The organism is Pseudoalteromonas sp. S2721, from assembly GCF_005887425.1.
Lineage (GTDB): Bacteria > Pseudomonadota > Gammaproteobacteria > Enterobacterales > Alteromonadaceae > Pseudoalteromonas > Pseudoalteromonas simplex.
Genome location: NZ_PNCZ01000024.1, coordinates 1 through 57,671, shown reverse-complemented (window position 1 = coordinate 57,671; position 57,671 = coordinate 1). Strand labels below are relative to the sequence as shown.

53 protein-coding genes, 1 tRNA gene and 1 riboswitch (1 of these 55 running past the window's edge) are annotated in these 57,671 nt (G+C 41.4%); of the genes, 38 read left to right on the top strand and 16 right to left on the bottom strand.

Features of this window, described 5'->3' with window-relative positions; genetic code table 11:
• From CWC02_RS10135 to dapA, 5 genes are all read right to left on the bottom strand, one after another.
• On the bottom strand, positions 1 to 182 hold the 5' portion of the coding sequence (locus tag CWC02_RS10135) for a phospholipase A (protein WP_054552402.1). It extends 856 nt beyond the left edge of the window; 182 of the gene's 1,038 nt are visible here — the first part of the coding sequence; its start codon is at positions 180 to 182; its stop codon lies beyond the left edge, outside the window.
• A 186-nt stretch (positions 183 to 368) separates the two neighbouring features.
• On the bottom strand, positions 369 to 1,487 hold the full coding sequence (locus CWC02_RS10130; protein ID WP_138618020.1) for a succinylglutamate desuccinylase/aspartoacylase family protein: 1,119 nt from the start codon (positions 1,485 to 1,487) through the stop codon (positions 369 to 371).
• 5 nt (positions 1,488 to 1,492) lie between these two features.
• Positions 1,493 to 2,698, bottom strand: coding sequence for a PLP-dependent decarboxylase (locus CWC02_RS10125; RefSeq protein WP_054552404.1), 1,206 nt, complete (start codon positions 2,696 to 2,698; stop codon positions 1,493 to 1,495).
• Positions 2,698 to 3,438: a 2,3,4,5-tetrahydropyridine-2,6-dicarboxylate N-succinyltransferase gene (locus CWC02_RS10120; RefSeq protein WP_054552405.1), complete on the bottom strand. Its 741-nt coding sequence runs from the start codon at positions 3,436 to 3,438 to the stop codon at positions 2,698 to 2,700. The genes CWC02_RS10125 and CWC02_RS10120 overlap by 1 nt, the downstream gene beginning before the upstream one ends.
• 14 nt (positions 3,439 to 3,452) lie before the next feature.
• Positions 3,453 to 4,337 (bottom strand): 4-hydroxy-tetrahydrodipicolinate synthase, encoded by an 885-nt coding sequence (dapA, locus tag CWC02_RS10115; protein WP_054552406.1) that lies wholly within the window; start codon positions 4,335 to 4,337, stop codon positions 3,453 to 3,455.
• A 137-nt stretch (positions 4,338 to 4,474) separates the two neighbouring features.
• A riboswitch (Lysine riboswitch) is annotated at positions 4,475 to 4,671 on the bottom strand.
• A gap of 183 nt (positions 4,672 to 4,854) precedes the next feature.
• Here dapA and CWC02_RS10110 point away from each other — a divergent pair.
• From CWC02_RS10110 to CWC02_RS10080, 7 genes are all read left to right on the top strand, one after another.
• The gene (locus tag CWC02_RS10110) at positions 4,855 to 5,550 is read left to right on the top strand and encodes a DNA-3-methyladenine glycosylase I (protein ID WP_054552407.1); all 696 of its coding nucleotides are present in this window, start codon (positions 4,855 to 4,857) and stop codon (positions 5,548 to 5,550) included.
• A gap of 8 nt (positions 5,551 to 5,558) precedes the next feature.
• Positions 5,559 to 6,971, top strand: a complete 1,413-nt coding sequence (locus CWC02_RS10105; RefSeq protein ID WP_138618018.1) for a protein adenylyltransferase SelO — start codon at positions 5,559 to 5,561, stop codon at positions 6,969 to 6,971.
• Between the two features lie 329 nt (positions 6,972 to 7,300).
• Positions 7,301 to 8,362, top strand: a complete 1,062-nt coding sequence (locus CWC02_RS10100) for an OmpA family protein (protein WP_138618016.1) — start codon at positions 7,301 to 7,303, stop codon at positions 8,360 to 8,362.
• 449 nt (positions 8,363 to 8,811) lie between these two features.
• The gene (locus CWC02_RS10095) at positions 8,812 to 9,882 is read left to right on the top strand and encodes an OmpA family protein (protein WP_054552410.1); all 1,071 of its coding nucleotides are present in this window, start codon (positions 8,812 to 8,814) and stop codon (positions 9,880 to 9,882) included.
• A 296-nt stretch (positions 9,883 to 10,178) separates the two neighbouring features.
• Positions 10,179 to 12,776 (top strand): bifunctional aconitate hydratase 2/2-methylisocitrate dehydratase, encoded by a 2,598-nt coding sequence (gene acnB / locus CWC02_RS10090; protein WP_138618014.1) that lies wholly within the window; start codon positions 10,179 to 10,181, stop codon positions 12,774 to 12,776.
• 195 nt (positions 12,777 to 12,971) lie between these two features.
• A complete protein-coding gene (locus CWC02_RS10085) occupies positions 12,972 to 13,604 on the top strand; it encodes a 2OG-Fe dioxygenase family protein (protein WP_138618012.1) in 633 nt (210 codons plus the stop codon).
• A 9-nt stretch (positions 13,605 to 13,613) separates the two neighbouring features.
• Positions 13,614 to 14,852, top strand: a complete 1,239-nt coding sequence (locus tag CWC02_RS10080; protein WP_138618010.1) for a cysteine desulfurase-like protein — start codon at positions 13,614 to 13,616, stop codon at positions 14,850 to 14,852.
• 113 nt (positions 14,853 to 14,965) lie between these two features.
• On the opposite strand, the gene CWC02_RS10075 is transcribed toward CWC02_RS10080, so the two are convergent.
• Positions 14,966 to 15,670: a 2OG-Fe(II) oxygenase gene (locus CWC02_RS10075; RefSeq protein WP_138602461.1), complete on the bottom strand. Its 705-nt coding sequence runs from the start codon at positions 15,668 to 15,670 to the stop codon at positions 14,966 to 14,968.
• Positions 15,671 to 15,706: 36 nt separating this feature from the next.
• Between CWC02_RS10075 and CWC02_RS10070 the strand changes: the two genes are divergently transcribed.
• The 10 genes from CWC02_RS10070 to CWC02_RS10025 all read left to right on the top strand — a co-directional run bounded on the left by CWC02_RS10070 (position 15,707) and on the right by CWC02_RS10025 (position 25,669).
• Positions 15,707 to 16,105, top strand: a complete 399-nt coding sequence (locus CWC02_RS10070) for an acyl-CoA thioesterase (protein WP_138602459.1) — start codon at positions 15,707 to 15,709, stop codon at positions 16,103 to 16,105.
• An 82-nt stretch (positions 16,106 to 16,187) separates the two neighbouring features.
• Positions 16,188 to 16,766 carry an anthranilate synthase component II gene (locus tag CWC02_RS10065; protein ID WP_135923252.1) on the top strand — a complete coding sequence of 193 codons (579 nt, stop codon included), beginning with the start codon at positions 16,188 to 16,190 and terminating at the stop codon, positions 16,764 to 16,766.
• A gap of 48 nt (positions 16,767 to 16,814) precedes the next feature.
• Positions 16,815 to 17,975, top strand: coding sequence for an HDOD domain-containing protein (locus CWC02_RS10060; RefSeq protein ID WP_138618066.1), 1,161 nt, complete (start codon positions 16,815 to 16,817; stop codon positions 17,973 to 17,975).
• A gap of 369 nt (positions 17,976 to 18,344) precedes the next feature.
• Complete coding sequence (locus tag CWC02_RS10055; RefSeq protein WP_054552417.1) at positions 18,345 to 19,550, top strand: aspartate aminotransferase family protein; 1,206 nt, start codon at positions 18,345 to 18,347, stop codon at positions 19,548 to 19,550.
• An 80-nt stretch (positions 19,551 to 19,630) separates the two neighbouring features.
• The gene (astA, locus tag CWC02_RS10050) at positions 19,631 to 20,647 is read left to right on the top strand and encodes an arginine N-succinyltransferase (RefSeq protein ID WP_054552418.1); all 1,017 of its coding nucleotides are present in this window, start codon (positions 19,631 to 19,633) and stop codon (positions 20,645 to 20,647) included.
• 18 nt (positions 20,648 to 20,665) lie between these two features.
• Positions 20,666 to 22,135, top strand: a complete 1,470-nt coding sequence (astD, locus tag CWC02_RS10045; RefSeq protein ID WP_138618008.1) for a succinylglutamate-semialdehyde dehydrogenase — start codon at positions 20,666 to 20,668, stop codon at positions 22,133 to 22,135.
• Positions 22,136 to 22,263: 128 nt separating this feature from the next.
• A complete protein-coding gene (locus CWC02_RS10040; RefSeq protein ID WP_054552420.1) occupies positions 22,264 to 22,611 on the top strand; it encodes a DUF3802 family protein in 348 nt (115 codons plus the stop codon).
• A 146-nt stretch (positions 22,612 to 22,757) separates the two neighbouring features.
• Entirely contained in the window at positions 22,758 to 23,171 is a 414-nt protein-coding gene (locus CWC02_RS10035; protein ID WP_054552421.1) for an OsmC family protein, read from the top strand.
• A gap of 88 nt (positions 23,172 to 23,259) precedes the next feature.
• Positions 23,260 to 24,072, top strand: coding sequence for an adenosylmethionine decarboxylase (gene speD, locus CWC02_RS10030; protein WP_054552422.1), 813 nt, complete (start codon positions 23,260 to 23,262; stop codon positions 24,070 to 24,072).
• Between the two features lie 118 nt (positions 24,073 to 24,190).
• Complete coding sequence (locus tag CWC02_RS10025) at positions 24,191 to 25,669, top strand: NAD(P)H-hydrate dehydratase (protein ID WP_138618006.1); 1,479 nt, start codon at positions 24,191 to 24,193, stop codon at positions 25,667 to 25,669.
• Between the two features lie 105 nt (positions 25,670 to 25,774).
• On the opposite strand, the gene CWC02_RS10020 is transcribed toward CWC02_RS10025, so the two are convergent.
• The 7 genes from CWC02_RS10020 to CWC02_RS09990 form a co-directional block, all read right to left on the bottom strand.
• Positions 25,775 to 26,740 carry an aldo/keto reductase gene (locus CWC02_RS10020; protein WP_171043835.1) on the bottom strand — a complete coding sequence of 322 codons (966 nt, stop codon included), beginning with the start codon at positions 26,738 to 26,740 and terminating at the stop codon, positions 25,775 to 25,777.
• Positions 26,741 to 26,750: 10 nt separating this feature from the next.
• Positions 26,751 to 27,323, bottom strand: coding sequence for a 3'-5' exonuclease (locus CWC02_RS10015; protein ID WP_138618002.1), 573 nt, complete (start codon positions 27,321 to 27,323; stop codon positions 26,751 to 26,753).
• On the bottom strand, positions 27,313 to 28,458 hold the full coding sequence (locus tag CWC02_RS10010; RefSeq protein ID WP_138618000.1) for a radical SAM family protein: 1,146 nt from the start codon (positions 28,456 to 28,458) through the stop codon (positions 27,313 to 27,315). The genes CWC02_RS10015 and CWC02_RS10010 overlap by 11 nt, the downstream gene beginning before the upstream one ends.
• A 596-nt stretch (positions 28,459 to 29,054) precedes the next feature.
• On the bottom strand, positions 29,055 to 30,089 hold the full coding sequence (locus CWC02_RS10005; RefSeq protein ID WP_138617998.1) for a hypothetical protein: 1,035 nt from the start codon (positions 30,087 to 30,089) through the stop codon (positions 29,055 to 29,057).
• Between the two features lie 395 nt (positions 30,090 to 30,484).
• The gene (groL, locus tag CWC02_RS10000; RefSeq protein WP_138617996.1) at positions 30,485 to 32,131 is read right to left on the bottom strand and encodes a chaperonin GroEL; all 1,647 of its coding nucleotides are present in this window, start codon (positions 32,129 to 32,131) and stop codon (positions 30,485 to 30,487) included.
• Between the two features lie 51 nt (positions 32,132 to 32,182).
• Complete coding sequence (locus CWC02_RS09995) at positions 32,183 to 32,470, bottom strand: co-chaperone GroES (protein WP_036973362.1); 288 nt, start codon at positions 32,468 to 32,470, stop codon at positions 32,183 to 32,185.
• Positions 32,471 to 32,613: 143 nt separating this feature from the next.
• On the bottom strand, positions 32,614 to 33,090 hold the full coding sequence (locus tag CWC02_RS09990) for an FxsA family protein (protein WP_054552425.1): 477 nt from the start codon (positions 33,088 to 33,090) through the stop codon (positions 32,614 to 32,616).
• A 162-nt stretch (positions 33,091 to 33,252) separates the two neighbouring features.
• On the opposite strand from CWC02_RS09990, the gene cutA reads away from it, so the two are divergent.
• The 15 genes from cutA to CWC02_RS09915 all read left to right on the top strand — a co-directional run bounded on the left by cutA (position 33,253) and on the right by CWC02_RS09915 (position 48,883).
• Entirely contained in the window at positions 33,253 to 33,573 is a 321-nt protein-coding gene (gene cutA / locus CWC02_RS09985) for a divalent-cation tolerance protein CutA (protein ID WP_054552426.1), read from the top strand.
• On the top strand, positions 33,573 to 35,399 hold the full coding sequence (locus CWC02_RS09980; protein ID WP_138600158.1) for a protein-disulfide reductase DsbD: 1,827 nt from the start codon (positions 33,573 to 33,575) through the stop codon (positions 35,397 to 35,399). Before cutA ends, CWC02_RS09980 begins: the two co-directional genes overlap by 1 nt.
• A gap of 328 nt (positions 35,400 to 35,727) precedes the next feature.
• Positions 35,728 to 36,180, top strand: a complete 453-nt coding sequence (gene aroQ, locus CWC02_RS09975) for a type II 3-dehydroquinate dehydratase (protein WP_138600159.1) — start codon at positions 35,728 to 35,730, stop codon at positions 36,178 to 36,180.
• A 31-nt stretch (positions 36,181 to 36,211) separates the two neighbouring features.
• Positions 36,212 to 36,676 carry an acetyl-CoA carboxylase biotin carboxyl carrier protein gene (gene accB / locus CWC02_RS09970; RefSeq protein ID WP_054552429.1) on the top strand — a complete coding sequence of 155 codons (465 nt, stop codon included), beginning with the start codon at positions 36,212 to 36,214 and terminating at the stop codon, positions 36,674 to 36,676.
• Positions 36,677 to 36,699: 23 nt separating this feature from the next.
• Positions 36,700 to 38,040 carry an acetyl-CoA carboxylase biotin carboxylase subunit gene (gene accC, locus CWC02_RS09965; RefSeq protein WP_054552430.1) on the top strand — a complete coding sequence of 447 codons (1,341 nt, stop codon included), beginning with the start codon at positions 36,700 to 36,702 and terminating at the stop codon, positions 38,038 to 38,040.
• Between the two features lie 142 nt (positions 38,041 to 38,182).
• Positions 38,183 to 38,656, top strand: a complete 474-nt coding sequence (gene tsaE, locus CWC02_RS09960) for a tRNA (adenosine(37)-N6)-threonylcarbamoyltransferase complex ATPase subunit type 1 TsaE (protein ID WP_138617994.1) — start codon at positions 38,183 to 38,185, stop codon at positions 38,654 to 38,656.
• 66 nt (positions 38,657 to 38,722) lie between these two features.
• Positions 38,723 to 40,030 (top strand): N-acetylmuramoyl-L-alanine amidase, encoded by a 1,308-nt coding sequence (locus tag CWC02_RS09955; protein WP_249364094.1) that lies wholly within the window; start codon positions 38,723 to 38,725, stop codon positions 40,028 to 40,030.
• Between the two features lie 23 nt (positions 40,031 to 40,053).
• Positions 40,054 to 41,898 carry a DNA mismatch repair endonuclease MutL gene (gene mutL, locus CWC02_RS09950; protein WP_138617990.1) on the top strand — a complete coding sequence of 615 codons (1,845 nt, stop codon included), beginning with the start codon at positions 40,054 to 40,056 and terminating at the stop codon, positions 41,896 to 41,898.
• 15 nt (positions 41,899 to 41,913) lie between these two features.
• Positions 41,914 to 42,831, top strand: a complete 918-nt coding sequence (gene miaA, locus CWC02_RS09945) for a tRNA (adenosine(37)-N6)-dimethylallyltransferase MiaA (protein ID WP_138617988.1) — start codon at positions 41,914 to 41,916, stop codon at positions 42,829 to 42,831.
• Between the two features lie 80 nt (positions 42,832 to 42,911).
• Complete coding sequence (gene hfq, locus CWC02_RS09940) at positions 42,912 to 43,175, top strand: RNA chaperone Hfq (protein WP_054552435.1); 264 nt, start codon at positions 42,912 to 42,914, stop codon at positions 43,173 to 43,175.
• A gap of 17 nt (positions 43,176 to 43,192) precedes the next feature.
• Positions 43,193 to 44,482 (top strand): ribosome rescue GTPase HflX, encoded by a 1,290-nt coding sequence (gene hflX, locus CWC02_RS09935; protein ID WP_054552436.1) that lies wholly within the window; start codon positions 43,193 to 43,195, stop codon positions 44,480 to 44,482.
• 91 nt (positions 44,483 to 44,573) lie between these two features.
• The gene (gene hflK / locus CWC02_RS09930) at positions 44,574 to 45,740 is read left to right on the top strand and encodes an FtsH protease activity modulator HflK (RefSeq protein ID WP_054552437.1); all 1,167 of its coding nucleotides are present in this window, start codon (positions 44,574 to 44,576) and stop codon (positions 45,738 to 45,740) included.
• A gap of 5 nt (positions 45,741 to 45,745) precedes the next feature.
• On the top strand, positions 45,746 to 46,624 hold the full coding sequence (hflC, locus tag CWC02_RS09925) for a protease modulator HflC (RefSeq protein ID WP_054552438.1): 879 nt from the start codon (positions 45,746 to 45,748) through the stop codon (positions 46,622 to 46,624).
• Between the two features lie 225 nt (positions 46,625 to 46,849).
• On the top strand, positions 46,850 to 48,163 hold the full coding sequence (locus CWC02_RS09920) for an adenylosuccinate synthase (protein ID WP_054552439.1): 1,314 nt from the start codon (positions 46,850 to 46,852) through the stop codon (positions 48,161 to 48,163).
• A 111-nt stretch (positions 48,164 to 48,274) separates the two neighbouring features.
• Entirely contained in the window at positions 48,275 to 48,883 is a 609-nt protein-coding gene (locus CWC02_RS09915; protein WP_138600165.1) for a tetratricopeptide repeat protein, read from the top strand.
• Positions 48,884 to 48,931: 48 nt separating this feature from the next.
• Here CWC02_RS09915 and CWC02_RS09910 read toward each other — a convergent pair whose 3' ends face one another.
• Positions 48,932 to 50,791 (bottom strand): cation:proton antiporter, encoded by a 1,860-nt coding sequence (locus tag CWC02_RS09910; protein WP_138600166.1) that lies wholly within the window; start codon positions 50,789 to 50,791, stop codon positions 48,932 to 48,934.
• Between the two features lie 918 nt (positions 50,792 to 51,709).
• Here CWC02_RS09910 and proB point away from each other — a divergent pair.
• Together proB and CWC02_RS09900 are read left to right on the top strand one after the other, a co-directional pair.
• Entirely contained in the window at positions 51,710 to 52,816 is a 1,107-nt protein-coding gene (proB, locus tag CWC02_RS09905; RefSeq protein ID WP_138600167.1) for a glutamate 5-kinase, read from the top strand.
• Positions 52,813 to 54,060 (top strand): glutamate-5-semialdehyde dehydrogenase, encoded by a 1,248-nt coding sequence (locus CWC02_RS09900; RefSeq protein WP_138617986.1) that lies wholly within the window; start codon positions 52,813 to 52,815, stop codon positions 54,058 to 54,060. Before proB ends, CWC02_RS09900 begins: the two co-directional genes overlap by 4 nt.
• A gap of 143 nt (positions 54,061 to 54,203) precedes the next feature.
• Here CWC02_RS09900 and CWC02_RS09895 read toward each other — a convergent pair.
• A tRNA-Ala gene (locus CWC02_RS09895) sits at positions 54,204 to 54,279 on the bottom strand.
• 165 nt (positions 54,280 to 54,444) lie between these two features.
• Between CWC02_RS09895 and CWC02_RS09890 the strand changes: the two genes are divergently transcribed.
• Both CWC02_RS09890 and CWC02_RS09885 read left to right on the top strand, forming a co-directional pair.
• Positions 54,445 to 54,831, top strand: a complete 387-nt coding sequence (locus CWC02_RS09890; protein WP_054552444.1) for a putative periplasmic lipoprotein — start codon at positions 54,445 to 54,447, stop codon at positions 54,829 to 54,831.
• Positions 54,832 to 55,332, top strand: a complete 501-nt coding sequence (locus CWC02_RS09885) for a prolyl-tRNA synthetase associated domain-containing protein (RefSeq protein WP_058583962.1) — start codon at positions 54,832 to 54,834, stop codon at positions 55,330 to 55,332.
• Here CWC02_RS09885 and CWC02_RS09880 read toward each other — a convergent pair.
• Positions 55,299 to 56,435 (bottom strand): MFS transporter, encoded by a 1,137-nt coding sequence (locus tag CWC02_RS09880; protein WP_138617984.1) that lies wholly within the window; start codon positions 56,433 to 56,435, stop codon positions 55,299 to 55,301. The genes CWC02_RS09885 and CWC02_RS09880 overlap by 34 nt on opposite strands.
• A gap of 232 nt (positions 56,436 to 56,667) precedes the next feature.
• Between CWC02_RS09880 and CWC02_RS09875 the strand changes: the two genes are divergently transcribed.
• Positions 56,668 to 57,207, top strand: a complete 540-nt coding sequence (locus tag CWC02_RS09875; protein ID WP_063701878.1) for a DUF2058 domain-containing protein — start codon at positions 56,668 to 56,670, stop codon at positions 57,205 to 57,207.
• A gap of 103 nt (positions 57,208 to 57,310) precedes the next feature.
• Positions 57,311 to 57,634, top strand: a complete 324-nt coding sequence (locus CWC02_RS09870) for a c-type cytochrome (protein WP_054552448.1) — start codon at positions 57,311 to 57,313, stop codon at positions 57,632 to 57,634.
• Positions 57,635 to 57,671 lie beyond the last annotated feature (37 nt).

Genomic DNA, 57,671 nt, shown 5'->3' with positions numbered 1-57,671 from the left:
GAGCACTTTTTACGAAGTTCTTCGAGTGTTTGCTTGCCGTCACCGCCAATAGCTTCGTTCAAAATACACTGCTTTACGAGTTCTAGAGCATCATCTTGTTCGTTAGTTTGTGGTTGTTCAGTTTGAGCAAATACAGGTACAGAAAATAAGCCAGCGGCTGCCAGCCAAATGCGCCATCCCATTGCAGTTCCCTTTCAGTAGACTTGTAAGTAGGTATAATTATAACGATTTTTACATAAGTAACCGTGAACTTGTACTGAATTGTTGAAATTTTAGGTAAATAGAGAGCCCCAAGCTAAGCTTGGAGCCCTGCTGTAACGGCCTAAGAGCATAAGCCGTTGACTCTCACGCAATGAGAAGGGATGGGCTTATAGCTCAAATACGTTGGTAAAAAACTTATAAAGTTCGGTACCTTGATTCACGCTTGCTGAAGCAAAATGCAAAATAGCAATGGCGTCTTTATCAAAACTTAATGTTTGTAGCGGCTGCTCAGAAAGGTAGCGCTCCATTCTTAAAACATGGGCGATAGGCTCACCAGCTTTAATATGGCCGCCCAGTGGGGCAAGGTATTCAACCATGCCACCCATAGGGGCATAGTAAGCTACATAATCTTCAAGCATGCAGGCATAGCGTGTCATCGCTTTTGGATGATACGCAGCATCAACTAATACCTCTTTTTGATTGAGGTAACTTAAAATGCTATTTGCATCTTCAAGTGCCGCACTTAAATCGATTTTTTCTTGGCTACCTAGCTCAACGGTGAATGCTTCTACTTGAACAGCAAATTCACGGCCTTGTTTGCCAAGCTCTTCAGACAGTGACCACCATGGACAGAAACTCGCTTCATCCATCGCGCCATCAAAATCACTTGGGATCAATAACACATGTTCGATGTTGAAGTAGCTCGCGCTGTCTTTGGCGTATTCAGGGCAATATAAGTGCTGACTTGAGATAGGCCCAGTGTGAAGGTCTAAAACAATATCTGCCTGATGGGCAAGCTTTTGCAAGTTAAGGGCAATACGCTTACCCGTTGTTAGGCTGTAATCAGGGCCCGTTAATTGACTATCGATGTCAGCAACGAGTGCCTGTTTAAACGCCGCTTTAAGGGTCGCATCATCACAGTCTTTATGCTGTTCAGCAACCTGTGACGGTAATGCTTTATTAAAGCGGTACATGCGGTTCCAGTTGGTGCCCGTAATTGGATCGAAGCGACCTAAAGTAAACTCACCTGATTTTTGATTGCAACCAATAGGGTTGGCATAAGGCACTAGGGTAATATCGCCACGCAGCTTGAGTGATTTTAGCTGCTCAAGCAATTGATAAATTACTGCATTACCTTGTACTTCAGCGCCGTGCATATTGGCTTGTATATACACGTTTGGGCCTGTGCCATCCCCTTTTAAGCGATACACTGGGATTGTCAGAGGTAGGCCGTTGGCAATCTCGCCAACCACAATATTCTCTTGGCTGATTAATTCTTTACTCATGGCGATTACCTTAAATAATAGCTGGCATCTTCAGCGCTACGAATGCACTCAATATTGCCTTGTTCAAGGATGTATTCAGCGGCTAATTCGTGGCATAAAAAGTACGGCATACTTTCGGTAAAGCCATACGCGCCACATTGGCTGAATACCAACCAGTCTTGCTCATTTAAATCGCTCGCTAATTGGTGCTCACCTAAGCAATCAAGGGCGGTGCAAAGCGGGCCGTATAAAGTCATTGCCGCAGGCTCAGCCGTCGATTCGCGAAGTAAGGCCGCAGGGAAATCTTGGCTTGTCACAGCTGGGCGAAGTAAATGGTTAATACCGCCTGATAAAATCACCTGCTGTTGATTGTAATTTACTTTACGCTCAACCACTGGCGTTGCGTAATGGCCGCATTCGCCCACCGCATAGCGGCCAAGTTCCATCCAAAGCTCTTTGACACCGGCATCTGCTTTAATGCTAGCCAAAGTCTCAATAAGTGCAGACCAATCGAGTCGGTTAGCATCTTGAGTATAAGGAATGCCTAAGCCACCCCCTAAGTCGAGAATATTAAGGTTAATGTTTAATGAGCGTGCTAGCTGTTGCAGTGGCGCAATCATCGCGCGCCATAGCTCGGCGAGCTTGTCAGTGCTCAGCATATTGCCCCATTGGAAAATATGCAGACCATCAAAGCTAAGAGCAGGGTAATCACTTGCAGTGAGTGCTTGCCACTCATCGCAGCCCAAACCAAAAGGAGTAAGACTATCGCCGCCAAGTGGATTCTTTTCGCTGTCTGGCCAACGAAGTTGAACACGCAATAGAACTTGCAGCTGACAATTTGCTTTTGTTGCTTGTTCGTTTAACCAGCGCACTTGGTTAATGCTCTCGGCGACAAAAGTACGTACGCCGCGAGCAATAAAATGTGAAATTTGTTTAGGGCTCTTTGCAGGCCCAGTGTTGAGCACGCGCTCGCTATCGATGCCTTGGGCAAGTACTTGCTCAAGTTCACCTTTACTTGCAACATCAAAGTTAAATCCTGCGCTGTCTAAACATTGAATAATGCGAGACAACGGGTTGGCCTTAACGGCATACCAAAGTTTCACATCGGTTTGCGCAGTCAGTTGATTTAAATGTGCAGTTAATTTATCTAAATCATAGATAAAAAATGGCGTATCAAGATGCGCTGAAACTTGCTCAACCGCTTGCTTGATATGCGTGCTCAAAAAGCTCATTAACGTAAAACCTCTTCTAACAGTAATGATGCATCGCTTTGTTCATCACGGTATTTCACGATCAATGCACACGACATGCTAAGACCTTGTTCACGAGCCCATGCATTTGAAGCTGGGCGAGAGCCTGGGATCACAATCGCGTTTTCTGGGATGGCTTCACCTTTGTCTAGCTGGCGCTCATTAACGCAATCGTAAACAGGAATGGTTGCCGATAAACGTACACCCGGCGCAAGTACAGCACCTTTTTTCACAACCACACCTTCAACAATAACGCAGCCTGCACCGATGAATGCGTCATCTTCAATAACCACAGGGCTGGCACCAATTGGCTCAAGCACACCACCTAATTGTACTGCTGCACTTAGATGAACATTTTTACCCACTTGTGCGCATGAACCCACTAATGCGTGGCTGTCGACCATCGTGCCTTCGTCGATGAACGCGCCAATATTTACATATGCTGGTGGCATGATAATGGTGCCTTTAGCAACGTGTGCGCCACGACGAACACTGCTACCACCTGGTACCATACGCACGCCAGCATCGGCTGCAAAGCCTTGTGGAGCTAAGTTGTGCTTATCAACAAAACCACCCGGGAACTCAGTGTTTGTGCCATTTTTAAAGGCTTCTAAAATGCCTTGTTTAACTTCAACATTGGCGTGCCAGTTGCCGTTCTCGTCTTGTGTTGCCGCGCGAACTGCGCCTGATTCTAAGTTGTTTAATAATTCTAACCAGCTCATGATAAAACCTGTTTTTAGTTCCAAGATAAAATTGTGTTGTTTGCGTGGGTGATGCTGTCTGTTTGCTCAAGCTCTAAATGCGTAAGCGGCGGACGTAAATGCGGGGTATTTATTTTACCTTGCAGGTGCATCAGTACTTTTACGGGGATTGGATTTGCCACAGCGAATAAACTTTGAATCGCTTGCGACCAATCGGTGAATAGATTTGGGTATTGACCACTTAAACTGCGTTTAACAAACTCATGGGTTTGACTCGGCCAAGCATTCGCGGCAACCGAAACTAAACCTTTTGCTCCAGCTTGAGCAAAATACGGCATAAGAGCATCATCGCCACTAAATATGGCCAGTGTTGGCGATGCCGTTCTAAAGCCTTCAAATTTGCTAATGTCGCCACTGGCTTCTTTTAAAGCCCAAAGATTTTTGTGGTCAGCAAGGTTTTTGATCACCTGCGGTGAAATCTCAACTGCACTGCGTCCAGGTACGTTATACAGCATACAAGGGTGGTTACTTGCGTTTAGTAGGCTTTCAAACCAATGCGTTTGGCCAACAACCCCAGGTTTTGCATACAGAGGTGAACCCAATAGATAGCCATGAATAGGTAGTTGGTTGCAGTATTCAACCCAAGCAACTTGTTGTTTGAGGTTCATGCCGCCCACAGCAACCATGAGTGGTACACTCGGTGCTAATTGGCAAACATGCTCAACGATGGCTTGTTGCTCTTTGAGTGAAAGCGCCAGTCCTTCACCGGTACTGCCAAGCAATAAAATGCCGTTATTTGCATCTTGTTGCTCTGCGACCAGTTGTTCAAGGGCCGTGTAATCGACCTCGCCAGATTCAGAAAATGGCGTGACAAGCGCTGTCCATAATGGATAGTCGTTTAAATCAAAATTGTTGATCATCTCTCACGAACTTATAAGGTATTCGAAGAGTTTATGCGGGAACATTTGAATGGAGCCGCATGTCGTCGTTCGAACAAGGTATAATTCGAAGAGCGAATGGGCTTAAAATAATAAAGACGCGACGGCCTTATTATACTAAGACCAGAAGCTCTCCACCAAACTAATCAATAGCACTTTGCTATTGTTGGTGACAGTCGCTGGGATTCAGCCCAGTCGCCCGAAATAAGCACCTCACAAACGGTGTTACTTCTCGGCGTTAATTCCCCTCACGTATGATCAACAGAGTCTGTGCTCTTCCCATACGCTACCTGAATAACGCACCTCTTCCAGCCCTTTATGCTCGCTTTAAAGGTTAAAGCCAACATACTTAAATAGGGTATTTGCAGCGATTAAAGCATTTTAGCCGTCTAGGTGTCAAGGCGAGGAATTTGTTTTTTAGTGACCGAATTTGCAACATGGTTACGTATAACCGTGTTTTTACGTACACTTAGCGCTAACCAAATCAATTGGAAAAATGATGGAAAAATTTAACGATATTTATCAACGAGCCGTATCTCGAAAGGGCAGTGAAGAAATGCTGCAAGCACTGTTATCAAACCCGCTCGACGATGCTGATATTGCTAAAATGCATGACGATTTATGGTTAGAAGAGTTCACGCGTAAAGTCTTTCAAAGCGGTTTTTATTGGTCTGTTATCAATAATAAATGGGCTGGTTTTCGTGATGTGTTTTGGGATTTCAGTGTAGAAAAATTGTTGATGATGCCGCCAGATATGCTCGAGCAAAAAGCCAGTGATGAGCGAATTGTTCGTAATTTTAAAAAAGTACAAACGATCCCAGAAAATGCGTACATGATCCACGAAGTTGCTGAGAAGCATGGCAGCTTTAGCCAATTTATTGCAGATTGGCCTACTGACAATATTATTGGTTTGTGGGCTTATCTTAAAAAGCATGGTGCGCGTTTAGGGGGAAATACTGGCCCATACGCTTTACGAGCGCTTGGTAAAGATACTTTTTTACTTTCTCGGGATGTAGAAGCCTATTTGCGTGCCCATGAGTTGATAGATGGCGGCTTACAAACTAAAAAGTCACTGCAAGCAGCGCAAGATTTTTTCAACGAATTACAACAGCAAAGCGGTTACAGCCTGCAGGCACTAAGCCAACTAGTGGCCTATGGTGTAGGCGATAATCGTGTGGGTGTCGCAACACGTTAAGGACAGTTATGAAACTGCAAACTCGATACACAGATATTAGTGAACTACTTGCTATCAAGGATATGCCGAGCGCTGTTGCCGAGCCGCAATTACTGCTATTTAATGACAAGCTAGCTGATAATTTCGCAATTAAACACGACAGCGAATTTTTAGCTAAATTGCTATCTGGTTCAACGATAGATAACGACGTTGCGCCGGTTGCTCTTGGTTACTCAGGTCATCAATTTGGTCATTTTTCACCGCGTCTTGGTGATGGTAGAGCGCATTTACTTGGTGCTATTGCAGATAAAGATGGCACATTGTGGGACTTGCAGCTAAAAGGCGCTGGAGCAACAGTGTTCTCGCGCGGTGGTGATGGTCGCTGTGCCATTGGTCCAGCTGTTCGAGAGTACATTATGAGTGAGGCACTTCATGCGCTTGGCATCGCAACTACGCGCTGTTTAGCTGTGGTTACAACTGGCGAAACGGTATATCGTCAGCCACCACGCCCGGGGGCAGTTGTTACTCGCCTAGCTAAAAGTCACATCCGTGTTGGTTCATTTCAATACTTAGCTACACAAGGTGATATAGAAGGGCTAGAGAAGCTCGTTGATTACGCAATTAATTGTCATTTTCCAGACATTAGCAGTACGGGTGAGCAGCGTTATATTGAGTTTTTAACTGCTGTACTCGATAAGCAAATAGAGCTGGTTATCAGTTGGATGCGAATTGGCTTTATACACGGTGTGATGAACACAGATAATACCTTGATTAGTGGTGAAACCATTGACTATGGCCCTTGTGCGATGATGAATCAGTTTGACCTAGACACGGTATTTAGTTCGATTGACCATCAAGGGCGTTATGCATTTGGAAATCAACCGAATATTGCTAATTGGAATATTGCACGCTTGGCTGAAAGCTTAATTCCGTTATTTGCTGATCAAGAGAGTGCCGTCGAACAACTCTCACCGGTTGTAAATGGCTTTGCAGCTAAATTTAATGATGCATTTAATACTATGTGGCAGCAGAAATTAGGATTAGCAGGTCAGCACGAAGGCGATCATGCTTTAGTTTCAGAGTTGCTAGGTTTAATGAAGCAACATCAGCTCGATTATACTAATACTTTCAATGCTCTGACTGAATCTTTACTTGCGGATTTCGCAATTCCAACTAGTTTAAAAGAGTGGCATAAAAAGTGGAACGTGAGGATTTCGTCTAAAAGTTATGAAACTATGCGCGCTGTTAATCCTGCAGTCATTCCACGTAATCATACTATTGAAATGATCCTAGCGGAATACGAAGCATCGGGAGAAAGTTCATTAAAAGACGCCTTTTTAGAAGCATTTAACGATCCATATGTTTACGATGAGCGTCACTTTGAATGGCTTCAGGCCCCAAAAGATTATGATAAAAATTATCAAACTTTTTGTGGGACCTAGTCATTTAAATTAACTAGGAAAATTCCTATTTATTGAATTTAACTGTATGCTGATTGAGCGCTCTAATAGGCGGTGGTATTATAGATTTTAGGCTAATCTATTGCTTTAAAAGATGATCTCATACGGTATTCGAAGCTGGTTTGGTCATACATTTAATCGCTTATCTACGAAATTAGGCTAGGCTATTATTAGTACCTTAATAGTTATGGATTAATTAATAAGTTGAATGTCAATGCAAAGTAACTAATCGTTTTTTGTATTGTTAAAGTTTTGATTACTCAAAAAATACGAGCTCTTACGAGCTTTATTATGAAAATGGGAAGGAAACAATGAAACTGAAATCACTGACTATAGCTTTGGCACTTGCTGCAACTAGTGCTTCAACATTTGCTGCTGATAAAGAAGGTTTTTATATCGGCGCATTTGGCGATTACTATGATAATTCATGGGAAAATGTTCGCGATTACGCACCAGGCGGCCTTGATGTTGATGATTCAACAGGCTGGGGTTTAGAGCTGGGTTATCGCTTTAGCGATTACTGGAGTGCTCGCTTAGAATATGCTGATATGGATTTTGACTGGACCGCTGAACTAAACGATGGCACATCGATGAGCGGTTCTGAAAGTGGTAAGCGCTACGGTATTGATGGTTTATATCACTTCGGTGGTGGCCCATTTTACGGTATTTTTGGTTTGAAAAACCTTGATGCTGTTGATGAGGATTTAATGTTTGCAAACGTTGGTGCTGGCTACCAACACTACTTCACAGATAACTTTGCTTTCAATGCCGAAACTTCTTTGTACCAAGGCCTTGATCGTGGTTATACCGATGTGGGTGCTAAGTTAGGTTTAAGCTATATCTTTGGTGATCAAAGCAGCTCTGCGGCTCCTGTTGAGCCAGCTCCTGTAGTAAGTGGACCTACAGATAGCGATAACGATGGCGTAATGGACGCTGATGACCAATGCGCAAATACACCAATGACTGATGCGGTAGATAGCAAGGGCTGTACTCTTTATGAAGAAAAAGAGGCAACAATCACTTTACTAGTTACTTTCCCGCATGATGTTGCAGAAGTACCAAATAAATACTTCAGCGATATTGCTGATGTTGCAGCATTTATGAAAGAAAACGAAGGCACATCAGTTGTTCTTGAAGGTCATGCATCAGCAGTTGGTGATGCGGATTACAACATGAAGCTTTCTGAAAAACGTGCTAAAGATGTAGCTGAAGAGTTAGTTAAAGACGGTATCTCATCAGATAGAATCTCTACGGTTGGTTATGGTGAAGAACGCCTGAAGAACAAAGCATATACGCTTGAAGCGCATGCAGAAAATCGTCGTGTTGAAGCACAAATTAGTACGGTTGAACGTGTAAAGGTTATGCGTAAGTAATAGATTACTATTAGCTTATTGTAATTTATTAATAATCTTGAGATTAAAGCTGAACTATTTTTATGGTTCAGCTTTTTTTATACCTTAAAAACGCATTTACTTTTTTAATAAACGCGATACTCTTAAAGGTATACGGCATGGTATAAAAATAAGGTACACTTATATTGATTTGAATCATCGCAGCAAATGGGTGATTATTGTACTATGTTCTTATTGTTATCTCGTGTAATTATCACTAGGTAAATTAGAGTTTTTTTGAGCACTGTTAATTTGGTATGCCATTCAATGGCATTTCGACGGTGCTAAACGTCACTTTTTTAGGTGGTGTTTTGAAATTAACAAATTTATTGTAGTTTTAGTTTATTAAGTTTGGATTAATTACTCATCATCTATCTTGACAGAGTTTAGGCTACACAGCCTTTAGTTACTTAAATGGAAGGGAAGGAAACATGAAACTAAAATCACTAACTATAGCTTTAGCTCTTGCTGCAACAAGTGCTTCTAGCTTCGCTGCTGAAAAGCAAGGTTTTTATATTGGTGCGTTTGGCGATTACTATGATAATTCATGGGAAAATGTTCGTGACTACGCACCAGGCGGTCTTGATGTTGATGATTCAACAGGCTGGGGTCTAGAGTTAGGTTACCGCTTCAGTGATTACTGGAGTGCGCGTCTAGAATACGCTGATATGGATTTTGACTGGAAAGCTGAATTAAACGACGGTACGTCGATGAGTGGTTCAGAAAGTGGTAAGCGTTACGGTATTGATGGTCTTTACCACTTTGGTGGTGGTCCTTTCTACGGTATTTTTGGTTTAAAAAATCTTGATGCGGTTGATGAAGATTTAATGTTTGCTAATGTGGGTGCAGGTTATCAACACTACTTTACAGAGCATTTCGCATTTAATGCAGAAACGTCTTTATACCAAGGCCTAGATCGTGGTTATACAGATGTGGGTGCTAAATTAGGTCTTAGCTACATCTTCGGTGCTCAAAGCGCGCCAGCTGAGCCTGTAGAGCCTGCTCCTACGGTTGTTCCTGTTGCTGTAGAACCAGTAGATAGCGATGGCGATAATATCCCTGATGCAGACGATCAATGTGCAAATACACCAATGACTGACGCTGTTGATGGCACTGGTTGTACGCTATATGAAGATCGTGAAGTAACTAAGAGCTTACTAATCACGTTCCCTAACAACACATCTAAAGTATCTCAACAATACCTAGATGATATTGATGCTGCAGCAGCATTCTTAAAAGAGCACCCAGGTACTGACGTAGTGCTTGAAGGCCACTCTTCATCAGTAGGTAAAGCTGACTACAATAAGTGGTTATCTAAGAAACGTGCTGATGCGGTTGCTAAGAAACTAATCGAAGATGGCATTGATCCAATGCGTCTAACTACTGTTGGTATGGGTGAAGAGCGTCTTAAAAACCCAGCTAACACACCAGAAGCTCACGCCGAAAACCGTCGTGTTGAAGCGAAAGTAACTGTCATTGAACGTGTTAAAGTAGAGCGTTAATCTAACTCTTTACGCAAATTTTAAAAACCCAGCCTAGTGCTGGGTTTTTTCTTTTCTAAGTACTAGGAATTGGTTAGATAGGAATGATTCTTAATAAATATTCATTTGAATAGCGTTTTTTTCTAGTACTATTCATGATATTTATAGTGACTATTAAACTCCTTACTTACCGCATGGATTTTCATCTATACTTAAAAGCTTTATAATTAACTGTCAGAATACTATAAGTACTGGGTCTTAATTGGTATTTAGCTTAATACTACCGAGTACTTTCACGTCACCAAGAGGGCAATATTGTGCTACAAGAATATCGTAAACACGTAGAAGAACGTGCCGCGTTAGGTATCGTACCAGCGCCATTAGATGCTCAGCAAACGGCTGATCTTATTGAATTAATCAAAAATCCACCGGCAGGTGAAGAAGAGTTTATCGTTGATCTTCTAGTTAACCGTGTACCACCAGGTGTTGATGATGCTGCTTACATCAAAGCAGGTTTCTTGGCTGCAGTTGCAAAAGGTGAAGCGAGCTCTCCACTTGTATCAAAAGAAAAAGCAGCTGAGCTACTTGGTACTATGCTAGGTGGTTACAACATCGCGCCTATGATTGACCTTTTAGATGACGAAGCGTTAGCGCCAATCGTTGTTAAAGGTTTATCAAACACATTATTAATGTTTGATGCTTTTTATGATGTAGAAGAAAAAGCGAAAGCGGGTAACGAATTTGCTAAGCAAGTAATCGAATCTTGGGCAAATGCTGAGTGGTTTGTGAACAAGCCTGCAGTTGCTGAAAAAATCTCAGTTACCGTATTCAAAGTAACTGGCGAAACAAATACTGATGATCTTTCACCTGCTCCAGATGCATGGTCTCGCCCTGATATTCCACTACACGCTTTAGCAATGCTGAAGAACGAACGTGATGGTATCAATCCTGAAAAGCCAGGTGAAGTTGGTCCAATCTCACAACTAGAAGAGCTTAAAACGAAAGGTTTACCTCTTGCATACGTTGGTGATGTAGTTGGTACGGGTTCATCTCGTAAATCTGCAACTAACTCTGTACTTTGGTTCATGGGTGATGATATTCCTCACGTACCGAACAAACGCGTTGGTGGTGTATGTTTAGGCGGTAAAATCGCTCCTATCTTCTTCAACACAATGGAAGACTCTGGTGCATTACCAATCGAACTACCTGTTGATGAGCTAAACATGGGTGACCAAATCGATATCTTCCCATACGAAGGTGTTGTTAAGCGTTACGGTACTGATGAAGTAATCTCGACTTTCTCTCTTAAATCAGACGTAATCCTTGATGAAGTGCGTGCTGGTGGTCGTATTCCACTGATCATTGGTCGTGGCTTAACTGATAAAGCACGTGCATCACTAGGTATGGAAGCAGAAGATATCTTCCGTAAGCCTGCGCTTGTAACTGACTCTGGTAAAGGCTTCACATTAGCTCAGAAGATGGTTGGTAAAGCATGTAACATGCCTGGCGTACGTCCTGGTCAATACTGTGAGCCGAAAATGACAACTGTTGGTTCGCAAGATACAACAGGTCCTATGACACGTGACGAACTTAAAGACCTTGCGTGTTTAGGTTTCTCTGCAGACTTAACAATGCAGTCTTTCTGTCATACATCAGCTTATCCTAAGCCAATCGACGTAAACACTCACCACACACTTCCTGATTTCATCATGAACCGTGGCGGTGTATCACTACGTCCTGGTGACGGTGTAATCCACTCATGGTTAAACCGTATGTTATTACCAGATACAGTAGGTACTGGTGGTGACTCACATACTCGTTTCCCTCTAGGTATTTCATTCCCAGCGGGTTCAGGTGCGGTAGCATTCGCAGCAGCAACAGGTGTAATGCCTCTTGATATGCCTGAGTCAATCTTAGTACGTTTCAAAGGTGAAATGCAGCCAGGTATCACACTACGTGACCTAGTTCATGCTATCCCTTACTACGGTATCAAAGAAGGTCTTCTTACAGTTGAGAAGAAAGGTAAGATCAACGAATTCTCTGGTCGCGTACTAGAAATCGAAGGTGTTGAGCACCTAACAGTTGAGCAAGCTTTCGAACTTTCTGATGCATCAGCTGAGCGTTCAGCGGCAGGTTGTACTGTTAAACTTTCTAAAGAGTCTATCGCTGAATACCTTGAGTCAAACATCGTAATGCTTAAGTGGATGATCTCTGAAGGTTACGGCGATGTTCGTACTATTGAGCGTCGTATCACAGCAATGCAAGAGTGGTTAGCTAACCCAGAACTTATGGAAGCTGATGCAGATGCAGAGTACAAGCACGTACTTGAAATCGATCTTGCAGACATCAAAGAGCCAATCCTTTGTGCTCCAAATGACCCAGATGATGCGCGTCTTCTTTCTGACGTAACTGGCGAGAAAATCGACGAAGTATTCATCGGTTCTTGTATGACTAACATCGGTCACTTCCGTGCTGCAGGTAAACTACTAGATGGTTTCAGTGGCCGTATCCCAACTCAACTTTGGGTTGCACCACCAACGAAGATGGATAAAGACCAGCTTACTGACGAAGGTTACTACGGTATCTTTGGTCGCGTAGGTGCACGTATCGAAACGCCAGGGTGTTCACTATGTATGGGTAACCAAGCACGTGTTGCTGATAAAGCAACAGTTGTTTCTACCTCTACGCGTAACTTCCCTAACCGTCTTGGTACTGGCGCTAACGTATTCTTAGCATCAGCTGAGCTTGCAGCAGTAGCGGCAATCTTAGGTAAACTACCTACACCTGCTGAGTACCAAGAGTATGCAGATAAAATCAATGCAACTGCAGCTGATACTTATCGTTACCTGAACTTCCACCGTATGCCTCAATACACTAAAAAGGCAGACAAAGTAATCGTTCAGCAAGCTGTTTAATTTTAGCTAAATTAAATGACAAGAAAGCCCGCTTTTAGCGGGCTTTTTATTTTAGATAAAATTTCTAAAATATTTATAAATACGATCTTAAAGCTACATAAATCATCATCAGCGTTTACATAATAACGCAAAAATTTCCTACCAATTGCATTAAAATCCTCGCCAATATTCTCAACGTATTAAGGCGAGATCGAAATGACTACATTAAACAACCAGAACCTTTTACAGCTTCGTTTTGTAAGCCAAGCACATATTGACGCAGTTAAGCCTTCTTTTGCTAACCTACCTGCAAACCCATACGCAGATGGTGAATTTCGTAAGCGTCGTTATTCAGTAATCAAAGTTGTTGATGGTGAATTAAAACTACAACCAACAAAAGCATTTGTGCAAGATGACTCAATCAATACCTTCCAAGGTAATGTTGAGCGTACTTATGAAAATCTAGAAGATAGCTTATTAGCGACTGATGGCATGAAGCAAATCGTTAATCAATTTCGCGATATGACGGGTATCAGTGATGATCACGTTATTGAAATTCATCAGTTCAGAATGCTTGCGATCGACAGCGACACTCCAGCTGCACCTGAAGGTGTTCACCAAGATGGTTTTGATCACGTATGCGTATGTGGTGTATCACACGAAAACCTAGAGGGTGGTGAGCTACTTGTTTATGAACACCAACAAGCTGAACCATGTTTCAAAATGGAAATTAAAGACGGCATGTTCGCACTGATTAATGACCGTGAAGTATGGCACAACGCTACACCAATGAATAAATTAGACGCAAGCAAAGAAGGTTACCTTGATTGCTTCGTACTAACTGCGTAAGGGTAAACCATGAACTTAACGCAATTACGTCGCCAGTTCCCTGCACTTATGCAACAAGTTGCAGGTCAGTCACCGATTTTCCTTGATGGTCCGGGTGGCTCGCAAGTACCACAGTCAGTTCTAAGCGCTATGAGTGCATATTTGGGTTACTTCAACTCAAACTTAGGCGGTGCATTTTTCTCAAGTGATAAAACGGTAGAGTTAATGGCAAATGCTCGCCAAGCTGCAGCCGATTTATTAAATGCGCCATCTAAAGAGCAAATCGTGTTTGGTGCAAACATGACAAGCTTAACGTTTAGCTTTAGTCGTGCCATCTCACGTGATTGGACTGCTGATGATGAAATTATTGTCACCAATGCTGATCACTTCTCAAACGTATCATCTTGGCAGCAAGCTGCTGAAGATAAAGGCGCGACAGTAAAAACTACCCTTATCAACGAAGCTGATTGCAGCCTAGATATGGCACATTTTGAAAGCCTTTTATCTAGCAAAACAAAGCTTGTTGCTGTGACATATGCATCAAACACCACTGGTTCAATTAATGACATTAAACGCATCGTTGAGCTTGCACATGCTGTTGGTGCGCTAGTTTATGTTGATGCCGTACATTATGCACCTCATGAGCTAGTAGACGTACAAGCACTTGATTGTGACTTCTTAGCCTGCTCTGCATATAAGTTCTTTGGTCCTCACCTTGGTATTGTCTATGGCAAACGAGAGCACCTTGAAGGTTTCACACCGTATAAAGTTGAACCTGCAAAAGATGTTGCGCCAGGTCGCTGGGAAACGGGTACACAAAGCTTTGAAGCGCTAGCTGGCTTAATTGCTGCTGTTGATTACATTGCTGCAATTAGTGAACTTGATGATAGTCATTCACGCCGAGATAAATTAGCTGCTGCATTTGCTATGACTAAACAGCATGAAATGGCATTAAGTAAGCATTTCTTAACGCGTTTAGCAGATTACCCGCGCATTAAGTTATTTGGTATTGATGATCTAGAGCGCGTAGCTTCACGCACACCGACTTTTGCCCTCACATTTGAAGGCATCGAGCCACGCGTTGTGTCTGAATTTTTAGGTAAGCAACATATTTGCGTGTGGGACGGTAACTTTTATGCACAAGGTCTATGTAAGCAGCTAGATGTATTAGAAACCGGCGGTGTAGTACGCATTGGTTGTATGCATTACAACACTATTGATGAGCTTGATAAGGTTTTCGATTTATTTGATCAATTACTGGCAGATTAAAGCTGAGTTGTTGGTTTTAAGCTATAAGTTTTAAGCAGCCCGAGTGGGCTGCTTTTTGTTAGCATAAAAAGCGTGATATCAAACGTTGCATTCTTTCTACTAACAGCTTGCCGCTAAGATTGTGGTTGCCCATAAATTTGTTCTGCACGGTTGAATAAGACCCACGAGGTTAAAATATACTTGTCATTTGAAATAGGCTTATTACCACGGTGTGTGTGGGTAAAATAGCCCGGCGCTACGACCATAGTACCTTGTTTTGGCGATATTTTTCGTTGTTGATAGTAAAACTCTGTTTCACCACCTTCATCTACATCATTTAAATAAAACATAAATAATAACACGCGATGAAGGGCCTCGTTATGGCCTGCTTGCGGGTATACCTCACTATGCCAATAAGGGTAACCACCTTTATTGATATCGTATTTTTGTGCTTGAATTGGACCCATACGAAAAATCTGCTGCACGAGTAATGGCAATTGTGGTTTGCCGACTTCTTCAAAGTTATCTTGTGTTAGGTCAACAGGTTTGCCTGTTTGCGGATGGTAAACCTTTAAACCAAAGGCGCCAATCATCATAAAAATATGCTCTTCAAGGTATTTGAAGACGTAACCCGCAGTCGTTTGTTGAATATGCTTAAGTTGCTCAGCGTATTCAGAGTGATTATTAAGGTATAAATCGCGGCTGTCTTTTTTCGCTAAATCTACTCCGCCTGAGGTAGTGCCTTGTTTTAAATGCGGGCTTTGTTCAAATACCGTGATAAAGTTGTCGCAAAATTCTTTGCTGAGGGCGTTTTCGTATACGCGAATAAAGTCCGTCATGAGCTACCTTTAGTTTATATTTTTTATAGGGTTACTATGTTTACTGAAACTATCACACCACGCTTTAGCGAAACAGATGTGCTAGGGCACATCAACAATACCGTACTCCCTGTATGGTTTGAAGCCGCCCGAGCTCCTATTTTCAGGTTTTTTACGCCTGATTTAAACCCTTATGAGTGGAAACTGATCATTGCTAAGGTTGAAGTAAGCTTTGTGGGTGAGTTGTTTTATGGTCACGATGTCACAGTGAAAACCAGTGTTGAGCATGTCGGCTCAAGTTCATTCGTACTGCGCCAAGAGGCTTGGCAGCAGGATAACTGCTGTGCCGTTGGTAAAACCGTACTAGTACGTTACGACTTTGCAAATAAATGCTCGCAAAAACTTGATGAGCAAGAAAGGGCAGACCTTACAGCGCATCTAATCGCTGATGAATAAGCCATTTTTTGCCGACATTTATGTGTGCTTGGGGTAAAATGCGCCTTCATTATTTTGACTGAGTAATTTTGGGTTACACGCAATGCTGTTAATGATCGACAATTATGATTCGTTTACATACAACCTAGTGCAATATTTTCAGCGCTTGGATCAAGATGTATTAGTTAAACGAAACGATGAGATCAGTATCGCTGAGATTAAACAGCTTAACCCAGAGCACATCGTACTTTCACCTGGGCCCTGTTCGCCAAACGAAGCGGGTATTTCTTTACAAGTGGTGGAACAACTAAAAGGGCAGTTGCCAATTCTCGGTATTTGCTTAGGGCACCAAACCATTGCTCAGGCTCTGGGTGCTGATGTTATTCGCGCTAAGCAAGTGATGCATGGCAAAACATCATTAGTTAAGCATAGCAACCAAGGTGTGTTTAATGGTTTAGCTAACCCGCTGACGGTGTGTCGTTATCACTCACTTGTGGTTGATAAACAAAGCTTACCTAGTGACTTCACTATTACTGCATGGACAGAACAAAATTCTGATTTTGATGAAATTATGGGGATCATGCATAATGATTTAGCACTTGAAGGCGTGCAATTTCACCCCGAAGCAATTTTGACCCAACAAGGGCTTGAATTACTTGCTAACTTTTTAACTCGCTTCTAATCTTAGGCTAGTGAATTAACAAATATGACCGACAATACGCCTGTGCAAATGACTGAAGAAACCCGACAACAAAGGACTGCGATGGTGCTTAATGAGCGCGCGCACGATCTTTTGCTTGGTCATAGTTTTGCGCAGCGCCAAATTGGCTTTATTCATACCTTAGAAATCGATTATGGCGAGTCAATGGAGCAACGTACTTTATTAGAAGTAGAAGTTGCTGCTGAAAAAAAACGTCAGAAGGTAAGCACGGCGCATCATAAATATCGTGCTCAAGCGAGTAAGCAGTTACATCAAGTTATTGAAACTGCGATGAATAAGCAGCTTGAAGATATTGATACTGTAATTCACGAAACGATTGGGATTCAAGACAGTGTACCTGCTATTTTAGATATTTTAGCTGTACGTTCAGCTTCAGTGGGTCGACTTGAGCCTTTGGTTAAAGATTTAAGCTGGCTGGGGCGCGAGCTAGTCGCGTTTGTGAACTTGCCTTTTTACCGTCAACAACGTAATAAGCATACTTCCGTTAAAGTTGATAACCCGCTTTTAGCACTTCGTTACATTGGTTTAGATAACTTGAAGTTTGTCGTGCCGACATTTGCTGTACGCCACTGGATGCCTCATAGTACTGAGCCATTCCCGCTTTTAAAGCGTCGACTAAGAGATAATTCAATGGCGTGTGCCATTGCAGCGCAAGAAATAGCAAAGCTAAATGGCGTAAATGAAGAACATGCATTTACGCTTGGAATGCTGCTTGATGTTGGGAAGATTGCCTTAGTACGTTTGTATTTACGCACTTTTGAGCGAGTTTGGCAGCGTAAAGTAACTATGGCGCGTGATGAACAAAAGAAAGACTTGCATACCGCATTATTAGAGCTCAAGCCTGATCCTTTGTTTTTAAGTAGTTTGCTTAGCAAGTTGTCATTAAAAGTAACCGCAACAGTAATTGAACAAATGGCCTTTAGGTATTTACCATTTAATGCGGTGATGCAGCAGTTAACGACTCCATTAGCTAAAAACGATGAATATTTGCCGCTTACCAAGGTGATTTTAAAAGCACGTTGTTACGCTCAGTTTTTAAGTTTAAATGAGCATCAATTGGTCGAAAGTGACGAAACTGAGCGTTGGTTTGCACACTTCGATTTCACTAAGGAAGAGCTTGAACAGTTAGCTAAATGCAATTTTGATCACTTTCATATCCAAATTAATTAAAAAAATTGTTAATTTTTTTGCGACTATTCATTCATTGTTTATCAATCCACAGCGACAAAGTTTTTGTCATTAGCCAGTGCTTGGCTCACTAGCCTTACGCCTTTTTGTAGTATTTCGAGCAAAAAAAGGCCTTCAAATAGTTATTCACTATCCATGAAAAAATATCTCAAGCCCTTTGTTTTCAAGGCCTGCATGAAAGTTTTCTAAGAGACATAACGAAAATTTTCTGAAATAATGGATGAATGAAAATTGAACCAAAGAGTAATTTTGGTGATTTTGCGCTAAGCTCAATCGGCTAAGTAAAATGGCTTAGTTTTGCTTTAAAGCGCCACCAAACTCTGTGTGTGCTTACAATTATGAGGATATAAAATGACAGTCAATCGCGAATTATTTGATCAAGTAATGGTTCCAAACTATGCACCATCAAGTGTTATTCCAGTTCGAGGCGAAGGTTCTCGCGTATGGGACCAAGAAGGTCGTGAATTTATCGATTTTGCGGGTGGTATTGCTGTTAACTGTCTTGGCCATTGTCACCCAGCTCTTGTAAGTGCATTAAAAGAGCAAGGCGAAAAGATTTGGCACTTATCAAATGTAATGACTAATGAGCCAGCGCTTCGCTTAGCTAAAAAGCTAACTGACGCAACGTTCGCTGAAAAAGTATATTTTGCTAATTCAGGTGCAGAGGCAAATGAAGCGGCACTTAAACTTGCACGCCGTTTTGCACTTGATAACTTTGGTGAGCAAAAGTCACAAATTATCTCATTCAACAAAGGTTTCCACGGCCGTACATTCTTTACTGTAACAGTAGGTGGTCAAGCTGCATACTCTGATGGTTTTGGTCCAAAACCTGGTGATATCGTTCACTGTGACTACAACGATTTAGCGGCATTTGAAGCGCTTATCTCAGACAATACTTGTGCGGTAATGATGGAACCTCTACAAGGTGAAGGTGGCATTATTTCGCCAACTGCTGAGTTTGTTGAGGGTGTTCGTGAACTGTGTACTAAACACAATGCACTACTAATCTTTGATGAAGTACAAACCGGTGTTGGCCGTACGGGTGAGCTTTATGCTTATCAAGGTCTAAACGTAACTCCAGATATCTTAACGACTGCAAAAGCATTAGGTGGTGGTTTCCCTATCGGTGCGATGATCACCACAACTGATATTGCTAAGCACTTAAAAGTGGGTACTCATGGTTCTACTTACGGTGGTAACCCACTTGCGTGTGCAGTAGCTGAAGCTGCATTCGACACAGTAAATACACCAGAAGTACTTAACGGCGTTAAAGAAAAGTCTGCGTTATTCCGTGAGTTACTAACTGCGATTAACGAAAAGTACAATGTATTCACTGAAATCCGTGGCGAAGGTCTATTAATTGGTGCTGTAGTAACAGAGCAATTCAAAGGTCGTGCAAAAGAGTTTTTAGTGGCTGGTACTGCAGAAGGCGTTATGTCTTTAGTAGCTGGCGCTGATGTTGTTCGTTTCACTCCGTCACTTGTAATTCCAGAAGCTGATATCCGCGAAGGTATGGCTCGTTTCGAAAAAGCAGTTGCAAAAGTCGTTAACGGCTAAACGAAACTGTCATTTCAGGGCAAGTTAAGCTTGCCCACATTTCTTAATTTACCGTTATTTATAAGGGAGCAAGCGGACTTATGATGATCCTTCGCCCAATCCAGCAAAGCGATTACCAAGCGTTAGTAAAGATTGCTGATGAGTCAGGCCATGGCTTTACGTCTTTGCCTAATAATGAAGAGTTATTACAAAAGAAAATTGATCATTCTGTCAGCTCATTTGCAAAAGCTGCGCAACAGCCAGGTGATGAAGGTTACTTGTTTGTTCTTGAAGATAGCGAAACGGGTGAAGTTGTAGGGACTTCGGGGATTGAAGCTGCAGTTGGTTTAGATGATGCTTTTTATCATTATCATCTAAGCAAAGTGATTCATTCTTCTCGTACGCTAGACGTGTATAAAGCCGTTGATATATTAACCCTGTGTAACGATTACACCGGCGCAACTGAGCTGTGCACATTATTCTTAAAAGATGGCTACCGTAAAAATAATAACGGTAAATTGCTTTCAAAAGCGCGTTTTATGTTTATTAATCAACATAAAGAGCGTTTTGCTGACACCGTAATTGCTGAGATGCGTGGTGTTTCTGATGACAATGGCGAAAGCCCATTCTGGCAATGGCTAGAAGAGCACTTTTTCTCGATGGACTTTCCAACGGCAGATTACTTAACGGGTATTGGCCAAAAAGTATTTATTGCCGAGTTAATGCCTAAATATCCTATTTACGTCAACTTACTGAGCAAAGATGCGCAAGCTGTGATTGGTCAAGTGCATGATAATACACGCCCTGCGATTGAACTTTTAAAGAGCGAAGGTTTTACCTTCAATGGTTATGTAGACATTTTTGATGCAGGCCCAACTGTTGAAGCAAAAGTTGATAACATTGCTACAGTGAGAAATGCCCAAACGGTTAAAGTAGAAATTGGTGAAAGCCAAGGCGACACTACGGTATTGTTAGCAAATGATAAAATTGCTGATTTTAGAGCAACCGTGACTCAAGTTAGCCTATCATGTGATGCCGATAGCATTACAATCTCAAGTGAATTAGCAAAAGCACTTCACTTAGAAGCGGGTGATTCAGTATCACTTGCAAAACTATAGAATTCAGGAGACATATTAATGACTCATGCAGCGCAATTTATTAATGGTCAATGGCAAGCAGGCCTTGGTCATACTTTTCAATCTGTAAACCCAGCAAATAATGATGTAATTTGGCAAGCAAACACTGCCACTGCTGAACAAGTAGACGGCGCAGTCGCTGCTGCACGTGAAGCATTTTACAGCTGGGCTGATAAAACATTTGCAGAGCGTTTAGCGATTGTAAAAACATTCGCAGAAACGCTTAAAGAGCACAGCGAAGAATTAGCGATTGCTATCGCACAAGAAACAGGTAAACCACTTTGGGAAACACGCACTGAAGCAGGTGCGATGGTGGGTAAAATTGCTATCTCTGAAAAAGCATTTTTAGAGCGCACAGGTGATGTTGAAAACCCAATGCCACAAGGTCGTGCGATGATCCGCCATAAGCCTCATGGTGTAGTAGCTGTGTTTGGTCCTTATAACTTCCCTGGTCACTTACCAAATGGTCACATTGTGCCTGCACTTTTAGCTGGTAATACCGTGGTATTTAAGCCGTCTGAGCTAACGCCAGCAGTTGCTGAGTTAACGTTAAAGTTATGGCAAAAGGCAGGCCTGCCTGCAGGTGTTATCAACCTAGTGCAAGGTGAAGTAGAAACGGGTAAAGCGCTGGCATCTCATAAAGGGATTGACGGTTTATTCTTTACGGGCTCTTCGCGCACTGGTCATCTTTTACATGAACAGTTTGCTGGTCAACCGGGTAAAATCTTAGCCTTAGAAATGGGTGGTAATAACCCGCTTATCGTTACTGATGTTGCTGATACTAAAGCGGCTATCCACGATATTATTCAATCTGCGTTTATCTCTACAGGTCAGCGTTGTACGTGTGCGCGTAAGTTATTCTTACCAGCAGGCGAGCAGGGTGACGCCATCCTAGCGGGTCTTATTAAAGCAACTAAAGCACTTAAAGTCGGTGACTACGACGCAGAAGATCAACCTTTCATCGGGTCAATGATTTCTTCAGCGGCAGCAGCTGGTATGGTCAAAGCGCAACAGCAGCTTGTTGAGCTTGGCGCAGAAGTGCTTGTTGAGCTTACACATAAAGAAAATACCGGTTTCGTAACTCCGGGTATTTTAGAGTGTACAAATGTAGCTAACTTCCCAGACGAAGAGCACTTTGGACCACTGCTTAAAGTATTCCGTTTCACTGATTTTGATGCTGCTATTGATAAAGCGAATGACACAAGCTTTGGTTTATCAGCTGGCTTATTAAGCGACAGTGCAGTAGATTACGACCATTTCCTACGTCGTATTCGTGCGGGTATCGTAAACTGGAACCGTCCTATCACGGGTGCATCAAGTGCTGCACCATTTGGTGGTATTGGTGCATCAGGTAACCACAGAGCAAGCGCATATTATGCTGCTGACTATTGTGCATATCCGGTTGCTTCGGTAGAACTTGAAAAAGTAGCAATGCCAGCGACATTAAGCCCAGGCTTAAAAATTGATTAATAATCGTAAATCATTACAAAAAGCAGCTTCGGCTGCTTTTTTTGTATGAGATGCTTGGCAAAGGTAGCAATTAAAAGCGCTTTCTGCTTAAATCTAAAGAGATAGTTTTTTATTAGGTGTGTAGTCGTATGGTTTTAGATAGGCAAGGGTACGATGATCTTGTCATGTATCTCACTCAAAATTTAGCGCTTTTTGAGAAGCCGGGTCAAATTAAACCAGGAGCTCCAACAGTGTTAGAGCTGATTGAAGATGTGATAGCAGAAAATGTCATGTTACTTTGCGAGCAACACACTGAGCTTAGTACTGAACAACGCAGCCAAATTGTTCGCGAAGTCGACGGTATCGTATATGACTTACAAGAAGTGCTAAGCAGCGTCACCAATCATACAGTAACCGTTGAACAGCACGCGTTTATAGATGAGTTTGCTGGATTAGTGAAAAACTTATTTGATAGTGCTGTTGTAGAAAGTGCCTAATGTATAAAGCACAACACAATTTCTAGTCTTTAAGCGAGCAGCTCAACGTTAGGCAACTCGCTTTCCTTTAAAGCTCACCTCTTATCCCTTGCATCTGTGTGTGACTTGCTTACAATCAAGCAAAATAACTTTAAGAGATAAAGCACATGCAAGCGAATGTAAAATGGGTAGAAGGCGATACGTTTATTGGCCTTTCAAATTCAGGTCATAATGTAGTTTTTGATGCAGGTAGCGATAGTGCTGCGCCAAGCCCAATGGAAATGGTTTTAATGTCAGCAGGTTGTTGTTCATCTGTTGATGTTGTTAGTATTTTAAAAAAAGCCAAGCAGTCATTTTCTGATGTGCAAGTTAAGCTAACAGCTGAGCGTGCTGAATCAGCGCCTCGCGTGTTTACTAAGATTAACCTACACTTTGTGGTTACCGGTGATAATGTCTCTGAAAAGCACCTTGCAAGAGCGGTACAACTGTCTGCTGAAAAGTATTGTTCTGTAGCCTTAATGCTTGATAAAACAGTAGAAATTACGCATAGTCATGAAGTTGTGCAAGAACAGGTAAAATAACGCTTTTTCCGAGCAGAAAATTCGTATAAAATCCGCGAACTTTTATTTCTGCTGGTGCAGGTTTCACTCGTTTTAAGGTTGGTTTAGCATGAATAAACCCTTCGATAAAATTAAGCTTCATGGCTTTAATAACTTAACTAAGAGCTTAAGCTTTAGTATTTACGATATTTGTTACGCAAAGACGGAACAACAGCGTAAAGAATATATTGAATATATCGACGAACAGTACAGTGCTGATCGCCTTACCGATATTTTAGGTGAAGTTGTGGATATTATTGGCGCAAACATTCTAAATGTTTCTCGCCAAGATTATGATCCGCAAGGTGCCAGCGTGACAATCTTGATCTCTGAAGAGCCAATTGAGCAACAAACAACGTATGACGTTGATGAGGCGCCGGGCCCTCTTCCTGAAACAGTAGTAGCGCACTTAGACAAGAGCCACATCTGTGTTCACACATACCCAGAAGCACACCCTGATGATGGTATTTGTACGTTCCGTGCTGATATCGAAGTATCAACGTGTGGCATTATTTCGCCATTAAAAGCGTTAAACTTCTTAATTCACAGCCTTGAGTCTGATGTTGTAACAATTGACTACCGCGTACGTGGTTTTACTCGTGACGTAGATGGTGTTAAACACTATATCGATCACGCAATTAACTCAATTCAGAACTACATGACTGAAGATACCAAAGAAGCGTACCAAATGATGGACGTGAACGTGTATCAAGAGAACTTGTTCCACACTAAGATGATGTTAAAAGAAACTGACTTGAATACTTACCTATTCGGTGTTTCTACAGCAGATCTTTCTGAAGAAGAAGAAGAAGTTATCTACTCTAAGCTGACCCGCGAGATGCAAGAAATCTTCTACGGTCGCAACTTACCAGACACTGAGTAAATCACTAAAGCTTTAAAGAAACGGCGCGTAATGTAAGTTACGCGCCGTTTTTTTATGCCTCATTGACTGCACTTATCTGTGCTTATATGCTGATTAAAAGGCCAATTTAAGGATAGATATGTCAGTTGTTCTCTCGCAGTCAGTATTTTTAGCAGAGCAAGTGCGTGACCATGAAGGACCCGCAGCTAAGCGTTCTGGTATCACCTTGTATGAGCTTATGGAGCGAGCAGGGCTGGCGACTTATCAGCAAGCTATCAGCTATTTTCCTAAAATAAGTACATTCGTTGTGTTAGCGGGCGTTGGTAATAATGCCGGTGATGGTTATGTTGTTGCTCGTTTAGCTAAACAAGCGGGCAAACAGGTTACGGTTATTGCAGCAATACCTGATAAACCGCTCAAAGGTGATGCGCTCAGTGCTCAGCAAGCTTGGCTCAACGCAGGAGGGACAATTACCGCTGATGCCAGTGCTATTGAGCAAGCAGATATCATTATTGATGGCCTGCTTGGCACGGGAATTCAAAGCAATGTGCGCGAGCCTTTTTTACAGCTGATTAAAGCTGCCAACGAAAGCCAAGTGCCGATAGTTGCTATTGATCTACCTTCAGGCATACATGCCGACACAGGTGTCGTACAAGGAGTGGCAATAAAAGCCGCGCTCACTGTGACTTTTGTAGGTATTAAACAAGGTTTAGTGACAGGGCAAGGGCGAGAGCATACAGGGACGCTAGAGTTTAATGATTTAGGTATTGAAGATGCCTTTTTAAAACTGACATCACCCACGGCAGAGCTTATCAATTATCAGACACAGCCGAGGCTTTCTGATCGCGATAACAACAGCCATAAAACCAGCCATGGTAAATTGCTGTGTATTGGTGGTAATTCAGGGACTGCAGGCGCTATTCGTTTAACCGCAGAGGCAGCGCTTCGCACCGGTGCGGGTATGGTCAAAGTGTATACCCATAGTAGCTCTATTCTACCAGTGAGTATTGGCCGGCCAGAACTAATGGTGACAGATACAAACCTGATTAGCGCCCTAGAGTGGGCAACTTGTGTTGCTATTGGCCCTGGACTTGGTCAAGACACTTGGTCGGAAACAACCTTTGAAGCAGTAATGCAGTATTGCTTTACTAATAACAAGCCTCTGGTTATTGATGCAGATGCACTTAATTTAATGGCTCAGCATGCTTCGTCATTTCCATTGGCTAATACCGTTATTACACCACACCCCGGTGAGGCAGCAAGGTTACTTAATTGTCGCGCTCGCGATATTGAAGAAAATCGCTTTCATGCGGTAAAGCAGCTCGCACGTAGCTATACCACTACTTGTGTACTCAAAGGTGCTGGCAGTTTAATTGCTGATAATAACCAAACATGGGTGTGTACCGACGGTAACCCTGCACTTGCGGTTGGTGGCAGTGGCGATGTATTAACAGGTATCATAGCGGCACTAATCGCACAGGGGCTTACTCCTCAGCAAGCCGCTTGCTTAGGCGTAACCTTACATGCAAAAGCCGGTGACATTGCCGCAGAACGTGAAGGCGAAAGAGGTATGTTAGCGAGTGACTTGTTTGCGATAGTGAGGGAGTTGGTTAACTGATATATTGTTTATAATATATCAGTTTTTATAATGCTATCTCAAAGCTAATAAAATCCACATGTTTTTAATTTTATAAAATTATATTTCTGAATTTTTAATGCTAATTTATGGTTCTTTATTCGTAGTGAAGGTTTTTTTTGCAATAGAAATAATATCGTTAAAAGTGTTCTCTTGCATAACTTTTATATTTTTAATTGTATTTAAAACTTCATCAATTTGCTCTTTTTTTGTGAAACCAATTACAGGCAGGTCCACTTTATTATTTTGAATTGCTAGACATAAAGAGGCAGTCAAAGGTGACATATTTAATTGTGAACGAATTATCTCTTGATATTTCAAAATAGCCTGTTCTGTATCATGCCTTACCTTATCAGAACGATGATCAGATGGTCCAAACAAAAAGTTACCTTTGGTTTTAAGAAGTAATCCATGGGCAAAGAGCGATCTTGCCATATTGATGTTTTTCTTGTTTTTTAAATTTTTTATATAATCAATATCTTCATGATTCATTGCGTTGTATTGAAATTGTAAAACATCAATGTGAGGTATTTCAGATAAGTATTCATATGATGCTTTAAATTTGCTTCTCCTCATTGAGACCCCTACACTCTTAATGATTCCTTGTCGTTTTAAATCTTCTAATAATAACAAAAGATCATCGGAAATATCACTTAGGTTAGGTCCGTGTAGCATGTAAAGATCAATATAATCTCTATTTAAATTTTCTAAGCTTTTAAAGACTTGATTTTTAATATAAGTTACTGAGAAATCTTTTTGTAAAGATTTTGATGATTGCATTGGTGCTATTTTTATACCACCTTTTGTTGATATGTAAACTTGATTAATTTTTTCACCAAAAGCATTTCTAAGTAAAACTTCACTTTTTCCACGGCCATAGAAATCAGATGTATCGAAATGTCTAATATTTTTATCAAAAGCATATCTTAGTAGAGAAATAGATTCGTGATCACTTATCTCAGGCCACCCAAGAGGAGTATTAGATATATAGTTCTCACCACCTAACCCCCAAGTTCCGAAGCAAATAGAATTTTTTGTGTTTATTGGAAACATTTCTACCCTTTTAGAATAATTTTTTTTGCACCATATTATCTTCATAACCTAAAAAAGCTATTCCTTTCTTTTTTGCTATTTTTAGTAATTCAAAGTAAAGATAAAGTGCGGCATATGCATCATACTCAGCGCGATGAGCTTTTTTGTTAACCTTGTTTATAAATAGATTCTCAATTTCAAGTTCTTTTACTAAATTAGTTAATGAGAAGCTTTTAGTGTTAGGTAATATTTTTTTAGATGCTGTGAGAGTATCAATAAATCCTAATGGTTCCCACTCTGGTAGATACCTATTTAAAATATTTTTCTCAACTGAAACATTGTGAGATAACAATACTGAATTTCTAACATAATCTAAAATTTCATCTTTGATTTCTGAAAAAAATGGCTTTCCAATAAGATCTTCATTCCTAATTCCATGTATATCTGTAACATACTTACTTACAGGTTTTTCCGGTTTGATTAACCATGTTTTATCTTTAATTATTTTATTTTCCCGAACTTTTATAACTGAGATTTCAATTATTTCAGCTGGCGAAGCCCCATTCCCCTCGATATCTATTGAAACAATATTTTTAATGTTCATTTTTAAGTTTTCTCCAGCCTATTTCAGCTCGGCCATGTCTTCCTTTATAGTGGGGTTTAGAGATGTCATGAGCTTGGTATTCTAAGTTATGCTGTATAAAGTACCTATCTTGTTCATCTAAATTTTTAAAAATTATTGAACGTTCATTTACTGTGAATGGAGTTGTTTTATTGATCTTATTTAAGCAACTATTGATGTTGATAGTGTCAGGTTGCCTAAAAAATGACTTACATATACTTACTTGTTTTTCTGGACAAATATCACAAAGTTCCCTAATTCCGTAATGCCCATTATAATCAGGTTGTTGCCATGATTTAGATATAGCGCAGGAAGTTTTCCTGAAGATATTTTTACCGCCAAATTTAAAGTAAAGCTTTAATATTTTGCTTTCTTTATCTTCAGGAAAAATTTTTCTTCTTGCTACTTCTTGGTAAAGCATCGGGAGACCATTTTCTTCGAAGTAATTTTTTACTTCCTCTCTAAAGAAAAGCCCTGTAAATGCTACAGCGTCTGAATATTTTGAGAGTTGAACTGCATCTTCAATGTGCTTTTCAGAGTCGTTAAAGCCAGAAATTATCGGTCGCCAATAGAGAATCACTTTGAAATTAATCCTTGCTTCATATGCTGTTCTCAAACTGTTTTTTGCAATTTCAGAGCTGATAGGCTCAATCGTTTTATTCTCAATTCCAGAATAAGTTATGAAAAGATTCACTTTTAGAGGTAAGTAGTTATTTAGTTTCAGCGCATCTTGCTTTGAAATTTTAAATCTTGTGATAATGATGACTAAATTAGTTAATCCTTTTTCAGCAAGTAATGATAGAATTTTAAATAAGCTATCTTTTACACTGGGTAAAAAAGGGTCTGTGGCTCTATTGAAAATTTGAATCGGGGTTTTATTGGGGACGAAATACTTATGGGCAAGCAACTGCTTAACAGCCTCTTCATCTGTCAAAAGTCTATGTGGTTTTTTCATCTCATAGTTGTCATAAGTATGTCGAATACAATATGAACAATCAAGCGGACAACCCATAATATGGTTTAAGCTTAGCCCTGATTTTCGATACTCGATTGGTGCTTTTAAATTATCTTTTAATTGCTCTAATTCTGTAATAGAAATAAATGGTATTTTCTTCAAATTTTTTCCTTAAAATTCAAGTTTAAATATATAAAATCACTAAAATAAAAGGTTGTAGCAATATTTTTCACTTACCATGTAACAGATATGGCCTATCTTTTTATAACACATTTAATAGAAATGAATGAAGGTTAAGTTAAATATATTTCAAATATTACTGAAGTAGTATTTTATGCTATTTTGATATGATGAATTTACTTAGTTTAGCGAGTTAGCTATGGGTTACATCGTAGTTTTTATTAGAAGGTTTTTATGAGTGAAGCCAAAGTCTTTACTTAATAGTTAAAGCCGAGGTATTCAAGCAAATGAACTAACGATGTTACTCATTGTTAAAAGTTTAAGAACAGCTAAGTGGTAGTGCCTTCAATATGCTAAGTACTCTAAAGGCAAGATGGTGCAGGAGTTAATTTAGGCCCAAATGTCCTTAGTGTTCAAAGGCTTCAATGTAATAGTGTTCGAGTTGATTAAAGAGCTCTGATTGTGTTTTTCCTGACCCATCACTGAAAGTTCATATAGCTCCTTTTAGAGGTTATTAAGTACTTTTATAGGCATTTGAGGCTAGATAAACACAATAATTCATTGACGGCTGCGAGCAGCTATTTGAAGTTAGGTAAGTGACTCAATAACTCGTTATCAAAATAGTGTCTAGCCCATTCAAAACCAGATAAATAATCGCAGAACCATAAGAATTGTTCAAATGAATTTAAAGTGTCATAGATTTCATCGTCATTTAGCCCGCTATGGCCTTTATGTGAAGCTTTGTTACGATGCGCAATAGCCGTATTAATCCTTTGGAAATGTTCAGTTTTCCTGAAAGCCTCAAGATCATTTTTTGAACCTTCACCTTCGATTTCCAGCAGTTCAGCTAAGTAATGCTTTATTATGCTAACGACAGGAGGACTAGGTATCTCTCTAATGAGCCATTCACTACTTGGAGATAGAAAACTGACTAAGTCTTTCAACCTGACCTCAATAGCTGCAACTCCCATAATTAAAGATGCCCTAGAGCTTGCATTACAGATTAACTTAGCTTCTCTTAGTAGTTCATGCCCTGTAAGCCCACCATCATCAATAACAGACAATTCGAGAGTTTCTTTTAAAAGGGTGGTATCAACTTTCAAAGCTTGCTTTTTGTTGAAATAAGGCTCACTTTCTGGCTGAAAAATCAGTCGCCAGCCAGATGATTTATCTCTTGAGCAGTAGGTTCTGATTTGTGAGCTTGGATATACACTTGACTCAAGTCTTAAGCGCCATCTTAATGTGGATAAAACAGATTTAATAATCTCTGAAGCACTATCAATTTCAACAGATAAGAATGATTCTAATTTTTTTGGGTACATATCTAAAGGCGAGTCAGGGCCTGCATGAATTGAAAGGTCACTCATTGATTGAGTTCTGCTTTTTGTATTTGCCTTGGGTTTATATCCCTCGCAGTATAATCTCATCAATTCTGCAAGCTGCTCTTTAAATTGAAGATTTCTTATCAACGTTAACCTTAAAGTACCTACACCTTGGTCACTTTCTTTAGCTGCGTCCTCGAACACTTCTAGTGTGATTTCACCCGAGGGAAGTTTTATTGAAATACTGTTTCTTTTCAACTCTTCTAGGTTCAATAGCTTGATATGTTTCATTTCTATTTGCGATATCAAATACACTCTAAAACTGCCCTTAAATTAATATTAATGAAAAGCCTGTTATTTAAGCTTTGAGCATAAATAAAAAAATCAGTAAATTAAACCTATGTTTTATGTAAGAAGCACTCCTCGATGCAATCTCTAAGAGACTTCATTACCTTCACCTCTCCCCCTGTAACTCAGTAGGAACATACTCAAGGCAGAAGTAAGTTAACTTGTGAGGATGTTGCTTAAGGATGAACCTGAGAAGTAATTATATTTCTTAAAAAGATATAGAAAAGTGGGTAAGTGTATACCTAGATATACAAAAGGGTTTACCCATGTCTCTACAGATGTCTCTACAGAGGGTGGATAAACCCTTATAAATCAATGTTTAGGGTGTCGGGCAATAATTACATCATGCCGCCCATACCACCCATGCCGCCCATGCCGCCCATATCTGGAGCAGCTGGCTCATCTTTCGGGATTTCAGCAACCATTGCTTCAGTTGTGATCATAAGACCCGCGATTGAAGCTGCGTACTGTAGTGCAGAACGCGTTACTTTAGTTGGGTCTAAGATACCCATTTCGATCATGTCGTTGTACTCGCCTGATGCTGCGTTGTAACCGTAGTTACCTTCACCGCCTTTTACTGAGTTAACAACAACAGATGCTTCGTCACCTGCGTTAGTTACGATTTGACGAAGTGGTGCTTCCATCGCACGTAGTGCAACTTTGATACCGTGGCTTTGGTCTTCGTTGTCGCCAGCAAGTTCAACAAGTTTGCTTGCTACGCGAACTAGTGCAACACCACCACCAGGTACAACACCTTCTTCAACCGCTGCGCGAGTTGCGTGTAGTGCATCTTCAACGCGGTCTTTCTTCTCTTTCATTTCGATTTCAGTTGCTGCGCCAACTTTGATTACTGCAACACCGCCAGCTAGTTTAGCCATACGCTCTTGTAGTTTCTCTTTATCGTAGTCAGACGTCGCTTCTTCGATTTGTGCTTTGATTTGTGCAACACGACCATTGATGCCGTCTTCTTCGCCTGCACCGTCGATGATTGTTGTATCATCTTTAGTGATCACAACGCGCTTCGCTGTACCTAGGTCTTCGATTGTCGCTTTCTCTAGCTCTAAACCGATTTCTTCAGAAATAACAGTACCACCTGTTAACACTGCGATGTCTTGTAGCATTGCTTTACGACGGTCGCCAAAACCAGGTGCTTTAACCGCAGATACTTTAACGATACCGCGCATGTTGTTTACAACAAGTGTTGCAAGTGCTTCACCTTCAAGGTCTTCAGCAATGATAAGTAGTGGCTTGCTAGCTTTAGCTACTGCTTCTAATGTAGGTAGTAGCTCACGGATGTTAGATACTTTTTTGTCTACAAGTAGAATGAAGGGGTTGTCTAGCTCTACAGCGCCTTTTTCAGCGTTGTTGATGAAATAAGGAGAAAGGTAACCGCGGTCAAACTGCATACCTTCAACTACGTCTAGTTCGTTTTCTAACGACTGACCTTCTTCAACAGTGATAACGCCTGAATCACGGCCTACTTTTTCCATTGCTTCTGCAATGATGTCACCGATTTCTTTATCAGAGTTAGCAGAAATAGTACCTACTTGTGCAATTGCTTTAGTGTCTGCACATGGAACAGACAGTGCTTTAAGCTCTTTAACTGCTGCAGTAACTGCTTTGTCGATACCACGCTTAAGGTCCATTGGGTTCATACCCGCTGCAACTGCTTTTAAGCCTTCGTTTACGATAGCTTGCGCTAATACTGTTGCAGTTGTTGTACCGTCACCTGCAGCGTCATTCGCTTTAGACGCTACTTCTTTAACCATTTGAGCGCCCATGTTTTCGAACTTGTCTTCAAGCTCGATTTCTTTTGCAACAGATACACCATCTTTAGTGATCACTGGAGCGCCGAATGATTTGTCTAATACAACGTTACGGCCTTTAGGACCTAAAGTTACTTTTACTGCGTTTGCTAAAATGTTTACGCCAGTTAGCATTTTGCCACGTGCGTCACCTGCAAAAAGTACTTCTTTTGCTGCCATGATTAAATTCCTCTTAAATTCTGTAAACGGGTTGCTAAACGAAAAGTAGGATTAGCCTACAATGCCTAGAATGTTATCTTCACGCATGATCAGGTACTCTTGACCTTCGATCTTTTCAGCTTTTTCAACATAAGAGCCGAACAGCACAGTGTCACCGGCTTTAACTTCTAATGCTCTTACTTCACCGTTGTCTAAAACACGGCCATTACCAACAGCGATAACTTCTCCGCGAGTTGATTTTTCAGCTGCAGAGCCAGTTAATACAATACCGCCAGCAGACTTAGTTTCTTCTTCTAGACGCTTAACGATGACGCGATCATGTAAAGGACGAATGTTCATTTATTTAGTTCTCCTAACAGTTTCTGAACAGTACAGAAAAAATCTTGTGTTATTGCAGGGGAGTGCTAAGCCACCCGTTGCGTTTCATTGCATTCATTAATGGGGGTGGCTTAAAAAAATCCAAGTAAAAAAATTAAAAAATTTTAATCTTTTCGCTCAAATTCACCATCAATAGTTGTAGGTTGATGGTTTGGTTCTTCATGAGTGGTTGTTTTACTATGATATTGGAAGTGTGCAGAGCCTTGATTTGCCTGCGAACTCATGCGCACGGTCGCTTGACTAGCAAGGCCTGCAGCCAGTTTGTTGCGGATTGCTGGCGTAAGTAGTAAAAAGCCAAAAAAGTCAGTCATGATGCCTGGTGTCATTAATAAAACACCGGCGATAATCACACATAATCCAGTAAATAATTCTTTTGCAGGCATTTGCCCTTGTGCCATTTGTAATTGCACGTTTTGAATCGCGCCCATACCTTGCTGCTTCACTAATTTCGCACCGACAATCGCGGTCACAATTACAAGCGCTATGGTGGCAAAGCCGCCGATCACTTCACTCACTTGGATGAGTAACGCGATCTCCACAATCGGCACTAAAATAAATAACAAAAACAAAAATCTAAACATAACGCTCTCTAAAAAATGTCATTCTCTTTCGAGTCAGTGAAATATAAATTGGGGTGAGCAGGTCATTTTTCAAGACGGAACCTAGGATCACCTTGCTCGCTACACATTATAGTTACTATCGGCTACTATGGTGCGACTCACGTAATCAAATAAAGGTTCCTTATGACTACGCATTTTCGACTTATTTTTACGACTTGTGCAAATGAGGCTGAAGCCCGTCAGTTGGCACAACATCTAGTTAAAGAAAAGCTAGCTGCTTGTGTGAACATTTTGCCTACTATTGAATCTATTTACATGTGGGAAGGCGAGGTAACTCAAGCTATTGAGAGTAAGTTACTGATCAAAACTAAGTCAGAAAAAATGAATGAGGTGATCCAAACTATCAAGAAATTGCATAGTTATGAGGTGCCTGAAATTCAGGTCGTTGATGTGGCTACGGGCAATTTAGCCTATTTTAATTGGATGGATGAGGTACTTAATTAATGCGATCGTTCCTTTTATTACTTTGTGCATTGTGGCTTATGCCAGCAAGTGCAAGTAATAACAATTTACTTGGAAATCTACTACAACCTGCGGAGCAAACATTTCTCCCGGTTGATCAGGCGTTTGTTTTCGATTTTGACCAGCAAGGCAAAACCTTATTTATTGGCTGGGATATTGCGCCTGATTATTACCTTTACAAAAAGAAAGTCGAAATTATTGCCAAAGGCGCTGATATTGAAGTTCCTGATCTTGGCAAGGGCGTGATTATTGAAGATGAATTTTTTGGTAAGACTGAGGTATTCTTTGATTCGTTAAGTGTGGTTTCTAAGCTCAGCAACGTCACAGAAGGTGCAGTTGTTAAAGTGCGTTTTCAAGGCTGCGCCGAAGCAGGGTTATGTTATCCGCCAGAAGTTAGAACCATTCCTTTATCTGTGATTGCAGGTGAGCAAGTATCACAGACTGCAGATGCGGGGAACGCATTAGCGGCATTAACACAAGCAGCTGATACAAATGAAGCATCATCAGCGCCCTCTCAAGAAGCATCAAAACCAGCAGGTGAGCAGTCATATACCGATAAGCTGGCATCGCAAGGTTTACTAACTAACCTAGTAATCTTCTTTTTAGTGGGTATTGGTCTTGCCTTTACACCATGCGTATTCCCAATGTTTCCGATTTTGTCGAGCCTTATAGCGGGTCAGCAGAATTTGTCGACTAAAAAAGCGTTCTCGCTGTCGTTTGTGTATGTACAAGGTATGGCAGTTACTTACGCAGCACTGGGCTTAGTGGTTGCATCATTAGGTGGGCAAGTACAAGGGTATTTACAGCATCCAACGGTACTGATCAGCTTTAGTATCTTATTTGTATTGCTGGCAATGTCGATGTTTGGCTGGTACGAAATCAAATTACCTAGCGGCATGATGAATAAACTCACTCAGGTTAGTAACCAGCAAAAAGGCGGCAACTATGTTGGCGTATTTATGATGGGTGTACTGTCTGGTTTGATTGCCTCACCGTGTACAACAGCACCATTGTCTGCTGCTTTACTTTATGTGGCGCAAAGTGGTGACTATCTTGTCGGTGGTTTAACACTTTATGTGCTCAGTTTAGGCATGGGCTTACCGTTATTATTATTGGGGACTTCTGGCGGTAAATTACTACCAAAAGCAGGTGGTTGGATGGAGCAAGTGAAAACCCTATTTGGTTTCATCATGCTGGTCGTGCCGCTTATTCTGTTAGAGCGTATTGTTGATATTGAAATTATCTGGTTAATGGCGGGTTTATTGGCACTTGCTACAGCGCTTTATTTACACCATTGGCAAAGTGGTCAATCACAGGGCAAGCTAAAAACAGCATTGTGGTTTGCAGCAACCTTATTGGTTGTAACTGGGGCAAGTTTAACGAAAAATTATTTTTGGCCTAGTAAAGCGGTAGTTGCTGAAGCTGCTGTACAAACACATGGTTTTAGACAAGTTGCTAATCTAAGTGAATTAAAAGAAGAAATTGCACAGGCAAGTAGCGAAGGGCGCTTAGTAATGGTCGACTTATATGCCGACTGGTGCGTTGCCTGTAAAGAGTTTGAGCACTACACGTTTCCTGACGCTAAAGTGCAAGAGCAATTTGCTCACTTTGAATTAATTCAAATCGATTTAACTGAAAGCGATGCAAAGACCATAGAGCTAATGGAAGAATACACGGTATTTGGGTTGCCGAGCATTTTGTTCTTTGATAGCCAAGGTAATGAGCTTTTAGAGCAGCGTGTAACAGGCTTTTTAAATGCCAAAGACTTTGCAGAACATTTAGCAAAAGTACGAAATACCGCTAAATAAACGCAAACGTGCAAGAAAATAGCAAAACGCCACTCATCTGAGTGGCGTTTTTGTATCTGCATCATGAAAAATAGCAAATTCATTCAGTGAAGCTCAATTTATCAGCAGGAAAACAGCTGGAATGACCCTGTTGTGTGCCTTGCTATGCTTGACTTTGCCACGAATGGGGAGTGATTAGACCAGTATTTTGCTGCTATTTACGTCGAAATATCTATAATAGGTGGTTAACGTGAGAAATAGTTGCTATTTTACATCAGCACGCTTAGGTTAAGCGTGGGTTTATGATGAATATGGTTAAACTGCTTACTTATAGGATATATCGCGTATTATGGCTGCAAAATTCAAACTTTTAGTTCTAAATGGGCCAAATTTAAACATGCTTGGCAAGCGTGAACCAGAAAAGTACGGTACTCAATCTCTTGATGAGATTATAGCTGAACTTAGCCTGGTTGCTGCCGGTCTCAATGTTGATTTAACGCATTTCCAAAGTAACAGTGAAGCTGCATTAATAGAACGCATTCACGATGCATGGCAAATGGTTGATGCAATAATTATCAATCCTGCTGCATTTACGCATACAAGCGTAGCCTTACGGGATGCATTACTCAGTGTAAACATTCCCTTTTACGAGGTGCATTTAAGTAATGTGCATGCTCGAGAAGCATTCCGTCATCATTCGTATTTTTCGGATGTGGCACAAGGCGTCATTATTGGATTAGGAGCAATGGGTTATAAGGTGGCACTTGAAGCTGCTGTTAGCCGGTTGCAAAACACACATTAATTTTTTAAATAACTAACAGGCGGGTCGTTCAATGGATATTCGCAAGATCAAAAAACTTATCGAACTAGTAGAAGAATCTGGTATTGCTGAATTAGAAATCACTGAAGGTGAAGAGTCAGTACGCATCAATCGTAACAACATGTCTGCAGCACCTGCAATGCAGTATGCACCACAGCAGTTTGCTGCACCTGCACCAGCAGCGGCTCCAGCTCCAGTAGCAGAAGCACCAGCAGCAGAAGCGGCTGCTCCAGCTGCACCGACTGGCCATCAAGTTAAATCTCCTATGGTTGGTTCATTCTACTCAGCGGCTTCTCCAGAAGCAGCACCATACGTAGAAGTAGGTTCTAAAGTAAATGTTGGCGATACGTTATGTATCGTTGAAGCAATGAAGATGATGAACCAAATCGAATCTGATAAAGCAGGCACAGTAAAAGCTATCTTAGTTGAAAATGGCGAGCCAGTAGAATTCGATCAACCTTTATTCATCATTGAATAATAGCGCAACAAAAGGCCAACTCTATGTTAGATAAAGTAGTCATTGCAAACCGAGGTGAAATTGCACTTCGCGTACTGCGCGCCTGCAAAGAGCTTGGGATCAAAACTGTTGCTGTGCATTCAACGGCAGACCGTGATCTTAAGCACGTGTTACTGGCAGACGAAACAATTTGTATTGGTAAACCAGCAGCCACTGAAAGTTACTTAGATATTCCGCGCATTATTGCAGCGGCAGAAGTAACAGACGCAGTTGCTATCCACCCAGGTTATGGTTTCCTTTCTGAAAATGCAGACTTTGCTGATCAAGTTGAGCAAAGCGGCTTTGTATTTATCGGTCCTAAAGGCGACACGATTCGTTTAATGGGTGATAAAGTTTCTGCAATCGAAGCGATGCGTAAAGCCGGTGTACCTTGTGTACCAGGTTCTGATGGCCCATTAACGGCAGACAGTGAGCGCAACATTCAAATCGCTAAGCGCATTGGTTACCCTGTAATCATTAAAGCAGCAGGCGGCGGCGGTGGTCGTGGTATGCGTGTTGTTCGCAGCGAAAAAGAACTGATTGATTCAATCGCTCTTACTCAGCAAGAAGCTAAGCAGTTCTTCGGTAATGGCATGGTTTACATGGAAAAATTCCTTGAAAACCCACGTCACATCGAAGTTCAAGTACTGGCAGACGGTCAAGGCAATGCCGTTCACTTAGGTGAGCGTGATTGTTCAATGCAACGTCGTCACCAAAAAGTTGTTGAAGAAGCGCCAGCGCCAGGTATCACAGCTGAAATGCGTAAGTTCATCGGTGACCGTTGTACTCGTGCATGTATCGAAATCGGTTATCGCGGTGCAGGTACGTTCGAATTCTTATACGAAAACGGCGAGTTCTATTTCATCGAAATGAATACCCGTATTCAGGTTGAGCACCCAGTAACAGAAATGGTCACTGGCGTTGACTTAATCAAAGAACAGCTAAAAATTGCAGCGGGTCAACCATTATCATTCACACAAGAAGATGTGGTTATTCGTGGTCATGCAATTGAGTGCCGTATTAATGCGGAAGACCCAGACACCTTTATTCCATCACCAGGTAAAATCACGCGATTCCACCCTGCAGGCGGATTAGGTATTCGTTGGGACAGCCACATCTACGCAGATTACACAGTACCACCTCATTACGATTCAATGATTGGTAAGCTGATCTGTTACGGTGAAAACCGTGATGTAGCTATTGCTCGTTCACGCAATGCGTTAAACGAATTAGTGATCGATGGCATCAAGACCAACACACCACTGCACAAGAAAATCTTGGCAGATGAGAACTTCCAAAACGGTGGTACAAACATCCACTACCTTGAGAAGAAACTAGGTCTGTAAACAAAATTCTGTTTAAGCTAAAAAGCCGGCAACTTTGCCGGCTTTTTTTTGTCAAATTAGTCATAAGAGTGATTCTCGCCTTACAAAATTATTCTGGTATGATTAACAAAGTAATGTGTTTTTAGTTTTTCATGAGGTAATAATGACCGACAGTGTTGGTTTTCCACTCGCTGATGAAGCAGCAACGGTTAATATGGGTAAGCAACTTGCAACCTTGATGGAGCAAGGGGCAGTCATCTATTTACATGGTGATTTAGGTGCCGGTAAAACGACATTAACCCGTGGTATCGTGCAAGGTTTCGGTCATCAAGGTAAGGTTAAGAGTCCAACTTATACACTGGTTGAGCCTTACCAATTAGCTAAAGCTTATGTCTATCACTTTGATTTATATCGCTTAGGTGACCCTGAAGAACTTGAATATATGGGAATTCGTGACTATTTTTCACCACAGGCTATTTGTGTTGTGGAATGGCCTGAAAAAGGCGGCGAATTTATTCCAACACCAGATCTTGATATCACCCTACGCTATGAAGGCGAGGCGCGTGCTATTACAATTAATAGCTTAACCGAGCGTGGTAAGACTATCGTTCAGCAACTTACGAGCGCGCAAGAATAAACATATAAAAATAAAGGTGTATTAGTAAAAATGGGTCGTTGTACGTTTAAACTATTAACTACTTTGATGTTATTGGTTGTTAGCCAGATTGCGCTTGCACAAAATACCATCAATAGCGTACGAGTGTGGCCCTCACCTGACAGCACTCGAGTGGTCTTTGATTTAAACGATAAGCCTGATTTCAGCTATTTCATGCTGAAAAATCCAGCTCGTTTAGTCATTGATTTAAAAAATACCGACAAACTAGATAGCTTGCCTGCTATTCCTCAAAAGCATCAGATTGTTTCCAAACTGCGTTACTCAAAACCAAAAGACAGCAAAAGTGTGCGTTTTGTCTTTGAGCTAGCCCGTGCCAGTAAACCTGTTGTATTTGCTTTACTACCAACTGATCCCTACAAGCATCGTTTAGTGGTTGACCTTGTTGATAAAACACCGAAGGCTGAGCCCGTTGTTTCGACCAATACCAGTGTGAAAAAACGCGAACTTAATCAAGAACGCGATATTGTTATTGCCATTGATGCAGGTCATGGTGGTGAAGACCCAGGTTCAATTGGCCCGTCAGGCACTTATGAAAAAGATATTACGCTACAAATAGCGAAGCGCTTAGAGCGAATGATAGATGCTGAAAAAGGCATGATTTCGCGTATGGTGCGCCGCAGTGATTACTTTGTAAATCTAAACACCCGTACTAGCATAGCTCGTAAGAAAAAAGCTGATTTCTTTGTGTCGATTCATGCGGATGCCTTTACTAGCCCGCAGCCAAACGGTGCCTCAGTGTGGGTGCTATCACTGCGCCGTGCAAATTCAGAAATTGGTAAATGGATTGAGGATAAAGAAAAACACTCAGAGCTTTTAGGTGGTGCAGCTGGGGTATTAAAAGATACTGCAAGCGAAAAATATTTAGCACAAGCACTGCTAGATATGTCGATGGATCACTCGATGAAAACAGGTTTTAGTGTCGCAGAAGAAGTGGTTAGCGAATTACGGAAAGTGGCTAAAATGCATAAGAAACGCCCACAAGCGGCGAGCCTTGCAGTATTAAAGTCACCAGATATTCCCTCTATTTTGGTCGAAACTGGGTTTATCTCGAATCCACGCGAAGAGCGAATGCTAAAAACGGCGCAGCATCAGGAGCGCTTAGCTAAAGCAATTTTCACCTCGATTAAAAATTACTATATGCAAAACCCGCCAGATGACTCGCTTTTCGCTAAGTTAAAGTCGCAGTTTCCGACTAAACACAAAGTTCGCCCTGGTGAGTCGTTAAGTATTTTAGCAAGCAGATATAACACCTCTGTGAGTAAGCTAAAAACGGCCAACAACTTAAAATCAAATACCTTATTTATTGGTCAAGAGCTTGATATTCCTCAAAGCTAGTCAATTTTCGTGTTAGGAACACTATGAGTATAGAAATACTACCCGCGCGATTGGCTAACCAAATTGCTGCGGGAGAAGTGGTTGAACGCCCAGCATCCGTTGTTAAAGAGCTGGTAGAAAATAGTTTAGATGCTGGCGCAACGCGCATTCAAATAGATATTGAGCGTGGTGGTCATAAGCTTATTCGCATTCGCGATAATGGCTCTGGCATTAATAAAGATGAGCTAACATTAGCCTTGTCGCGCCATGCTACGAGTAAGCTTAAGTCACTCGATGACCTAGAGAACATCTGTTCACTTGGCTTTCGTGGTGAAGCGTTAGCATCAATTAGCTCAGTGTCGCGGTTAACCTTAAGCTCAAAGCCAAAGCAGCAAGAGGCTGCATGGCAAGCGTTTGCTGAAGGCCGCGATATGGCGGTGCAGATTAAGCCAACGGCACACCCTGATGGTACCACCATTGAGGTGAAAGACTTATTTTTTAACACCCCTGCGCGCCGTAAATTTCTTCGCACCGAGAAAACCGAGTTTTCACATATTGATGAGCTCATAAAGCGTATTGCGCTGAGTCGTTTTGATGTCTCTATCACCCTGACTCATAATGGCAAGGTCGTGCGTCAATACCGTGCTAAACCAAACCCTGAGCAAGCGATAAGCCGTGTTGCACAAGTGGCGGGTAAAGCATTTAGTGAACAGGGGCTGCATATTCAGTCAGGTGAAGCAGGTTTGATGTTGCGAGGTTGGGTATTGCCCGTGGGCTCAACGAATAGCACGCAATATACCTATGTGAATAATCGCATGATGCGCGATAAACTCATTTTGCATGCAATCCGCCAAGCCTTTGAAGAAGTCGCAGGTTCAGAAGAGCTACCCGGTTTTGTCATTTATATTGATATTGACCCACGTCAGGTCGATGTAAACGTGCACCCAGCAAAACATGAAGTGCGTTTTCATCAAGGCCGTTTAGTGCATGACTTTATCCTGCAGGCAATAAAACAAGTGGTGGTGCCGCTTCAGCACGAAGCTGGTTTTACAGAGCATAATGACACTGCTTTTCAGCATGCTCCGTTTGATGAGGCGCACTCAAGCAGCACACAGCCAAGTTTTACTCAATCAGCGCCAACAGAGCAGTATGATTACCCTAAATCTGAATTACAGCCGACACGTTCAGTGAGTTATTCTGGGGCAACTGGAGCAGGGCGCTCTGGCGGTGGTTTTAGTAGTGACAGCCAGGGCCGCAGTAAAACATCTCACCAAGATGTCAATGCATTTTATCAAGGGATCAGCGAGCAACATGCTGCGCATTTTGACCAAGTAAGCCCTGAACCAAGTGTTACAGCACCGGTTGTAGAGCAAGCAAAACTTGCCAAGCTTATTCATGTACGAGAAGGCGAGTGCGTATTTAGTGAAGACAACCAACTCTTTGCTGCGCACTTTAAGCATGCAATAGCACTCGACTGGCAAGCGCACGTAGAGCAAGCAGGTAGCCTTGATGGCAAAGCCTTGTTGTTACCTGTGCGAGTAAATGCAAGTGCTGATGATATTAGCGCGTTAAATGCTCAGCAGTCGTGGTTTACCTTACTTGGTTTTGATTTAGTAATAGAAAAACAGTTTGTGATGGTTAAAAAGCTTCCGCCTTGCGTGTATTTACTTGATGTAAGTGATGCTATTGAGCGGCTTATTGCTGGCTGCAAAGCCTCACCAAGTTCACTCGATGAATGGTTAGCTTGGTTAACTCAACAAATACCAACACGTTATTACGCAAGCCAAGCCTTTATGGAGCAAGTGGCTCGGTTAGAAAATAATCCACAAACTATGCAACTTTTACGTCAAAAAGCAGTTAAAATAGAACTATCTCAGTTTTTAAACTAAGCAAGGTATTTAGGCTTGAATAACTTACCCGTCATTTTTTTAATGGGACCAACCGCTGCAGGGAAAACAGATTTAGCAATTTCGCTGTGTGAGCATTTAAACACAGAAATAATCAGTGTTGATTCAGCATTAGTCTATAAAGATATGGACATCGGCACGGCAAAGCCAAATGCCGAAGAGCTTGCTCGTGCGCCGCATCACTTAATTGATATTATTGACCCAGCAGATAGTTATTCAGTGGCAGATTTTCGCCGTGATGCAATTGAAAAGATTGATCTATTTCATCAGCAAGGTAAAGTACCTGTATTGGTTGGCGGTACAATGATGTATTTTAAGTCGCTTATTGATGGCTTATCACCGCTACCAGAGGCATCACCTGAAGTACGTGCTGAACTCGAAAAAGAAGCAGCGCGGTTTGGTTGGCCACATTTGCATAAAGAACTTGTGAAAATCGATCCTGATGCAGCGAAAAAAATGAGCGAAAATGATTCGCAAAGAATTAATCGTGCATTAGAAGTGTATCGTATAACAGGTAAAACAATGACTGAGCTGCAAAAACAAAAGCAGCCTGAGCTTCCTTATACTTTCTATCAATTTGCCATTGCACCTGATGATCGCAGTGAATTACATCAGCGAATTGAGAAAAGGTTTAAAATAATGCTCGATCAGGGGTTTGAAAATGAAGTTTCATCCCTATATAAACGTAAGGATTTACACCCAGACCTACCTTCGATTCGTTGTGTGGGTTATAGACAAATGTGGGATTACATTGCTGGCGAAATTGACTATGATGAAATGGTCTTTCGTGGTATTGCAGCCACACGGCAGTTAGCCAAGCGACAACTGACTTGGTTAAGAGGTTGGCCTGAAGTAATTTGGTTGACTACGGGTGATGAAGAAAACTTGCAACGTGTAGTAAGTTCGCTAAGCTAGTAGTAGCTGGAAGTTTTTTAGCTTTGTTAAATTAGTTCAGCTACTTAATTATAATAACACCTAGAACGAAGGAAAATAACATGGCAAAAGGCCAGTCGTTACAAGACCCATTTTTAAATGCGTTACGTCGTGAGCGCATTCCAGTATCAATCTTTTTGGTTAATGGCATTAAATTGCAGGGTAAAATCCAGTCATTTGACCAATTTGTTATTTTACTTGAAAACACCGTAAATCAAATGGTGTATAAACACGCTATTTCAACTGTTGTTCCAGCGCGTTCTGTTAACTTCCAAGGCGTTCAAGGAAGTGATGATTCAGAAGAGCAAGAATCTGGAAATTTTTAAACTTAGGAGCGTAATGCTTGTTTGACCGTTATGAAGCCGGCGAACAGGCAGTTTTAGTTCATATCGACTTACCTAAAGAAGGAGATCGCGAAGATCTTCACGAATTAGAGTTGTTGGTATCTTCTGCTGGTGTTAGTAGTTTGGCGATTGTGCAAGGCAGTCGTCAAGCACCGCATCCGAAACTTTTCGTCGGGACCGGAAAAGCAGAAGAAATCGCTGAAACTGTCAAAATCCACAATGCAGATGTCATTATTTTCAACCATCAACTTAGCCCGTCACAGGAACGCAATTTAGAGCGCGTTTGCCAGTGCCGCGTTCTTGATCGTACGAGTTTGATCTTAGATATTTTTGCGCAGCGAGCGCGAACTCACGAAGGTAAACTTCAGGTTGAGTTAGCTCAGTTACGCCATATTTCTACTCGCTTGATCCGTGGTTGGACCCACCTTGAAAGACAAAAAGGCGGGATAGGGTTACGTGGTCCGGGTGAAACCCAGCTCGAAACCGATAGACGATTACTGCGCGCAAGAATTAAAAATATTCGTGCCCGTTTAGATAAAGTTGCTGTTCAACGTGAGCAGGGGCGACGTGCGCGTACGCGAAATGAAATTCCAACTGTGTCACTAGTAGGTTATACCAATGCGGGTAAATCAACGTTATTTAACCGTATTACTGACTCAGATGTGTATGCTGCTGATCAGCTATTCGCAACCCTAGATCCAACCTTACGTAAGTTAGATATAGGCGATATAGGTCCAATTATTTTAGCGGATACGGTAGGTTTCATTCGTCACTTACCTCATGACCTTGTTGCAGCATTTAAAGCGACCTTAACAGAAACCCGTGAAGCTGATTTACAGTTGCATGTTATCGATGTGGCAGACCCTCGTCGAAAAGAAAATATTGAGCAAGTACAGTCTGTTTTAAAAGAAATCGAAGCAGATGAAGTGCCGCAATTATTGGTTTATAACAAAATTGATGCGCTAGATGACGTTGCGCCACGTATAGATAGAAACGACGAAGGTCAACCGGTACGAGTCTGGTTGTCGGCGCGCACTGGCGTTGGCTGTGAACTGCTAAGTGAGGCAATTAATGAGTTACTTGCCAAGAAGATGTTTGCTGATGAGCTAAAATTACCACCACAACATGGTCGTATTCGTGCAGCATTATTCAACTTAAACGCAGTTCATCAAGAACGTTTTGATGAGCAAGGAAACTGGTTGTTATCGGTACGCTTGCCAATGGCAGAATGGAATCGCTTGAAAAAAGAGATGGGACAAGACCTCGACTCTTTTGTAGTGACTGATTAAAAATCGCCAGCATTTGTCTTTTTTAGTATGAGAAATGCTGTAGATTTGATAGATTTAACCTAATTCATTTAGATAACAATGGAGTATAGCTATGGCCTGGAATGAACCGGGTAATAATGGCAATGATAAAGATCCGTGGAATAATAAAGGCGGAAAAGATCAAGGCCCACCTGATTTAGACGAGGTAATGCGTAAATTCGGCAACAAGTTTGGCGGTTTATTTGGTGGTAATAAGCCAGGTAAAAACGGCGGCGGACTTGGTGGCGCAGGCATTTCTTTCATCCTTATTATTGCCGTCATTGTATGGGCATTAAGTGGTATTTACACGGTAAAAGAAGCCGAGCGCGGTATTGTTTTACAATTTGGACAATACAATCGCATTGCAGAACCTGGCTTACGTTGGAAAATGACCTTCATTGAACGCGTGATCCCTGTAGATATTGAAGCGGTTCGCTCGTTATCTGCAAAAGGTTTCATGCTGACAGAAGACGAGAACGTGGTAAATGTAGAGTTTGAAGTACAATACCGTGTTATCGATCCACACCTATACAAGTTTAGCGTAACCGACGCAGATGGCAGCTTGAAACAAGCGCTTGATAGTGCTCTTCGTTATGTGATTGGTCATGTAAAAATGGACCAAGTGCTAACAACTGGTCGTGAGTTAGTGCGCCAACAAACGTGGGATGAACTAAACAAAATCATTGAGCCTTACAACTTAGGTATTATCGTAAGCGATGTGAACTTTAAAGATTCACGTCCGCCGGGTGAAGTAAAAGACGCGTTTGATGATGCTATTGCTGCACAAGAAGATGAAGAACGCTTTATTCGTGAAGCTGAGGCTTACGCTCGTGAAATTGAGCCTCGTGCCCGTGGTCAAGTTACGCGAATGACACAAGAAGCAGAAGCGTACCGTGAGCGTATTACTCTAGAAGCGCAAGGTGAAGTAGCACGTTTTGAAAAACTGTTACCTGAGTACCAAGCTGCGAAAGAAGTAACCCGTAAGCGCTTATATATCGATGCGATGGAAGAAGTGCTAGGTAACAGCTCTAAAGTGTTAGTTGATGTAGAGGGCGGTAATAATATGATGTATCTACCGCTTGATAAAATCATGGAAAAGCAAGGTACAGCAACGCGTGTTGCGCTACCAAGCTCAAGTGATATTCAAGATCTTCGCAATAAGTTAAACCCATCACGTAACAGCACGGTTAATTCAAGTAATGATCGTTTCGCAACTGACCGTTTTAATGAGGGGAGATAAGTAAGATGAAAAATTTTAGTTTAGTAATACTTGCCCTTGCAGTTGTGCTGTCTTTTTCTGCGATTTTTGTTGTACAAGAAGGCGAAAAAGCAATTGTCTTATTATTCAGCAAAGTTGAAAAAGACAGTGACGATAACGCTGTAGTATATGGCCCAGGTTTACACTTAAAAGTACCTTTCTTTAGCCAAGTACGTCGCTTAGATGCACGAATTCAAACGCTAGATGGTGAAGCTGACCGCTTTGTTACTAGTGAGAAAAAAGACTTAATCGTTGATTCTTATGTGAAGTGGCGCATTAATGACTTTAGTGCATTTTACCTACGTGCCCGTGGTGATAAGCAATATGCTGAAACACTGCTTAAGCAAAAGGTGAACAATGGACTTCGTACTAATTTCGGTTCTCGTACAATCAAAGAGATTGTCTCTGGCGAGCGTAGTGAATTGATGGAAGAAGCGTTAGTTCAAGCGTCTGAAAGTGCGCAAGAGCTAGGTATTGAAGTACTTGACGTACGTGTTAAGCAAATTAACTTACCACAAGAAGTGAGTAGCTCAATCTTCCAGCGTATGCGTGCTGAGCGTACTGCAGTAGCTAAAGAGCACCGTTCAGAAGGTCAAGAAAAAGCTGAGACAATTCGCGCAGAAGTAGACCGCCGTGTAACCGTAATGCTGGCAGATGCTGAACGTAATGCTCGTACAGTACGTGGTCAAGGTGATGCTGATGCTGCTGCTATCTATGCTAATGCATATAACAAAGACGCTGAATTCTTTGGTTTTATGCGCAGCCTAGAAGCATACAAAAATACCTTTAAAGATAAACAAGACGTGATGGTAATTTCACCTGATAGCGACTTCTTTAATTATATGAAAGGTACAAAAGTACAGTAAGTAATACTCGTATGATCAAAAGCCCCGCAATTTGTGGGGCTTTTTTGTCTCTGTAAGTGATTAATTTTTATTCTTAACAATTTTATAAACCTCTGTTCTGCATGTAGTTGTTTAAGTAATTGAGAAGATAAAAATTCAGGCGCAGAAAAAATAAGCTAAACGGGGTGATCTTTCACCTCGTTTTCTGATAAAATCTCGTCCTAATTTTTTCTAAGTGAATTTGCAATGGGTAAAAACGTTGTTGTACTAGGCACCCAATGGGGTGACGAAGGTAAGGGTAAGGTAGTTGACCTCCTTACAGACAAAGCATCTTTAGTAGTTCGTTATCAAGGTGGTCATAACGCAGGCCATACTCTGGTAATCAACGGTGAAAAGACGGTTTTACACCTTATTCCATCGGGTGTATTACGTGACAATGTTAAGTGTGTGATCGGTAATGGTGTTGTTTTATCACCAGAAGCATTAATGAAAGAAATTGGCATGCTAGAAGAGCGTGGCGTACCAGTACGTGAGCGCTTATTAATCAGCGAAGCATGTCCATTAATTTTACCTTTCCACATTGCATTAGATTTAGCCCGTGAAAAAGCACGTGGCGATAAGCCAATTGGCACTACAGGTCGTGGTATCGGTCCAGCTTATGAAGATAAAGTAGCACGTCGTGGTTTACGTGTAGGTGACTTATTCAATCCTGAACAGTTTGCTAGCAAGCTTAAAGAAGTATTGGAATACCATAACTTCACTTTAGAGCATTACTACAAAGCTGAACCAGTTGACTTCCAAAAGACATTTGACGATGCAATGGCTATCGCAGATATCTTAAAAGCAATGGTTGTTGATGTTACTGAGCTTCTTGACCAAACGCGTTTAGCGGGCGACAACATCTTATTTGAAGGTGCGCAAGGTACATTACTTGATATCGACCACGGTACTTACCCGTACGTAACATCATCAAACACAACAGCTGGTGGTGTAGCGACTGGTGCTGGTTTTGGTCCATTACACCTTGATTACGTGTTAGGTATTATCAAAGCTTACACTACACGTGTAGGTTCTGGTCCATTCCCTACAGAGCTTTACGACGGTCTTGATAAGCAAGATCCAGTTGGTAAGCACCTAGGTGATAAAGGTCATGAGTTCGGTGCGACGACAGGTCGTTTACGCCGTACAGGTTGGTTAGACGCAGTGGCAATGCGCCGTGCAGTGCAAATCAACAGCATCTCAGGTTTCTGTTTAACTAAACTAGACGTTTTAGACGGTTTAGAAACATTAAAAATCTGTACTGGTTACCAGTTAGAAGATGGCACAGTAACGAACGTTACACCATTAGCAGCTGAAGGTTACGAGAAAGTAACACCAGTATACGAAGAGATGCCAGGCTGGTCAGAAAACACAGTAGGTGCTACGTCAGTTGATCAATTACCGCAAGCGGCACTTGATTACATCAAACGTATTGAAGAAATCACTGGTGTTCCCGTTGATATCATCTCTACTGGCCCAGACCGTGTAGAAACTATGGTATTACGCAGCCCATTTGCATAATTCTCATAGTGACTGAAAAAGCTGCTTCGGCAGCTTTTTTTGTGCCTAAAATTCACTTGGTATAATATTTGTATATTATTTGCTAAGACTGACTTTATTTAAGTGATTTTGATGCGTGTTTTATTGCCTTTAACATTACTCTTCTCAAGCCTGAGTATGGCTGAAGAGCCTATCACAGCTGTGCCTCTTTACACAGAGAGCGAGTTAATAGGCTTGATCAATAAAAATACACACCTTGCACGTGTCAAGGCAGATGATTGCCAGTTAGTGCAAGATATCGAAGCGCGAGCCAATAAAATGGCACTGCCATCGTATCAGTTCTTGTATGGCGATATGCTAGCTTATGCGGTGTGTGTAGACCGTAATGTAGAGTTAGGGGTTTATTACATGCGTCAAGCTGCCCAGCAAGGGCTTGGTGCGGCATTAGAGCAACTAGGTCGCTACTATGATGTAGGTCAGTTAGTGCAGCAAGATAAAGCAATGGCGGTGACCTATTTACGAGAAGCATCAGCTCAAGGTAACCTAAAGGCACAAATGCGTTTGGTTAATCTATTTAATCAAGGTTATGGCAGCCCGCGCGATTATGAAGACGCCTACCGTTGGTTATTTCATTCAATGGTTGCCGATAAAGCAACTCACAAGAAAGTCGAAAATTTACTCGCTAAGCTTGCCGAAAAAATGCCAGACAGCGTCGTTGCACGCGCCCGTTTACCTATGTAGGCAAATACAAATACATATAAAAAAGGCCAGCTAATGCTGGCCTTACTGTTATTTCTCTTCTTTATTTTCTTTCGGTTTGCCGTTGTTCGGGTCTTTTAGCACCGATAGTTTAGGCGGTTGAAGTGCCACAATACGTTCACCTACTTGTGGAGGTTTTTCCATATTTGTAGTGAACGGGCGAATTTTAATAGGCGTATCGTCATCATCGCTTTTTTCACCATTTAAAATAAATAATGGGATTGCTTCGCTATTAACTTCTTTATATTGATCCCAACTAAACTCTTCAGAAATACGCGTCGCACTAACTTTGCCGCCTTTGGCAATTAAGCTGCTTAAACGGGCATAAGCGCCATTGTCGCCAAACAGAATTTGTCGTGACAAGAAGGTCGCACTGTCTTTATTCGCTTTTGCATGGTTAGTCGAAGAGCGCAAAGAAAATACATTCTTTTCGTCGAACAAATGCGAGAAGTATTGTACGCCTAATGCATTGTGATGGCGGTTCGGTGAAAGCGCGAGTACGCTACGAATTGTTGTTAATGGTAAATACCGCTCCGCATGCTCTGACTGCGGATTACCATAGTAACAAGGTAAGCCATCCATGCGTGCCATTTTACAGTTTTCCCATGCAGGATCAGATAAGTGCACCGGAATATTTTGATCTTTTAAGCCGCAAGCAATAGCACGGGCTACATGGTTTGCGCCAATAATTAAAATAGTATTTGGCGCAGGCTGGCGTACTTTTAATAACTTTGCCAACGGTGTTGCTGTAAGGCTTTGCAGTACTACAGTAATAATAATTACAGTAAATATAAGTGGCACTATTTTTTCAGCATCGGCAATGCCAGCTTCGACCATACTTAGAGCAAATACAGAGCCCACCGCAGCAGCAACGATACCCCGTGGTGCAATCCACGACAGAACTAAGCGAGACTTAAGTGGTAAATCAGTTTTAAAGGTCGATATTGCAATACAGGCTGGGCGAGCCACAAAAAGCACGATGGCTAAGAAAATAAACACATCGCTATGTAACATCATTAAATCTGATAGCTGTAGTCGGGCTGCAAGTAAGATGAACAGTGATGAAATTAAGATCATCGAAAGGTCTTCTTTAAATTCAAGCACAGAGTCAATTTCGAGATCATCTTGGTTAGCAAGCCAAATACCAAACACGGTAACAGCGAGTAGGCCAGATTCATGGCTTAGGTGGTTCGAAACCGTAAAGCTAATCAGTACTAAGGCTAAAATGCCAAACTTGTGTAACTCAAATGGTAGCCATTCTCGGCGTATCAGCAATGTGGTAAGCCAACCTGCAACGACACCAATGGTTAAACCAACTCCCAGGGTTTTAAAGAGCGCGATAATGGTATGACTCAGTACTTCGCCTTGACCTACAAGCATGACAGCTTCAAATACTAGTACTGCGAATAATGCACCTATAGGGTCTATAACAATACCTTCCCAACGCAAGATGCGGTCAATATCTTGAGTAGGTCTCATAGAGTTTAACAGCGGCGCAATAACTGTAGGTCCAGTTACAACAAGCACCGCTCCAAGTACTGCAGCAACTCGCCAGTTCAGCTCTAAAATCCAATAAGCGCTGAAGCTGATTACTAAACAAGTCGTGAGCATTCCTATAGAGCAGAGGTTACGAACTACCTTACCAATCCCTTTTAACTCTCTGAAGTGTAAGGTTAGTGAACCCTCAAATAAGATCACCGCCACACTTAAAGAAACTACAGGGAAGAGTAAATCACCCAGTAGAGCGTCAGGTTCTAGTACGCCACTAAATGGCCCTAAAACTAAACCTGTTAGTAGTAAAAATAAAATAGCGGGTACGCGAAACGCCCATGCGACCCACTGTGCTAATACTGAGCACAATGCGATCCCTGCTATATAAATTGCTGACATAGAATAAATTATCCTTTTGTTACTACTGTTCAAAAAAGGTCGAATCACATTATTTATGATGTAATGCAATCCTCAATTAGACCTTTGAAATAAAATTGCCTGCTTATTAAAGCTTACTCATCACTATAGACACAAGCAAACTTGATGCTTCAAATACGATTTTAGTCGTTATTACTACTTTTTGGGGTTATATCTAAAACAAAAGTCAGGTTTGCAGAGAAAAAATCATTAGGGCTAACATATGGTGATCTAACTTATTGTTAAAAAATATTTATTTTTCCTATTTATGGCAAGTATAAAAGCTGTGATTACTTTTCGCCCTTGATCTTTACCCCTAATTTCCCGTATTATATTTCGTGTTCAAACAATTTGATATCTAAATGTTTATCGGTGTTGCTACAGTTTTCTAGAGCTTTACCTATAAATAATCAATTGTTTGTAACAATTTTAGTGTTTTATACACTTTGTTTTCTAATTAAATAGAAATGAGCTTCCCCGTGTTCAGTGTGTATTTATTACGTGTTGAATAGAATATAAGTTCATTATCTGGTCAATGTTTAGTTCCCATCGTGGCAGCTAAATCTCGGTCATACAATCTACACCCTATCTGTTGGTGTACCAGATTGTATAGGCTCTATGTATGTTGTTATTAATAAAAGCCTCACACAGCTTTTTACAGCGATACATAAACAACACTTATCTCTTTTTATCAACTTATGGTTTATAACCGTTTGGTCTACTGACTGAATAAAAGTTGTGCTATATCTAATCGCAGTACTTGCGTGGCGTAGTCGTGTGCATAGATAAGTTGTTTGGCAAAGTGATAATAGTCAGTGCGTTTAGTAAAGCTAAACGCGAGTCTTTTAATCAGTGGCAAATTGGCACTGAACAGATAGTAAAATGGAAAGTTGAACAGTTATGCAAAAGTTAAATTGGCGACGTATAGTACTAAAAGTAGGTAGCGCATTAATCGCACCCGAACAAGACGGGTGTCGCTCACGTTATTTACTGACCATTGCACAGTTCATCGTTCGCTGTCGAGCGCAAGGTATCGAAGTTATTTTAGTATCATCGGGTTCGGTAGCTGCTGGTTCGCATTTATTCCCTGAACAAGAAAAGCGTTCAGTGACGATGAAAAAAGCAATGGCTGCTGCCGGTCAGACAGAAATGATGGCGATGTGGGATCGTTTCTTTGATTTCCCATCAGCACAGATTTTATTAACTCATGGTGACTTACGTGACCGTGAGCGTTATACCAGTATTCGTGAAACAGTTTTCACCTTACTGGAGCATGGTGTATTACCTATCATTAATGAGAATGACACGGTAACAACTGATGATTTAAAAGTTGGCGACAATGATAACTTGTCGGCAATGGTAGCCGCAGCGGCGGACGCAGATGCATTGATGATTTTTTCGGATGTTGATGGTCTTTATGACAAAAATCCGAATTTACATGAAGATGCAGTGCTTTTACCAGAAATTGATAGCATCGATGAATCAATTTACGCCATGGCCGGTTGTGCAACCAGTGCCGTTGGTACAGGTGGTATGAAAACGAAAATCGAAGCGGCAGAAAAAGCCACTTCACATGGTATTACAACCTTTATTTTAAATGGTTTTAAAGAAGAGACATTTAACCGACTGCTTGCGGGTGACAACCCAGGTACTATCTTCAAACCATATGAGAAACCGATGCAAGAAGCAGTGCATTGGATGACTCACACAGCTAACGAGCAGGGTGAGGTTGTCGTTGAAGGTTCATTCGATGAATCATTAAAAGATGAAGACGGTTGTATTCGTAGCGATGAAATCGTTGCAGTACACGGAGAATTTGGCGTAGGCGATACCATTTTAGTTCGTAGTGATGATGGTACGCGTCTAGCAAAAGCAACAGCGAACTACAGTAGCTGTTTATTGAATTTTATTGCTGACAACGAGCAAAGTGAATTTAGCGAAAAAATGCAAGATTCAATCGGCCCAGTTGTTTCAGAGAAAGATATCGCATTATTGGAGAAGTCATGAGTTTAATTACGGATATTTCGAGTCAAGCTGCAAAAGCTGCAACCCAGTTAGCTTTACTTGATACTGCTACTAAGAATCAAGTGTTAACTGAGATGGCAGAGGCGTTACGCGAAAGCAAAGCGTTTATCATCAAAGAGAACGAAAGCGATTTAGCGGCAGCACGTGATAATAACCTTGCTGCGTCTATGATTGACCGTTTAACGCTAAACGATGAGCGTATTGAAGCAATGGCTGAAGGCATTGAAGTAATTGTTAGCCTTGATGATCCTGTAGGCCAATTACGTGAAATTTCAGAGCGTCCAAACGGTATTAAGATCAGCAAGATGCGCGTACCACTTGGTGTTGTGTGTATGATTTATGAAGCACGCCCGAATGTGACGGCTGATGCCGGTGCGTTATGCTTTAAATCGGGTAATGGTGTTATTTTACGTGGTGGTAAAGAAGCACTTCGCAGCTCGCAAGCAATCGCAAGTGTAATGCACAAAGTACTTGAAAAGCATGGTTTACCTGCTGCGTTGATTTCAGTGATCCCAGATCCAGACCGTGGTCTGCTCATGGAGCTGATGCAACAGCGTGACACTATTGATTTAATCATTCCGCGTGGTGGTGAAGGTTTAATTAATTTTGTAACAGAAAACAGTACTATTCCAGTGATCCAACACTTTAAAGGTGTATGTCACCTTTATGTAGATAAAGACGCTGATCTGAACGTAGCAATCAATTTACTATTAAATGGTAAAACCCAGCGTACAGGTGTGTGTAATGCCCTAGAAGGTTTAGTGGTTCATCAAGATATCGCTGATGAGTTTTTAAACCTATGTGCAGTTGTTCTTCGTCAAGAAGGCGTTAAAGTAAATGCAGATGCGAAAGCTGCCGAGTACTTTGATAATGCAACAGTACTTGCTGACGACGAGTTTGGTGAAGAGTACTTAGATTTAGAAATCGCAATTAAAGTTGTACCTGACTTTGCCGGTGCCATTGATCATATTGCTAAGTTTGGTTCAAACCACACTGAAGTGATTTGTACTAAAGACCAAGCTGCGGCGCAGTTATTCCAACGCAGTGTGGATGCATCTGTGGTAATGGTTAATGCATCATCGCGTTTTTCTGATGGTTCACAGTTAGGTTTAGGTGCCGAGATTGGCATTGCGACAACTAAGCTACATGCTTACGGTCCAATGGGTCTTGAGTCACTTACAACTGAAAAATACTTAGTGAATGGCGAAGGCCAAATTCGTGAGTAATCACTAAAAAGTAATTGCTTTAAAAAGCCGGGCTTTGCTCGGTTTTTTTGTGTCTAAAACAAATAAATAAAATGAATCGAAATATGAATATGAGTTTGTTTAGATATTTAATTTGGCAGATTGCCTAAAAAGAGGTAGGAAAGTGGTGGAGCTAAGCAGGATCGAACTGCTGACCTCCTGCGTGCAAGGCAGGCGCTCTCCCAGCTGAGCTATAGCCCCACATTCCTAAATACAGGATGCTTAAGTCTTGCGTCTCAAGCGGGGTGAACTTTAAATATTTTTGCATTTGTGGTCAAGTATTTTTTTTAAAATGTTCGAATTTTTACTCTGTAGTTTTATTTTTGGTAGACTAAAGCGCATTCACTGTTTAAGGCTTATCCAATAATGAAAAAAATAGCATGGCTTTTGGTTGTTTTACTTGCCGGTTGCGCAAGCCAAGAAGAAGCGCCTCCTTTTGAAATCAATAATAAACAGTTTTACGAAAAGAATGACGAGCAAGGCAATAAAATCTTTGCCTATGTGGTGTCAGTTAAAGCACAGGGCAGACGCCCGATTAATCTCGATAAGCCAATGACACGCCGGCAGTTTAAAGATTTTGCCGAGCAAGAAGTATTTGAAGAGTCGAGCAACTTAAAACTTATGCTAGAAGACCAAGCGGTTGAATTATTAAATGAAGAGCTTAAAGAGCGACAATACTGCGACGATAAACACGTTATTGACGAAGTATTATGGCGTGATTTAAGTGTGCAATTACGAGGACGTTGTTTGTAAATGTATGCAGATAAAAGCAAGTTAGCTGCTACGCTAGCTCAATTAGATATTAATTATGATGTGATTGAGCATCCACCATTACACGGCAGCTTAGATGCCGATAAGTTTATGCTCGATAGACCGGGCACTCGATTAAAAAACCTGTTTTTACGAGATAATGAAGGTAAGCGCCACTTTTTAGTGATCACTGCTCACGATAAGCAGCTCGACTTAAAAGCCATTGCTCAGCAGCAGGGGTTATCGCGCTTAGGGTTTGCATCTGATGAGCGATTAGCGCGTTATCTTAAAGTGCCACCGGGCTGTGTTTCTATGTTAGCACTGTTAAACGATAAGCAAAATAATGTCACTCTTTGGCTAGACCAAGAAATTTGGTTTAACGAACTTTTTCATTGTCACCCTTTTGAAAATACCGCCACTTGGCTGATGAAAAAAGAGGACTTAGAGCTATTTTTTGAAAGTACCGGGCATCAACCACGCATTGTATTTCTACCAGCCAAATAAACTAAGCTTAAACCTACTAAGCAGACTAAAAGTAGCACGGTCATAAAGGCAACTTGGCCGTGTTGCTGATATACCAGCCCTGGCAATAATGAACCTAATGCCCCACCGCTATAATAAAACGAGACATAACCGCCATTGGTGACACTTGCAGGTGCGCTGCTGATTTTATTTACCAATGGAGCGGCACTTGAGTGGATCACAAACATTGCACCGCAAAAGCCAGTAAAAGCAACCACAAATAATAGTAACTGTTGACTCATCAATAACACCATCGTCAGGCTATAGAATACAAAAACCCAGGTTAGTAAACGCCAAGGTGTTGATGACTTTCGTAACAGCCAAGGTGTGGCTATGGAAGCCAGCGCGCCCAGCAAGTAGCCGCTGTAAACCAGTCCGATGTCTCGGGTGTTAGTGATAGCAAAACTGTCTTGCAGAATGAAAGGTAAATAATTTAACAGTGCCGCAAAACAAAAGAACATACAAAACACTGCTCCGTAGAGCTTTAATACCAACGGATCTTTTAATTGCTTTAGATACAACAGCGGCGACTTGGCAGCATGAATACTCGCACCTTTGTTTGATTTAGGAATGGCGAGTGCAAATAGTACTAACCCAAGCGCAATTACATAATAAAAACTTTGCCAGCTTAAAAAGTCAGTAAACAAGGCGGCGAGCATACGTCCGAAGTAGCCACCAACAATGGTACTGCCAATGTAAAGTGTCATATTACGTTGTAATTGGTCGGCCTGAAAAGTCACACCAATATAACTGGTCATAGCGGTGAGCGCCGCAGGGAGAGTGATCCCTTGTATAAAACGAACCAGCAATAGCAACTCAAAGCTTGGTGCTAAAGTAAAAGCGATACAGCTGATTGCTAACACAAACATGGCAATCTTTAAAATTGTGAGTGGGTTTCGCTTAGCTAAAAACAAGCCATACACTAAAGGAGCAATGGCTAGTGGCAACATAGTTGCGGTCATTAAGCTACCAGCAGTGGCTGGCGATACAGAAAAATGACTGGCAAATAATCCAAGTAAGGGTTGTGGGGCGTATAAAACAAAGAAAATAAACACAGAGCAAAGTAACAAATGTCGCAGCTGCATTTTTAGCTCCCAAGAGGAAAAGCCCTAGCTTATCGGGTACAGGTTTTTTTACAAGTTCAAAGGCGACTAAAATGATAAATCTTGCGTTAAATCAATATGTCATGATTTCATCGCGTGTTAATCTCATATCAATATACTCGATTGCTGTGAATCAAGTGGGCTCAGTACTGTTATTTGTTGGCAGAGCTGATTAAAATAACCCTAATACGCATTAATAAATTGGAATTTCGTCATGGGTTCATTACAAGATCAATTACTTAAAGCTGGTCTTACTACGGCACATAAAGCTAAAGTAGCCAAAACAGAAAAGCGCAAACAGCAAAAGAAGAAAAAGAAAGGCGCCACGAGTAATCCTAGCGATCTGCAAAAACATATTGAACAAACTAAGCTTGAGCAGCAGAAAAAAGCCGACGAGCTTAATAAAGCGCGTTTAGAAGAGCAAAAGCAACGTGAGCAAGTAGCGCGCGTTAAACAGATTTTAGAGCATCACAACCAAGATGAAATCCGTGGTGATCGCACATTTAACTTCACTTATCAAAATAAAGTGAAAGAGCTCGAAGTAAATGAAAAAACACAAAAGGCCCTAGCTGGTGGCCGATTAGCAATTTGTGTTTTAGAAGGCCAATTTTTTGTACTGGAAGACGAACCAGCACGAAAAGTCGCTGAAGTCAGCGAAGACTACATAGTGTTCCATGTTGAGCCTGAAGATAAGCAAAAGGATGAAGATGATCCGTATGCTGATTTTGAAGTACCTGATGATTTAATTTGGTAGTGACTGTTTCTATTGCCGTTACAATTTTCGGGTGCAATATTGTTAAATCATGGTCTACACTAAAGAAAATGTTTAATAACCCGTCAAAAAAGAGAAAATAGATATGAGCAAGATCACGAAAATTTTATGTGGGGCTGGCATTGCAATGGCTGCAAGCCTATCTTTCAACACTATGGCTGCGGATGGTGCAACACTATACACAGCTAAGCTTTGCCAAACTTGCCACGGTGCAGAAGGTAAAGCGCCTATCATGCCTCAGTACCCTAAATTAAATGGTCAAAATAAAGAGTACTTACTAGCACAAATGAAAGACATTAAGTCAGGTGCGCGTAGCAACGGTATGGCTGCTGCGATGAAAGCAATGGTTGCAAACGTATCTGAAGAAGAAATGGCTGCAATTGCTGATTACTTATCACAAGTAAAATAAACACCATTTTAGCGTGAAAAGGCCACATCAATTGATG

Excerpts from the sequence above, each read along its gene's own strand:
- CWC02_RS09875 (WP_063701878.1), top strand. The coding sequence starts at position 56,668 with ATGGGTTCATTACAAGATCAATTACTTAAAGCTGGTCTTACTACGGCA.
- CWC02_RS10095 (WP_054552410.1), top strand. The coding sequence starts at position 8,812 with ATGAAACTAAAATCACTAACTATAGCTTTAGCTCTTGCTGCAACAAGT.
- CWC02_RS10130 (WP_138618020.1), bottom strand. The coding sequence starts at position 1,487 with ATGAGTAAAGAATTAATCAGCCAAGAGAATATTGTGGTTGGCGAGATT.
- CWC02_RS09885 (WP_058583962.1), top strand. The coding sequence starts at position 54,832 with ATGTATGCAGATAAAAGCAAGTTAGCTGCTACGCTAGCTCAATTAGAT.
- hflC (WP_054552438.1), top strand. The coding sequence starts at position 45,746 with ATGAAAAATTTTAGTTTAGTAATACTTGCCCTTGCAGTTGTGCTGTCT.
- CWC02_RS10105 (WP_138618018.1), top strand. The coding sequence starts at position 5,559 with ATGAAACTGCAAACTCGATACACAGATATTAGTGAACTACTTGCTATC.
- CWC02_RS09990 (WP_054552425.1), bottom strand. The coding sequence starts at position 33,090 with ATGTTTAGATTTTTGTTTTTGTTATTTATTTTAGTGCCGATTGTGGAG.
- CWC02_RS10070 (WP_138602459.1), top strand. The coding sequence starts at position 15,707 with ATGTTTACTGAAACTATCACACCACGCTTTAGCGAAACAGATGTGCTA.
- CWC02_RS10065 (WP_135923252.1), top strand. The coding sequence starts at position 16,188 with ATGCTGTTAATGATCGACAATTATGATTCGTTTACATACAACCTAGTG.
- CWC02_RS09890 (WP_054552444.1), top strand. The coding sequence starts at position 54,445 with ATGAAAAAAATAGCATGGCTTTTGGTTGTTTTACTTGCCGGTTGCGCA.
- CWC02_RS10005 (WP_138617998.1), bottom strand. The coding sequence starts at position 30,089 with ATGAAACATATCAAGCTATTGAACCTAGAAGAGTTGAAAAGAAACAGT.
- CWC02_RS10100 (WP_138618016.1), top strand. The coding sequence starts at position 7,301 with ATGAAACTGAAATCACTGACTATAGCTTTGGCACTTGCTGCAACTAGT.
- cutA (WP_054552426.1), top strand. The coding sequence starts at position 33,253 with ATGACTACGCATTTTCGACTTATTTTTACGACTTGTGCAAATGAGGCT.
- CWC02_RS10110 (WP_054552407.1), top strand. The coding sequence starts at position 4,855 with ATGGAAAAATTTAACGATATTTATCAACGAGCCGTATCTCGAAAGGGC.
- CWC02_RS10035 (WP_054552421.1), top strand. The coding sequence starts at position 22,758 with ATGCAAGCGAATGTAAAATGGGTAGAAGGCGATACGTTTATTGGCCTT.
- accB (WP_054552429.1), top strand. The coding sequence starts at position 36,212 with ATGGATATTCGCAAGATCAAAAAACTTATCGAACTAGTAGAAGAATCT.
- hfq (WP_054552435.1), top strand. The coding sequence starts at position 42,912 with ATGGCAAAAGGCCAGTCGTTACAAGACCCATTTTTAAATGCGTTACGT.
- CWC02_RS09900 (WP_138617986.1), top strand. The coding sequence starts at position 52,813 with ATGAGTTTAATTACGGATATTTCGAGTCAAGCTGCAAAAGCTGCAACC.
- CWC02_RS09915 (WP_138600165.1), top strand. The coding sequence starts at position 48,275 with ATGCGTGTTTTATTGCCTTTAACATTACTCTTCTCAAGCCTGAGTATG.
- CWC02_RS10015 (WP_138618002.1), bottom strand. The coding sequence starts at position 27,323 with ATGAACATTAAAAATATTGTTTCAATAGATATCGAGGGGAATGGGGCT.
- CWC02_RS10060 (WP_138618066.1), top strand. The coding sequence starts at position 16,815 with ATGACTGAAGAAACCCGACAACAAAGGACTGCGATGGTGCTTAATGAG.
- CWC02_RS10075 (WP_138602461.1), bottom strand. The coding sequence starts at position 15,670 with ATGACGGACTTTATTCGCGTATACGAAAACGCCCTCAGCAAAGAATTT.
- CWC02_RS10020 (WP_171043835.1), bottom strand. The coding sequence starts at position 26,740 with ATGTTTCCAATAAACACAAAAAATTCTATTTGCTTCGGAACTTGGGGG.
- CWC02_RS10120 (WP_054552405.1), bottom strand. The coding sequence starts at position 3,438 with ATGAGCTGGTTAGAATTATTAAACAACTTAGAATCAGGCGCAGTTCGC.
- CWC02_RS09995 (WP_036973362.1), bottom strand. The coding sequence starts at position 32,470 with ATGAACATTCGTCCTTTACATGATCGCGTCATCGTTAAGCGTCTAGAA.
- CWC02_RS10085 (WP_138618012.1), top strand. The coding sequence starts at position 12,972 with ATGACTACATTAAACAACCAGAACCTTTTACAGCTTCGTTTTGTAAGC.
- CWC02_RS09870 (WP_054552448.1), top strand. The coding sequence starts at position 57,311 with ATGAGCAAGATCACGAAAATTTTATGTGGGGCTGGCATTGCAATGGCT.
- astA (WP_054552418.1), top strand. The coding sequence starts at position 19,631 with ATGATGATCCTTCGCCCAATCCAGCAAAGCGATTACCAAGCGTTAGTA.
- CWC02_RS10125 (WP_054552404.1), bottom strand. The coding sequence starts at position 2,698 with ATGAGCTTTTTGAGCACGCATATCAAGCAAGCGGTTGAGCAAGTTTCA.
- hflK (WP_054552437.1), top strand. The coding sequence starts at position 44,574 with ATGGCCTGGAATGAACCGGGTAATAATGGCAATGATAAAGATCCGTGG.
- CWC02_RS10055 (WP_054552417.1), top strand. The coding sequence starts at position 18,345 with ATGACAGTCAATCGCGAATTATTTGATCAAGTAATGGTTCCAAACTAT.
- CWC02_RS10025 (WP_138618006.1), top strand. The coding sequence starts at position 24,191 with ATGTCAGTTGTTCTCTCGCAGTCAGTATTTTTAGCAGAGCAAGTGCGT.
- mutL (WP_138617990.1), top strand. The coding sequence starts at position 40,054 with ATGAGTATAGAAATACTACCCGCGCGATTGGCTAACCAAATTGCTGCG.
- CWC02_RS09880 (WP_138617984.1), bottom strand. The coding sequence starts at position 56,435 with ATGCAGCTGCGACATTTGTTACTTTGCTCTGTGTTTATTTTCTTTGTT.
- speD (WP_054552422.1), top strand. The coding sequence starts at position 23,260 with ATGAATAAACCCTTCGATAAAATTAAGCTTCATGGCTTTAATAACTTA.
- CWC02_RS09955 (WP_249364094.1), top strand. The coding sequence starts at position 38,723 with ATGTTATTGGTTGTTAGCCAGATTGCGCTTGCACAAAATACCATCAAT.
- accC (WP_054552430.1), top strand. The coding sequence starts at position 36,700 with ATGTTAGATAAAGTAGTCATTGCAAACCGAGGTGAAATTGCACTTCGC.
- astD (WP_138618008.1), top strand. The coding sequence starts at position 20,666 with ATGACTCATGCAGCGCAATTTATTAATGGTCAATGGCAAGCAGGCCTT.
- CWC02_RS10040 (WP_054552420.1), top strand. The coding sequence starts at position 22,264 with ATGGTTTTAGATAGGCAAGGGTACGATGATCTTGTCATGTATCTCACT.
- CWC02_RS09980 (WP_138600158.1), top strand. The coding sequence starts at position 33,573 with ATGCGATCGTTCCTTTTATTACTTTGTGCATTGTGGCTTATGCCAGCA.
- dapA (WP_054552406.1), bottom strand. The coding sequence starts at position 4,337 with ATGATCAACAATTTTGATTTAAACGACTATCCATTATGGACAGCGCTT.
- aroQ (WP_138600159.1), top strand. The coding sequence starts at position 35,728 with ATGGCTGCAAAATTCAAACTTTTAGTTCTAAATGGGCCAAATTTAAAC.
- CWC02_RS10080 (WP_138618010.1), top strand. The coding sequence starts at position 13,614 with ATGAACTTAACGCAATTACGTCGCCAGTTCCCTGCACTTATGCAACAA.
- tsaE (WP_138617994.1), top strand. The coding sequence starts at position 38,183 with ATGACCGACAGTGTTGGTTTTCCACTCGCTGATGAAGCAGCAACGGTT.
- groL (WP_138617996.1), bottom strand. The coding sequence starts at position 32,131 with ATGGCAGCAAAAGAAGTACTTTTTGCAGGTGACGCACGTGGCAAAATG.
- CWC02_RS09910 (WP_138600166.1), bottom strand. The coding sequence starts at position 50,791 with ATGTCAGCAATTTATATAGCAGGGATCGCATTGTGCTCAGTATTAGCA.
- proB (WP_138600167.1), top strand. The coding sequence starts at position 51,710 with ATGCAAAAGTTAAATTGGCGACGTATAGTACTAAAAGTAGGTAGCGCA.
- CWC02_RS09920 (WP_054552439.1), top strand. The coding sequence starts at position 46,850 with ATGGGTAAAAACGTTGTTGTACTAGGCACCCAATGGGGTGACGAAGGT.